This window comes from Micromonospora parva, from assembly GCF_000718515.1.
In the GTDB taxonomy this organism is placed as follows: Bacteria; Actinomycetota; Actinomycetes; order Mycobacteriales; family Micromonosporaceae; genus Micromonospora; species Micromonospora parva.
Genome location: NZ_JNZS01000034.1, coordinates 1 through 56,795, shown reverse-complemented (window position 1 = coordinate 56,795; position 56,795 = coordinate 1). Strand labels below are relative to the sequence as shown.

Genomic DNA, 56,795 nt, shown 5'->3' with positions numbered 1-56,795 from the left:
GCAGGCGCTTGCGCGGCCCGACCGGCAGGGTCCGCAGGGCCAGGGTCATCGGCGCGCCCAGCGCCAGGAAGATCGGCGCCACCATGGACAGCACCATGTGCTGGATCATGTGCACGGACAGCAGCGCGGTGTCGTACGCGTGCAGCCCGCTGACCGTGACGAGCGCGATGCCGCCCAGCCCGGGGCCGAGGAAGAACACGGTTCGGATGACGGGCCAGCGGTCGCCGCGCAGGCGCAGCCGGTACACCCCGTAGAGGTACAGGCCGGCGGCGAGCACCAGGCCGAGGGCCAGCCAGCTGTCCAGGCGGGTCTCGCTCAGCACCGCGCCGACGGTGAACGGCGGCGGGGCCGAGGTGGCGGCGAAGATCGGATCGACGTGCAGCACGCTTTTCAGGCTAGGCCAGGCGAACCGGACCCCGACGCTGGGGCCACGGAAGGCGCAGGTTTGCCACCCCGCTGATCGCCGGCCCCGGTCAGGGGCAATAATGACGGCGTGACTGCGGCCCCAGCCATTGACAAGAGCCGGATCCACTCTCTGACCCGACCGAACATGGTCAGCGTCGGGACGATCGTGTGGCTCTCCAGTGAACTCATGTTCTTCGCGGCGCTGTTCGCGATGTACTTCTCGATCCGCGCGGCTGCGCCGGAGCAGTGGGAGAAGCACACCGAGGCGCTGAACATCCCGTACGCGACCACCTTCACGGTGATCCTGGTGCTGTCCTCGGTGACGTGCCAGCTCGGCGTCTTCGCGGCGGAGAAGGGTGACGTGCACGCGCTGCGGCGCTGGTTCACCGTCACCTTCGTGATGGGCCTGATCTTCGTCCTCGGCCAGCTGAACGAGTACCGGCACCTGGTCGCCGACGGCATCAAGATCAACGAAGACGGGTACGGATCGGTGTTCTACCTGACCACCGGCTTCCACGGCCTGCACGTGACCGGTGGTCTGATCGCCTTCGTCATCTTCATGGTCCGTACGACCATGGGCCGGTTCACCCCGGCGCAGGCGACGTCGGCGATCGTCGTGTCGTACTACTGGCACTTCGTCGACGTCGTGTGGATCGGGCTGTACGCCATGATCTACTGGCTCCAGTGATCTTGCGCGTCACATTCCGCGCTGCTGCTCCGTCCCCTGAGACAGGTCCAACCGGTTAAGGACACCGCTCATGACTTCTGACAACGACCGCCGACGCGGTCTGCTCGCGCGGTTGCGTGAGCGGCCCGCCGCGCGCAGCAGGGGCCGCCGCCGGCTGGGCGCCGCGGTCCGGCTGATCGCCGCGCTGATGCTCGCCGGCGGCGCATACACCGTCTTCGCCCCGGGCGCCCAGGCGCAGGACAACCCGCAGCTGACCGGCGCCGCCGCCGAGGGCAAGGCGTTGTTCGACGTGAGCTGCGTGACCTGCCACGGCCGCAACGCCCAGGGCGTCGAGGGCCGCGGGCCGAGCCTGATCGGCGTCGGCGCGGCATCGGTCGAGTTCCAGGTCAGCTCCGGGCGGATGCCGATGGCCCGCCAGGAGGCCCAGGCGCACCGCAAGCCTCCGGTCTTCACCGACGAGCAGACCCGCCAGCTGGCCCAGTACATCCAGGAGCTGGGTGGCGGCCCGGTCGTTCCCGAGGGCGACGACCTCCGCGAGGACGGCAACATCGCGGCCGGCGGTGAGCTGTTCCGGATCAACTGCTCGCAGTGCCACGCGTTCGGTGGCGGCGGCGGTGCGCTCTCCTCGGGCAAGTTCGCCCCGAGCCTGCACCCCGCGACCGACCGTCAGATCTACGCGGCGATGCTGAGCGGCCCGCAGAACATGCCGGTGTTCGGCGACAACCAGCTCCGGCCGGAGCAGAAGGCCGACATCATCGCCTACATCCAGGAGACGCTGAAGCACGACCAGGACCCGGGTGGGTTCAACCTCGGACGGTACGGCCCGTCCACCGAGGGCCTGGCGATCTTCCTGGTTGGCATCGTGGCGCTCGTCTTCGCTAGCCTGTGGATTGCGGGCAAGTCGTGACCGAGCAGGCCATCCGATTCAGTGCTGTGGTGCCGCTCGGCGCCACCCGTAGCGAGGTGACGGCATGAGCCCCCACACCGAGCACCAGGCCTCGCAGGGCCCGGCGCCGCTCGACGTGAACGACCCCAAGCTGACCCGGTTCGACATCGTTCGTGAGGGTGCGCGCCGGGACGACATCGAGATCGTCCACTACGAGCCGCAGGTGCTGCCGGGCACCAAGGCGGAGCGTCGGCTGACCCGGGTGGTCGCCGGCTTCTTCCTGATCACCGGTCTGGCCGCGACCGCCTTCCTGGCCATCTACATCTGGTGGCCGTGGCAGTACGAGGCCGGCCGGGGCGGCGACAAGTTCTACACCCCGCTGCTCGGCTTCACCCTCGGCGTGGCGCTGCTCGCCGTCGGCTTCGGCATCCTGACCTGGGGCAAGAAGTTGCTGCCCAAGGAGGTCTCGATCCAGGACCGGCACGAGGGTCAGGTGGACTCCGAAGGCCGCACCATCACCGGCCAGACCATGCTCTACATGGCGGACGAGCTGGGCGTGAAGCGTCGCCCGCTGCTCGGCATCTCGCTGCTGGCCGGTCTCGCGCCGGTCGCCGCGGTCGCCGCGGCGCCGCTGGTCGGCGGTCTGATCTCGCAGCCGCACAAGAACAACCAGATGTTCACCACCGGGTTCGCCACGGCCGAGGGCGGCCAGCGGATCCGCCTGGTCCGCGAGGACGGCCGGCCGATCCGCCCGGCGGACATCAGCACCGGTGGTCAGCTGACCGTCTTCCCCGGCATCGACCACGGCGTGAGCAACAAGCACGCCGACTCGCCGACGCTGTTGATCCACCTCCGCGACTCGGACGCGCAGGAGTCGCGCCGGGCCAACGAGCGGATCGGCCACGGTGACTACATGTGGGGCAACTACGCGGCGTTCTCCAAGATCTGCACGCACGCGGGATGCCCGGCCAGCCTGTACGAGCAGCAGACCAACAGGCTGCTCTGCCCGTGCCACCAGTCCCAGTTCCTGATCACCGACAACGCCCGGCCCGTCTTCGGCCCCGCCAGCCGGCGGCTGCCGCAGCTGCCGATCGAGGTGGACTCCGAGGGCTTCTTCGTGGCGAAGTCCGACTACACCGAGACCGTCGGGCCTGATTTCTGGGAGCGGCCATGAAGCGTCGAAAGTTTGACCTTGCGGCGACGCCGGGCAAGGCAGCGGTGGGAGTGGACGACCGCTTCGCGGTGGCCACCCCGCTGCGCAAGCTGCTGAACAAGGTCTTCCCGGACCACTGGTCCTTCCTGCTCGGCGAGATCGCGCTGTTCTCGTTCGTCGTGCTGCTGCTGACCGGTGTGTTCCTCACCTTCTTCTTCGAGCCGGCGATGACCGAGGTGGTCTACGACGGCAGCTACGCGCCGTTGCAGGGCACCCCGATGTCCGCCGCGTACGCCTCCAGCCTGGACATCTCGTTCGATGTCCGGGGCGGTCTGGTGATGCGGCAGATGCACCACTGGGCGGCGCTGCTGTTCATGGCCGCGATCGTCGTGCACATGCTGCGGGTCTTCTTCACCGGTGCGTTCCGCAAGCCGCGTGAGACCAACTGGATCATCGGTTCGCTGCTGTTCTGGGTCGGCTTCCTCGCCGGCTTCACCGGCTACTCGCTGCCGGACGACGGCCTGTCCGGCACCGGCCTGCGGATCGCCTCGGCGATCATGCTGTCCATCCCGGTGATCGGTTCCTGGGTCACCTCGTCGATCTTCGGTGGCGAGTTCCCGGGCACGATCATCATCAGCCGGTTCTTCATCGCCCACGTGCTGCTCATCCCGGGTCTGCTGGTCGCGCTGATCAGCGTCCACCTGGGCCTGGTCTTCAAGCAGAAGCACACCCAGTGGCCCGGCCCCGGCCGGACCAACAACAACGTGGTCGGCGAGCGGATGTTCCCGCGGTACGCGTTGAAGCAGGGCGGCTTCTTCATGGTCGTCTTCGGCGTCATCGCGCTGATGGGCGGTCTGTTCCAGATCAACCCGATCTGGCTGTTCGGCCCGTACGAGGCGTGGGTGGTCTCGGCCGCCAGCCAGCCCGACTGGTACGTCATGTTCCTCGACGGCTCGACCCGACTCATGCCGGCCTGGGAGATCAACATCCCGATCGGCGACGGGTACGTCATCCCGCCGCTGTTCTGGCCGACGGTGGTGCTACCCGGCATCCTGGTGGGCCTGTCGACGATGTACCCGTTCCTGGAAGCCCGGCAACTCAAGGACCGCAAGAGCCACAACCTGCTCGAGCGTCCCCGGGACGCCCCGGCCCGGACCGCCGTCGGCGCCATGGCCGTCGCGTTCTACGTCGTGCTGACGCTCTCCGGCGCCAACGACGTGATCGCGGACAAGTTCCAGATCAGTTTGAACGCGATGACCTGGGCCGGCCGGATCGGCCTGCTGGTGGCCCCGCCGTTGGCGTACTACGTCACCTACCGGCTCTGCCTGGGTCTGCAGCAGCACGACCGGGAGGTGCTCGCGCACGGCGTGGAGACCGGCATCATCCGGCGCCTGCCGGACGGCCGGTTCGTCGAGGTGCACCAGCCGCTCAGCGCGGCCAACGGGCACGCGGACGGCCACGGCCAGCTCGACTACGTCGGCTGGGTCGTACCGAAGAAGATGAACCGGCTGGGGGCCCTCGGCCCGGCCATCCGGGGCTTCTTCTACCCGATCGAGAAGCCGGTCGAGGCGCCGGTCTCACCGGGGCACCCGCCGGTCGAGCCCCGGCCCGAGCGCGAGGAGGTCGGCAGCGGCGAGAGCCGCCACTGACCGCCCAGTCGCACCGTTACGTGGCGCCCGTCGGATTCTGGCGGGCGCCACGTCGTATCCGCACCCTCCCCGCCCATCCGACCAGGAGTCGGACGGGCACGGCAGGACCGGTCGACCCCGCGCGCCCGGGGGATCGCAGGAATAACCCCGGTGAGCCGGGTATCCGTGCGGTCCAACGTCTCAAGGGGGGGAAGCATGTTGGGTATCAAACGCCTCGGCCTGTTGGCCGCGCTGGTACTGGTCGGTGTCGCGCCGGCCGCGGCCGCGCAGGCCGCGGCACAGCCGTCGACGCAGGACACCCAGTACCTGCAGGCGGTACACCAGGTCAACCTGTTCGAGATCACCGCTGGTGACCTCGCCCAGCAGAAGGGCAAGGACCAGGGGGTCAAGGACCTGGGCGCGATGCTGAAGACCGACCACACCCAGCTGGACCAGACGGTGCAGCAGACCGCGTCGCAGCTCGGCGTGGAACTGCCGAACGAGCCCAGCGCCGACCAGCAGGCGGTCATCGACAAGCTGAACAACGCCAGCGGCGCGGAGTTCGACCGGCTCTGGGTGACGAGTGAGCTGGCCGGCCACGTCCAGGCCATCCAGGCCACCCAGACGGAGATCTCGCAGGGCTCCGAGCCGTCGGTGGTCCAGCTGGCGCAGACGGCGCTTCCGACGCTGCAGACGCACTACGACGAGTTGGTGGCGCTCGCCAACAAGTTGGGCATCCCGGTTCCGCAGACCAGCGCCAGCGGTACGCCCAGCCCGGGCGGCACCGGCACTGAGTCGCCGGCTCCGGGCGGCACCGTCACCGAGTCGCCGGCTCCGGGTGGCACCGTCACCGAGTCGCCGGCTCCGGGCGGTGGCTCCACCGAGGTACCGGCTCCCAGCGAGAGCTGACGTAGCCACAGCAGACGGCCGGTCCACCCAGCGGGGTGGGCCGGCCGCCCTGTGCGCTTGACGCGCCGCCGTGCGGCCGGCGTGGGCCCGGCAGCGGTGAGCGGGTCAGTCGGCGCCGGCCAGGCCGATCGCGAACGCCTCCTCCAGGTCGTGCTGGGAGTACGCCCGGAAGGCGATGTGCGACTCGGTGTTGAGCACACCCTCGACCTTGGAGATGCTGCCCGCGATGACCTGGGCGATCTGGTCGAACTCGCGGACTCGGACGATGGCGATGAGGTCGACGTGCCCGGCCACCGAGTAGACCTCGCTGACACCGGGAAGGTTGGCCAGGTTCTCCGCCACCTCGGGGATCGCGTCGGTGGCGCAGTCGATCAGCACGATCGCGGTGATCACGGGGCATTTCTCCGTTCGTCGGCGTCGTCGCCCATGCTAGATGTTCCGGCCCGGGACCGGAGGCGGGAGCCGGCGCGCTCAGCCCTGGGCGGCGCAGGGCACCGTCAGGTCGCTCCCGGCCCGGATCACGTTCTCCAGCCGCTCACCGGCGCGTACTGTCGTGCCCGGCCACACCACAGTGCGAAACACGTCGCCGTCCACCCGCGCGCCAGCGCCGACCACGGACTCCACGCAGCGGCCGGTCACCGTCGCGGACTCCGCGACGAGAGCGCCGCCGGCGGCGGCGTGCAGGTTGGCCGCCAGGTAGTCGGCCGGGGTGCCGGTGTCGAAGAAGGTGCCCGGATAGGGCACCACCGCCAGGGCGCCCGCCGCCTCGGCCGGCCGCCACACGGCCCGGACCAGGTCCGAGAAGACGACCGGCAGGTCCCGGACCAGACGCCAGGGCAGCAGCGAGAAGCCGGTGAAGCAGTGCCCGGCGAAGGTGCCCGGCGCCGCCGGGTCCGCGGCGGGCTGGCCGAGCAGGCGTACGGTGTGCCCGTCCCAGCCGTCGAGCAGTGCGGCCACGTCCGGGCCCGGGGGAGCGGCCGGGTCGGCGAGGTACGCGTCGGCGTTGCCGACCAGCACCGGCCGCCCGTCGATCCAGTCCCGCAGCCTGGCCACCCCGCCCGCGGTGCCCAGCGGGTCGCCCGGCTCCACCGACAGGTGGGCCCGGTCGCCGACGTGCTCCACGATCTGCTCGCCGAGGTAGCAGGCGTTCACAGCGACCCGGTCGGGACCGGTCAGGCCGAGGCCGGCCAACCGCTCCAACGCCCGATCCAGCAGGGGCACGTTGCCCACCGGGCAGAGCGCCTTGGGCACCCGTTCGGTGAGGGGGCGCAGCCGGGTGCCCTCGCCGGCGGCGAGCACCACCGCGCACAGCTGCGCCGGCACACCGGCCGCGCCGGTCACGGGGTGTCGTCGGGCACCGGTGGCGGGAACTTCCCGGCCAGCGGCCCGATGTCGTAGTAGGCGAGCAGCCGGGCCGTCGGCCAGGTCAGCTTGGGCAGGTCGTCCAGGGGGTGCCAGGCGGCCTCGAAGACCTCCGCCCCGTCGACGGTCAGGTCGGTGCTGGACGCCGGCACGTCGGCCTCGAAGACCATGTCCACCCAGCCCTTGGCGTGCACGATCGCGTTCGGCACCGCCGGGCGCAGCCGGGACGGCGGAAGCCGGATGCCGGACTCCTCGAACAGCTCACGGGCGGCGCCGACCACCGGGGCCTCGCCCCGGTCGAGCAGGCCGGCGGGGAGGGACCACGCCTTGCCGGGCGGCTGGCGCAGCATGAGCAGCCGACCCGCGCCCGTCGCTTCGGAGTCACGGACCAGGGTCACCGCGCCGACGACGTACTTGGGCACCGCCAGCCGGACCAGACGCCGGCGCACCGGCAGCGGCAGCCGGTAGAAGGCCTGGTAGAAGAGGGCCCGACCGGTGGCGCGGGAGCGGGGGATCATGACTCCAGGCTAGTGGTCGCGAATGTCCTTCGGACGCGCTGGGGCTCGTCGGGTCACTGCCGATGGTCGACCAGGTCGATGAGCTGGCGGACCACGGTGTCCGGTTCGATCACCCGGTCGAAGACCGCGACCAGCAGGGTCTCCAGGTCGGGGTAGCCCAACTCCTCGGAGAGGCGCAGCAGCGGCAGGTCACTGGCGAGGCCCCGGTTGTGCTGACGCAGGGCGAGCCCGATGGTGGCCCGGCCGAGGCGCACCTTGTCGCTGATCGTGATGCCCGGCTCGGTGTGCTCGGCGAACCACCTGTTGATCTGCATCTGCGCGTTCGGCGACTTGACGAAGCTCAGCCACTCCCGGCGGGGGCCCCGCGGCGCCACCCCGGCCTCGAAGCCGTTGTCGCCGTCGTTCTCGGTGAAGATCTCCACCACGTCGCCCTCGTCCAGCTCGGAGCTCAGGGGGGCGAGTCGACCGTTGATGCGGGCGGCGAGGCAGTGGTCGCCCCGCTCGCTGCCCAGCTCGTAGGCGAGGTCGACGGGCGTGGCGCCGGCCGGCAGCACGATCTGCCGCCCGTCGGCGAAAACCTGGATCTGCCCCTCGGCGAGGTCGCAGCGCAGCGACTCGTAGAACTGTGCCGGGTCGGCGGCGTCCGGTTCCCAGTCGAGCACCCGGCGCAGCCAGTCCAACTGCTCGGCGCGGGCCGCGGCGCCGCCGTTGCCCGAGCGCGGGAAACGGAAGTCGGCGGCGATGCCGTACTCGGCGGAGCGGTGCATCTCCTCGGTGCGGATCAGCACCTCCACCGTGCGGTCCTGCGGGCCGCAGACGCTCGTGTGCAGCGACCGGTAGAGGTTGTTCTTCGGTGACGCGATGAAGTCCTTGAAACGGCCGGGCACCGGTCGCCAGGTGCCGTGGATCGCGCCGAGCGCGGCGTAGCAGTCGGTGGCCGGGCCGTCGACCACCACCACGATGCGGGGCAGATCGTACGGGGCGGTGTGGCCGCCGGCGATGGTGTCCTTCCAGATCGAGTAGAGGTGCCGGGGGCGGGGGCTGACCTCGGCGTCGACCCGGCTGCGCCGCAACGCCACCCGGGCCCGGGCGACCACCGAGTCGAGGTACGAGTCCCAGCCTGGCCGGTCGTGCACGTGCCGGGCCAGCCGGGCGTGCTCCTCGGGCTCCAGGTGCAGCAGCACCACGTCGTCCAGCTCGCGCTTGAGGGTCTGGATGCCCAGCCGGTCACAGAGCGGGACCAGCACCTCCTGGGTCTTGCGGGCGATCCGTTCCCGCGACGACGCGGAGCGCACCCCGAGGGTGCGCATGTTGTGCAGCCGGTCGGCCAGCTTGATGATCAACACCCGGACGTCCTTGGCGGCCGCGACGATCATCTTGCGGATCGTCTCCGCCTCGGCGGCCTTGCCGTAGAACGCCTTGTCGAACTTGGTCACCCCGTCGACCAGGTGGGCCACCTCGCCGCCGAAATCCTCGGAGAGTGCCTGGAGGGTGTAGCGGGTGTCCTCCACGGTGTCGTGCAGCAGCGCGGCGACCAGGGTGGTGGTGTCCATTCCCAGCTCGGCGCAGATCTGCGCCACCGCGAGGGGGTGGGTGATGTAGGGCTCACCGCTCTTGCGGAACTGCCCGCGGTGCATGTTCTCCGCGATCGTGTAGGCGCGGCGCAGCACCGCGGGATCGGTGCCGGCGTGGATGCCCCGGTGGGTGCGGACCAGTTGGGTGACCGGGTCGGAATCGGTGGTGGGCCAGCTGAGCAGCGACCGCAGCCGGCGGGCGAGCGGCAGCTCACCCGGCTGTGTCGGCAGGGCGCCCCCCAGGGCGGCGCCGTGTCCGGCGTCGACGTCCACGAGGGACACCTCCTCACCCCGGCTCCGCGTCACCGGAAGCCGGCGGCGGGAGCAGGCCCACGAATCGGGCAGGACTGCACTTCTCTAACAGCCTAAGCGAGTCGACGTAGTCCGATCGGTCAGTTGGTCATGAGCGTTCGGTCGAGAGTTGGTGGGACGCGCCGCTCTCGGCCTTCGCCAGCAGGTCACGGAACCGGCCCGCACCACTGGCCGGAGAGGACCAACCGGAGGACATCTCGACGAGTCGGGTCTCCGGCCGCTCCAACCAGGACAGGATCCGCTCGGACTCCTCGGCGGTGGCGGCCGGCACCGGACCGTGCCCGCCCGACACCGTCTCGGCGGTGGCCCGGATCGTGGTCAGGGTGGGCCGTGGGTGCACGCCCGGCGGGGAGACCCCCGCGCCGGCCAGCCGGCCGTGGCGGACCAGCGCCAACTCCCAGCCGCCCCGGGCGGCCGGCCGGGCCGCGGCCAGCTCCACGATGCCGGTCAGCGCGGCCAGCCGCTGCATCCGCACGGTGGCCCTCAGCACGGCGGCCAGCCGGGAGCGCACCACGGCGGCCTCCTCGTAGCGCTGGTCACGGGAGAGCACGTCGATCCGGGCGAGCAGCGCGTCCACCACCGGCTGGGGGTCGCTGGCCGTCGCCGCGCGGAAGGGCGCGACGGCGCTGTCGTCGTACTCCTCGGGGGTTATCTTGTGCTCGCAGGGTGCCGGGCAGCGACCCAGCTCGGCCAGCGCGCAGGCCGGCGTGACGGTGCGCAGCGAGAGCCGGTGGGTGCACTGGCGTAGCGGCACCGCGTCGTGGAAACCGGCGGCGGCCAGCTCGGCGGCGCGCCGGGAGGTGAACGGCCCGAGGTACGCGGTGTCGGTGGGGGAGAGGTCACGCACGATCGACAGCCGAGGGTACGGACCGTCGGTCAGCTTGAGCCAGACCATCCGCTCCGGGTATTTGGACCGGCGGTTGTACGGCGGGGCGTGGGCGGCGATCAACCGCAGCTCACGGACCTCCGCCTCCAACGAGTGGGCGCACTCCACCGCCTCGACCCGCTCGGCCGCGCCCAGCATCTCGGAGATCCGGGCGCGCTTCTCGCCGGCGGTGAAGTAGCTGCGCACCCGGGTGGCGATGTCGACGGAGGTGCCCACGTAGAGCGGTCGGTCGTCGGCGGCCCGGAAGATGTAGACCCCGGGGACCTTGGGCAGCCCCTCGGCCAGGTGCCGTTTGCGGCGCTGGGTCGGGGTGACCGCGCGGGCGAACTCGATGGCGTCGCCGACCGTGTCCACCCGGTGCCCGCCGAGCCGGCCGATCAGTCCGTGCAGCACGTCGACGGTGGCCTTCGCGTCGTCCAGGGCCCGGTGTGTCGGTTGGGTGCTGGTGCGGAAGTAGGCGGCCAGGGTGCCGAGCTTGCGGTTGGGCACCTCGTCGCGGGTCAGCACCCGGCGGGCCAGCGCCGCCGTGTCCAGCACCCGGGGGTTGGGCCAGCGGTAGCCGTGCTTCGCGCAGGCGGCCTTGAGGAAGCCCACGTCGTACGGGGCGTTGTGGGCCACCAGCACCGCGTCGTCGATGAACTCCAGGAAGCTCGGCAGCACCTGCTCGATCGGGGGCGCCGGCACCAGCATGGCCTGGGTGATCCCGGTCAGCACCGTGATGAAGGGCGGAATCGGCTGCCCCGGGTTGACCAGTGTCGCCAACACCCCCAACTGCTCACCACCGCGCACCTTCACCGCGCCGATCTCGGTGATGCCGCCGCCGTCCGGCGCGCCGCCGGTGGTCTCCAGGTCGACCACCACGAAGGTCGTCGCGTAGAGCGGCAGGGCCGGGTCCACCCCGCCCACCGCCGGGTCGAGACCGGCAAGTGACTCCTGGACGTACTCCGCCTGTGCCATCGGCGGCACGCTAGCGCCCCGGTGCGACACTCCCGTCGCAGCCGTCCCATCCGTCACCATGGGGCTAGGATGAGAGATCGGCTCACTCACCGGGCGGTGGGCCCGGTCGCGGTGGGAGACTTGCCACATGCCCCTCACCGAGCCGTTCGACGACCACCTCCCGCAGGAGGATCCGGTCGCGCTCGACGGTGTGGGCAACCCGGACGACAACGTAGTCAACGGCCCATCTGGCGCACCGGAGTCGACGACGGACGACGGTCCCGCCGCCGAGCCCGAGCCCGAGCCGACCCTGCCCGAGCCGGTCCGGCAACGGATCGTGACGCTGACCGCGGCGGTGCTGCCCACCCTCCCCACCGACGAGGTGCCGGTGCCGTTGCGCCGGGTGGCCAAGTTCGCCCCCAACCGGCGCGCCCGGCTCGGCGCGCCGGTCATCGCCGCCCAGCTCACCGCCGACCCGCTGTTCCGGCAGCGGGTCACCGCGCGGGTCCTGGCCGACGCCGGTGACCTCGGCGCGGCAGTGGTCGAGGGCACCGCGCCGGCCGCCGCCGACCCGGTCGAGGTGGCCGCGTTGGCCTACCTGGCCCGGCCGCGGGGCTGGCGGGAACTGATCGACGCCAGCGGGGCGGCCGTGCGCGCCGAGGCGGACAGCGCCGTCGTCGCCGAGCTGGTCCGCGAGGCCGAGCAGCGGGCCACCCGAGCCGAGCACGATCGCGCCGTGGCCCGGGTCGAGGCCGACAAGCTCCGCGACGAACTGGCCCGGGTCCGCGAGGAGCTGGGCCAGCTCCGCGAGGAGTCCCGGCAACTGGCCCGCACCCTGCGGGAGACCCAGGCCCGCGAACGGAAGGCCACCGAGCTGCTGGCCACCGAACGCGGCCGGGCCGCCCGCGCCAGCGCCGACGTGGACGCCGAACTCCGCCGCGCCCGGGCCCGGCTGGCCGAGGCCGAGGCCGCCGCCGGGGTGGCGCGGGCCAGTGCCAAGGAGGCACGCTCGGTCGACGACGCCCGGCTCTGGCTGCTCCTGGAGACCATCGGCCAGGCCGCCGTCGGGTTGCGCCGGGAGCTGGCGCTCGACCCGGTCGACAAACTCCCCGCCGACTTCGTCGCCGACGCGTTCGCCGAGCAGCCGGGCAGCGCCCCGGCCGGCCCGGCCACCCGCGCCCGCGACACCGACGACCCGGCCCGGCTCGACCAACTGCTCGCCCTGCCCCGGGCGCACCTCGTGGTGGACGGTTACAACGTCACCAAGCGCGGCTTCGGTGAGATGTCCCTGGAGCAGCAGCGCAAACGCCTCATCACCGGGCTGGGCGGGATCGCCGCGCAGACCGGTGACGAGGTCACAGTGGTCTTCGACGGCGCCGAGCGGATGCACGGGCTGCCGCCCGCGCCGCGCGGCGTGCGGGTGCTCTTCTCCCGCAAGGGCGAGACCGCCGACGAGCTGATCCGGCGGCTGGTCCGCGCCGAGCCGGCGGGCCGGCCGGTGGTCGTGGTCTCGTCGGACCGCGAGGTCGCCGACGGGGTACGCCGGCACGGGGCGTACCCGTTGGGCGCGGACTCCCTGCTGCGGCGGCTCGCCCGGTCCTGACGTCCCCGCCACACGCTGGTTTCCATCCGTACATCCGGACTCCGGCGTCGTGATCGACACGAGTTCCATGATGTCGGGCTGTCCGACCGGTTGGGATGGCCCATGGTCCTTGAACCCGGTCGATCCTGCTCAATCGATTGTCGGGTGGTCCGCTGTCGTACCCGAGGGCTAACGTCGCCGCTGTCGTCGGCGGAGGGAGTCACCATGGCACGGGACGACGTCACGGTCTTCGTCGACCAGGATCTGCGCGGTGCCCGGTTCAACAGGTCGACGCTGGCCGGTGCGGTGATGCGCGGCGTCGACGTCGATGGTCTGGACATCGACGCGCCGTGGCTGGCCGAGGGCACATTGCTGATCAACGGCGTCGATGTCGTGCCGTTGGTCGAGGCCGAGCTGAACCGGCGCTTTCCCGGGCGCGACCTCCGGCGGGCCGAGAACCCGGACGACCTTCGGGCGGGGTGGGCCGCGCTCGAACGGGCCTGGGCGGCGGCTGTCGACCGGGCCGTGTCCATGCCCGAGGGTGCTGTCGACGTCTCGATCGACGGGGAGTGGTCGTTCGCGCAGACGCTGCGCCATCTCGCGTTCGCCGCCGACGCCTGGTTGGGAAAGGCAGTCCTGCGCCTGCCGCAGCCGTTCCACCCGCTGGGTCAGTGGCACGCCGAGTATGAGACCGACGGCTTCGACATGTCGGTCTTCGCTACCGAGCAGCCGACATTCGACGCGGTCCTCCAGGTGCGGGCCGAGCGGCAGGCCATGGTGCGCGAGTTTCTGGCGACCGTCACGCCGGAGGTGCTCGCCGAGTCTCGGCCGAGCGCCTGGTGGCCCGAGCACGTCGTGTCCGTCCGGCACTGCCTGCACGTGATCTTTCAAGAGGAGTGGCAGCACCTCCGCTACGCACTGCGTGACCTCGACGCGCAGGGCTGAAACCCAACCCCGACGACCGGGCGGAGGCTCGGGGTCAGCTGGTCGGTAGTCGTCGGGCCAGCTCACGACGCAGTGCGTCGGTGCCCGGCGTCATCCAGGCGAGCCGGACGACCAACTCATAGGGGCCGCGCCCGGGGGTCGACCACTGCCCGGCCCGCATGGGGGGCCGTGTCTGCTCCGGGTCGAGTGGCGTGACCACCAGCCGGGGGTCCATGCGGCCTCGGACCTGGGCGCTGGCCATGTTGACCCAGTCGATGCTGAGACTGGTTCCGTTCGGCCCGGTCAGGTGCAGCGTCTCCTCGGTCAGCCGCAGCGGCAGCCGAGGCTGACGGCGCAGCTGCCAGTTGGTGGTCAGCGCGACGATGGCGCCGATCATCCCGAACCGCAGCAGCACCTTCCACCACACCTCGTCGAACACCACTGTGTAGAAGGCGAGGAGGGCCGCGGCACCCAGCAGAACGAGGACCTTGGCGAGGCGATGTCGACGGGGGGAGTACCGGAAGCCCACGACGGACGAAGCATCGAGGTCGGCCACCGTCGCTCAGTGCCCGACTGACCGAGCGACCAAACGATGCCGCTCGCTCGACCGGCAGAGCTCCGTGATGTCGGGCGTTCCGAAAGGGTGGGATACCCCGATATCGCTGATGTGGAGTGGATCTAGCCCTGAAACGGGCGGTCGGACGGGGTTCCTGTCGTACCCGGTGTTTAGTGTCGATGTCACCGACGGTGCTCGGCCGGCGACGACGAGAGTCGCCCGGGTGCCGCGAGCCGATCAGGAGGCGTGATGCTCATCGACTGCGACGGGTGCGCGAAGCGGGCCGACGGCTGTTCCGGCTGCCCGCTGACCGCCCTGTTCGACGAGACGTCCCCGGCGGCCGGGTTGGTCGCCGCCGAGGTCGAGGCCATCGAGGTGCTCGCCCGGGCCGGCTTCGAGATGGAAGTGCTGGCCGCGCCCGTGCGCCCGCCGGCGGCTCGCCGCCGGGCCACCCGCCGGGTCGCCTGAGCGCCACACCGCGCCCGGAAGCGGGCTTTTCGCGGGCCATAGGATGAGCGGTCACGGCGGGAGGAGCGGCGCGATGAGCGGGGTACAACGGGCGGTGACGCGGTGACCCCGCGCGGGTGGGCGCTGCTGGCCCTGGCCGGGCTGACCGTCGCGCTGGTCGTGCTGGCCGCGCTGCTCATCCCGTGGCACCGTCCACCGGCGCCGCGCGCCGACCAGCTCGCCGCGTTGGGTGACCTGCCGGCCGAGCAGGTGGCCAAGGGGCGGGAGTTCCGGGCCGCGCTGCGCCCCGGCGGCTACGCCGCGCTCGCCGTCGGGCTGCTGATCGCCCTCGCGCTCGGGTTGACCCCGCTGGGCAGTCGCCTGGTCGAGCTGGTGGGGCGGCCGTTCGGCGGGCACTGGGTCGCGCAGGCCGTGCTCGGCGGGCTGGCGGTGATGCTCGTCGCCGACCTCGTGACACTTCCGTTCGCCGCCTGGCGGCAGAGCGTTCTCACCCGCTACGGGTTGAGCACCAACGGCTGGAGCGGCTGGGCTGTCGACCTGCTCAAGTCGTACGCGGTCAGCGCGGTGATCGGCGCGGTGGCGTTGTTCGGCTTCTACGCTGTCATCCGGCTCGCGCCGCGCTGGTGGTGGGCGTTCGGCGCGGCCGGCGCCGCCGTGCTGGTGGTGCTGCTGTCGTTCGTGCTGCCGGTGCTGGTGGAGCCGGTGTTCAACCGGTTCACCCCGATGGAGCAGGGCCCGTTGCGCACCGAGCTGATGAGCATGGCCGCCCGCGACGGGGTGCCAGTGCGAGACGTGCTGGTCGCCGACGCCTCCCGCCGCACCCGGGCGGTCAACGCGTACGTCTCGGGTCTCGGGCCGACCCGCCGGGTGGTCGTGTACGACACGCTGCTGCGTGAGGCGACCCCGGCCGAGGTGACCGCCGTCGTGGCGCACGAGTTGGGGCACGCGAAGGATTCCGACGTGGCGGTCGGCACGCTGACCGGGGCGTTGGGTGCGGCGGCGGCGGTGGTGGCGCTCTACCTGCTCGGCTCGTGGGGTCCACTGCTGCGGCTGGCCGGCGTCGACTCGGTGGCCCAACCTGCCGCGTTTCCGCTGCTGGTCGCCCTGGTCACAGTGGCCGGGCTGGTCGCCGCCCCGGTGCAGGCGCTGATGTCCCGTCGGGTGGAGGCGCGGGCCGACGCACACGCGCTCGCGCTCACCAACGACCCGGAGTCCTTCGAGTCGATGCAGCGCCGGCTCGGCTCGGTCAACCTCGGCGATCCCGACCCGCCCCGCTGGGAATACCTCTACTCGGCCTCGCATCCGTCCACCGTGGAGCGGATGGCCGCCGCCCGCGCGTACGCCCGGGAGGCTGGCCGATGAGTCGCACCCTGCTGATCACCAACGACTTCCCGCCCCGCCCGGGTGGGATCCAGTCCTTTGTGCACAACCTCGCGGTCCGGCAACCGGCCGGCTCGGTGGTCGTCTACGCGTCGAGCTGGCGCGGAGCCGCGAAGTTCGACGCCGACCAGCCGTTCGAGGTGATCCGGGAACGCACCCGGGTCCTGCTGCCCACCCCGTTGGTCGCCCGCCGGGCGGCCCGGTTGGCGCGCGCGTACGACTGCGACACGGTGTGGTTCGGCGCGGCGGCCCCGCTGGGGCTGCTCGCGGCCGGCCTGCGGCGACGGGCCGGCATCCAGCGGGTGGTGGCGCAGACCCACGGCCACGAGGTCGGTTGGGCGGCGGTGCCGGCCGCCCGGCCGGCGCTGCGGCGTATCGGCCGGGGTGTGGACGTGACCACCTATCTCGGCGAGTACACCCGTAGCCGGTTGGCCCGGGTGCTGGACGGGGTGACCGACCTGCGTCGCCTCGCGCCCGGGGTCGACGTGGACATGTACCACCCGACCGTGGACGGTGAACAGGTTCGGGCGCGGCTCGGGTTGACCGACCGTCCGGTGGTCGTCTGCGTGTCCCGGCTGGTGCCGCGCAAGGGTCAGGACACGCTGATCCGGGCCCTACCGGAAATCCGCCGCCGGGTGCCCGACGCGGCGCTGCTGATCGTCGGTGGCGGGCCGTACCGGGCGACCCTGGAGAAGCTGGCCCGCCAGACCGGTGTGGAACGGGATGTGGTGTTCACCGGCACGGTGCCGTCGGTCGAGCTGCCGGCGCACTACGCGGCCGGTGACGTCTACGCGATGCCGTGCCGCACCCGCAACCGTGGCCTCGACGTCGAAGGGCTGGGCATCGTCTACCTGGAGGCGTCCGCCACCGGCCTGCCGGTGGTCGCCGGTGACTCCGGAGGCGCACCGGACGCGGTCCGTGAGGGGGAGACCGGCTACGTCGTACGCGGCCGGGACGTCGGCCAGCTCGCCGACCGGGTCGCCGCGTTGCTCGCCGACCGGGACCTGGCTCGCCAACTGGGCGCGGCGGGCCGGGCCTGGGTGGAACGGGAGTGGCGCTGGGAGGCGCAGGCGGACCGCATGGCGGCGTTGCTCGCCGGCTGACCGCTGCCCGCGTTCAGCGCTCCCGGGCGGGCGCGTAGCGCGGCACGTACTCCTGGCCGGTGAGTTGCTGGATCGCCGCCATCACCTCGTCGGTGACCGTCCGGATGTCGCGTGGGCTGTTGATCCGTCCGGCGACCGGGATCGGTGGGCCGAACCGCAGGGTGACCGGGTGTCGGCGGGGCAGCCGGGCGTCGACGGGCAGCACCTCGGCGGTGCCGGTCACGCCGACCGGGATGATCGGCACCTCGGCGTCACGGGCCAGTCGGGTCATTCCGACGCGGCCCCGGTAGAGCCGCCCGTCCGGTGAGCGGGTGCCCTCCGGGTAGACGGCTACCAGGCCGCCGGCGCGCAGCACCGGGACGGCGGCGTCCAGGGCGCGCAGGGCGGCTCGGCCGTCGGTGCGGTCGACCGGGATGGCGCCCATGCCGGCGACGATCCGCCGGTTGAGCCAGCCGCCCGGCCCCCGGCCGTTGAAGTACTCGACCTTCGCCCAGAAGGTGACGTGGCGGGGTGTCGAGGTGACGAGGAACAACTCGTCGGCGACGGACAGGTGGTTGCCGGCGAGGATCGCGCCGCCGTGCCGGGGCAGATGCTCCAGCCCTTCCACCCGGGGCCGCCAGCCCAGCCGCAGCGTGGTGCCGACGGTCAGCTTGGTGAGGTCGTACAGCAGGGGCACGAGTTCTCCGGGTTCGGCTAGGTGGGGGGCGGGCCGAGATGGGCGTCGAGCGCGGCGCGCAGCAGGGCGTCGTCGTCGGTGGCGCCGGTGGCCAGCGGCAGGCTGCCCCAGGCCCAGAGCTGGGCGATGCCGTGCAGGTTGGCCCAGAGTGCGCCGGCGAGCACCGCCGCAGGGGCGTCGGTGGGCCGGCGCACCTGCGCCACCAGGTCGGCCAGCACGGCGAACAGCGGCAGGCTCGTCTCACGCAGCCGCAGCCGGCCGCTGTCCAGCAGGTCGTGCCGGAACATCAGCTCGAACATGCCGCGGTGGGCCGCCGCGAAGTCCAGGTACGTCCGGGCCAGGGCGGTCAATCGGGTACGCGGATCCGGCCCGACGTCGCGCATCGTCTGCTCGACCCGGGCGGTGAGGTCGGCGAAGCCCTCCCGGGCGATGGCGGAGAGCAGGTCGACGTGGGTGGGGAAATAGCGGCGCGGTGCGCCGTGCGAGACCCCGGCACGGCGGGCGATCTCCCGCAGCGACACCGCCGACTGGCCCTCGCTGAGCACCAGGTCCACCCCGACGGCTACCAGCCGCGCGCGCAGCCCGGTCTCGTCGGCGTCCATAGACACTGTCTACCATGCCGCGTAGACAGTGTCTACCTCGCCGGTGGGTCGGCTCAAGCAGGCGTGTCTCGGTGACCTGCCGATGCCTTTCCGGGATCAGCGTGATGTCGGTGAGTCATCGAGATGACTCACCGACATCAGCCTCAACGGAGTCCGGCCCCGCGCTGTCCGCTCGACCCCACGGCCGCTCCACTGCGGGTGTCGTGACGTCGGGGTGAGCCGCGGTTGGGGGAGTGGGCGGGAACGGTTGGGGCGTGGGCGGGCCCGAAGGTCAGCGGATGCGGGCCAGGATGCGATCGGCGGGGGCCGGGCGGCCGAAGTGCCAGCCCTGGGCGGCGTCGCAGCCGATCGCGCGCAACCGCTCGGCCTGCCCGGCGGTCTCCACCCCTTCGGCGGTGACGGTCAGGTCCAGCGCGTGCGCCAGCGAGACCAGCGAGGCGAGGATCCGCTCGTCGGTGCGGCCGACGGAGGACGACCGTAGGCCGGCCACGAACTCGCCGGCCACTTTCAGTTCGGTGACCGGCAGGTCCCGCAGGTACGCCAGGTTGCTGTAGCCGGTGCCGAAGTCGTCGATGGCGATGCGTACCCCGAGGTCGGCAAGGACCCGCAGGGCGCGTACCGGCTCCTTGGCGGTGCTCATCATGGTGCTTTCGGTGATTTCCAGCTGGAGCCGTTCCGGGGGCAGGCCGGTCTGCCGCAGGAGGGTGCGGACCTCCTGCACCAACCCCGGCCGGTGCACCTGCCGTACTGCCAGGTTGACGCTGACGAACGGCGCGGCGGCACCCCCGGCCGACCACGCCTCGGCCTCGCGGCACGCCTCGGCCAGCACCCACCCGCCCAACTGGACGATCAGGCCGGTCTCCTCGGCCAACCCGATGAAGCTGTCCGGGCGCAGCACCCCCAGCTCGGGGTGTCGCCAGCGGACCAGCGCCTCCACGCCGACGAGGCTGCCATCGCGCAGTGAGGTCAACGGTTGGTAGTCGAGGTAGAACTCGCCCCGCTCCAGGGCCGCCGGGATGGCCGCGGAGAGCGCGTACCGGGCCAGTTCCCGTTGGTTGCGCTCGGCGTCGTAGAGGGCCCAGCGCGCCCCACCGGCGGACTTCGCCCAGTGCAGGGTGCTGTCGGCGGCGCGCATGAGGTCCGTGGGGTTGGCTCCGGCAACCTGGCGCTCGACGATGCCGATGCTCGCCGAGATCTGCAGCTCGTGCCCGTCTACCAGCGCCGGTGTGCGCACCGCGGCGAGCGCGGCCTCGGCCACCGCGACCATGTCGTCGGTGCCGGCGGTGCGCTCCACCAGGATCACGAACTCGTCGCCGCCGAGCCGGGCCACCAGGTGCTCACCGATGGCCTTGCTCAGCCGCTCCGCCACCGTGGCCAGCAGCAGGTCACCGATCTGGTGCCCCAGGGTGTCGTTGACGACCTTGAAACGGTCCAGGTCCAGGAAGCACACCCCGACCCGCTGCGCGCCCCGGCCCGGCTCGTTGATCGCGGCGGCGAGCCGTTCGGTGAACAGCGTCCGGTTGGGCAGGCCGGTGAGCGGGTCGTGGGTGGCCTGATGGCGGAAACGGGCCTCGCTGGCCCGCAGCGCACGCTCGGCCTGGGTGCGGGCCCGCATCGCGGCGCGGCGGATCGACTCCTGCTCGTCGAGCGTCCGGTCGCGCAGCGCGCGGGCGTAGCCGGTCGCCACGGCCGCCAGCAGCCGGGCCATCCGGTCCTCGACGTCCTCGGCCACCAACCCCAGGTCGCGCACCAGGCGGAGCTGGATGACCTCGACGGTACGGCCCAGCCCTTCGGCGGACGCGATGTGCGCGGCCACCAACTCGGCACCGACCCGGTGCCCGGCCCGCAGGTCGAACGGCTCGGTCAGCAACGCGCCGGCCAGTTCCCCGGTGAGCCGGTCCAGCAGGGACTCCAACTGGGCCTGGGTCATCGGGAGGTAGCTGGTGCCGGAGACCGCCTTCGCCCAGGCCCGGGCGAACGTGCCCGGACCGGGCGTCGTCCCCGGCGACTCAGCCACCGAGGCGCCCGACGCCGCCCATGAAGACCGCGCGCTCGGCGTCCTCCGCGCTCTCCGGGGTGTCCGGTCGCCACTGGGGCACCCAGACCACGCCGGGGTCGAGCAGCTCGAAACCGTCGAAGAGCGCGGTCAGCTCGGCGCGGCTGCGCACCCACAGCGGGCTGTCGGTGCGCCGGTAGACCCGTTCCGCCTCGGCGCGTTCGTCCTCGCTGCGCCCGTCGTCGCTGGCCTGCGACAACACCAGGTAGCTGCCGGGCGCCAACGCGTCGCGCAGCGTCCGCAGCAGGTCGGCCGGTCGGTCGTCGTCGGAGACGAAGTGCAGGACGGCCACGACCATCACGGCCACCGGTTGGCTCAGGTCGAGCAGCTTGCGGACGTCCGGGTGGGCCAGGATCGCCTCCGGGTGGCGCAGGTCCTCCTGCACCACGGTGGCCCGCTCGTTGCCGGCGAGGATCTCACGGCTGTGCGCCACCGCCACCGGGTCGACGTCCACATAGACCACTCGCGACCGCGGGTCGAGTTGCTGGGCGATCTCGTGCACGTTGCCGACGGTCGGGATGCCCGAGCCGATGTCCAGGAACTGCCGGATCCCGGCCTCGGCGAGATGGTGCACGGCCCGGCGCAGGAACGCCCGGTTGGCCTGGGCCATGAGCGGCGCCTCCGGCACCGCGGCGACCATCGCCTGCGCTGCGGCCCGGTCAGCGGCGAAGTTGTGCGAGCCACCGAGGTAGTAGTCGTACATCCGCGCGACGCTCGGGCGCTCGATGTCGATGGTGTCGGGTGCCCAGTCCGGCCGCTGCATGCGTTTCACCCCTCGAATCCGCGACGCGGGCGTCGTCGCCCGCGCGGGTATTGTGCACCCGCCACGCACGCCAGACCATAGCGCGCCGGAGGTTGCCCGCCGACGTCGGTCGATGCGCGACGGCCCGCGCCGGCTGAGAAGCTGGCGCGGACCGTCGGTCGCGACGTCCCGCTCGACGAGCGGGCGGCAGGTCAGAACTTGGGCGCGTCCGGTGCCTCGAGCAGGCCGAGCCGGAGTGCGGTCATGAGGGCCTGCGCGCGGTTGGCCGCGCCGAGCTTCTCGTAGAGCTTCGAGATGTGCGTCTTCGCCGTGGACTCGCTGACGAACAGCTGCTTGGCGATGCCCGCCACGCTCATCCCGTCGGCGAGCAGCCGCAGCACCTGCCCCTCCCGGGGAGACAACTGCGGGCCGGACGGTGCGAGCCGCCGCTTCATCGCCTCGGCCAGGTCGGCCGCGGTGAACGCGCTGGGGGAGGAGGCGGCGTGCCGGGCGGCGGCCACCACCTCGTCGGCCGGGGCGGTCTTCGGCACGAAGGCGCTCGCGCCGGCCTCCAGGGCGCCGAAGAGCTGATCGTCGCCGGCGTACATGGTCAGCACCACGATGCCCATCGACGCGCTGGACTTGCGCAGCGCGCGGGTGGCCTCCAGGCCACTGCCGTCGGGCAGCCGCAGATCCATGATCACCACGTCCGGCTGCAACGCGCCGGCCTGACGTACTCCTTCTGCCGCCGTGGCCGCCTCACCGACGACCTCGAACTGGCGGTCGCGCTCGAAGGCGTGCCGCAAACCCTTGCGAATCAGGTCATGATCGTCGACAAGGAGGACCTTGGTACGGGTGGCCGGTATCGGACTTGTGGTCATCCTCGGGTTACTCCCCTTCTGGTGCTGCGCTGCCGCGCACGTTATCGCGCCGGGCCGAGGTGCCGAGAACCACCGCCACGGTCGTGCCGCTGGGTTGCCGCGGCCTGATCTCCAACCGGCCCCGGATACGTTCCGCCCTCTCGGCCATGATCGCAAGACCGTACCGCCCGTCCGGGCGCTGGTCAGCCATCCCCTGACCGTCATCCGACACTTCTATTTGCGCGTACGGGGGGTCGACCTCACAGGTGACCCACAAATTCGACGCCCCGGCATGCTTGCGCGCGTTGGTCACCGCCTCCTGCGCGATGCGCAGCAACTCGGCCTCCGTGGCGGCCGGGAGCCGGGCGGTGGACTCGTCCAGCGAGAGGTGCACCCGCAGCCCGCCGGACGCGCCGACGGTGCGCGCGTACTCCGCGATCGCCGCGGCCAACCCGCCCTGCCGGTCCACCTCGCTGCGCAGCTCGAAGAGGCTCAACCGCAGTTCCTGGATCACCCGGGTCACCTCGCCGCGCAGCGTCCGCAGGGCCTCGGCGGTCTCGTCGGCGTCGTCGAAGACGGTGGCCAGGGCGTTGTCGATGCCGTAGCCGACCATCACCAGCTCCTGCGCCACCCCGTCGTGGATCTCCCGGGCCAGCCGCTGCCGCTCCTCGTTGGTGGCCAGCGAGCGCACCTCGTCGAAGAGCAGCGCCGCCTCCAGCCGCAGCGCGGCCGGGCGGGTCAGCGCGGTCACCCGGGACACCACCGGCGGCGGGTACGCCTGCGCGGCGTCGGCCTCCAGCACCACCAGCCCCACCGTGCGCACCCCGGCGACCAGCGGAATGATCAGCGCGGACACGTCGCCGCCACGGTGCGAGCGGGACTGGGACCGGGCGGCGGTGGTGGCCTGCTGGGTGGCCCAGGCGTCGGCGATCGCCGAGTCGGCGTCCAGCGTCGTCTCCCAGTCCACCCGGTCGACGCCGGCCTGGGCGAGGACCACGAGCCGACCGCCGCCGCTGGCCGAGAGCACCGCGCCCCGGTCCGCGCGGGCCACCGTCCGCAGCTCCTCCAGCAGGTGCTCCGAGATGCCGCCCGGGTCCAGGGTCGCCCCGGGCAGTTGCCGGGCCACCGTCCGCAGCTGGGTCAGCAGCCGGGTCGCCTCGGCGTACGGCTGGGGTTTGCCCTCGCCGCGGACCGCCATCACCCGGTGCAGCGTGCCGGCGGCGTAGAGCCCCAGCACCGCCAGGATCAGCCACTGCGCGCAGACCGCGAGGTAACCCGGCTGGCCGAGCTGGGACCCGCCGTCGACCCGGGTCAGCGCGCCGCTGACCAGCAGGGTGACGGCGGTGACCACGAGCAGGGCGGCGCCCTCGGGGAAGCGGCGGCGCAGCGCGGTGACGGTCACCGGGACGGCCAGGTAGGGCAGCACCGCCGACGCGCCCAGACCGTCGACAGTGCCGCCGATGGACGCCACCGCGGCGACATGGCTCGCGGCCAGCCCCAGCACCACCACCTCGGCCACCCGGCTCACCGGGCCGACCAGCCGGTGCTGCGGTGCCAGCAGCGACGGCAGCCCGGCCACCGCCAGCAACACGATCCACCACAGCTGGGCGACGTCGCGGGTGGCGAACAGGGTCAGGACGGCGATCAGCGCCAGCATCACCAGGCGGGCGGCCGCGGCGAGGGGATGCGGGTGCGGTGCGGTGACTGTGGATGCGGGCACGTGACGGATGGTAGTCAGCCTCGGTAGATATCGGCGATCTCCGCCGCGTACGTCTTGTGGACAACCTGGCGCTTGACCTTGAGCGACGGGGTCAGCTCGCCGGTCGTCTCGGTGAAGTCCTGGGGCAGGACCCGGAACACCTTGATCGCTTCGGCCTTCGACACGGCCTGGTTGGCGACGTCGATCGCGGTCTGGATCTCCTTGCGGAGCCCCTCGTGCTCGCGCAGCTGCTCGACGGGGGTTTCGCGGGGCAGGCCGGTGCTCTCCAGCCAGGCCGGCAGCGCCTCCTCGTCGATGGTGACGAGCGCCGCGATGAACGGCTTCCCGTCGCCGACCACGACACACTGGCTGATCAACGGGTGTGCCCGGACCAGGTCCTCCAGCACCGCCGGGGCGACGTTCTTGCCGCCGGCGGTGACGATCAGCTCCTTCTTGCGGCCGGTGATGCTCAGGTAGCCGTCGGAGTCGAGCTGGCCGAGGTCGCCGGTGCGGAACCAGCCGTCGGCACCGATCGTCTCGGCGGTCGCCGTCTCGTTGCGCCAGTAGCCCTGGAAGATCAACTCGCCGGAGATCAGGATCTCGCCGTCGTCCTCGATCCGCACTGTCACGCCGGGCAGGGGGCGGCCGACGGTGCCGATCCGGGTGCCGGTGGGCAGGTTCGCGGCGGCGGCGGGCGAGGTCTCGGTGAGGCCGTAGCCCTCCAGGACCGTCACGCCGATGCCGCGGAAGAAGTGACCGAGCCGGGCGCCGAGTGGCGCGCCGCCGGAGATCGCGTCCCGGCACCGTCCGCCGAGCGCGGCGCGCAGCTTGCGGTAGACCAGCCGGTCGAAGACCACGTGCTGGGCGCGCAGCGCCAGGCCCGGTCCGCCCGGGGTCTCCAGCGCCTCGCTGTACGCGATGGCGACCTGCTCGGCGCGGGCGAAGATGCCGCCCTTGCCGTCCGCCTCGGCCTTCTGCTTGGCGGCGTTGTAGACCTTCTCGAACACCCGGGGTACGGAGAGCACGAAGGTCGGCCGGAACGCCTGCAGCTCGGCGACCAGGTTCTTGGTGTCGGCGCAGTGCGCCATGGTGGCCCGCGCCTGCACGACGCCGATCTGGATGAGGCGGGCGAACGCGTGCGCCAGCGGAAGGAAGAGCAGGGTGCTCGCGCCGGTGTTGAACAGGTTCGGCAGCACCGGCACCGCGTTGGCGATGTCGGCGTACATGTTGCGGTGGCTGAGCACGCAGCCCTTGGGGCGGCCGGTGGTGCCGCTGGTGTAGATGATCGTCGCCAGGTCGTCGGCGCGCACGGCCTTGCGCCGCCGCTCCACCTCGGCCAGCTCGACGGCGGCACCGGTGGTGACCAGCTCGTCGACCCCGCCGGTATCGATCTGCCAGACCTGGCCCAGCTCGGGCAGCCGGTGCCGGACCCCGGCGACCAGGGCGGCGTGCGCCTCGGTCTCGACCACGACGGCGACCGCGTTGGAGTCCTCGAGGATCCACGCGGCCTGCTCGGCGCTGGACGTCTCGTAGATCGGCACGGTCACCGCGCCGACGGCCCAGATGGCGTAGTCCAGCAGGGTCCACTCGTAGCGGGTGCGGCTCATCAGCCCGACCCGGACACCTGGCTCGATGCCGGCGGCGATCAGCCCGCGGGCCACGGCGGCGACCTCGTCACGGAACTGGAGGCAGGTCACCTCGGTCCAGGCGGTGACCGTGCCTTCGGCGCTCGGGACCGGGCGGGCGAACTGGACGGTGTCGGGCGCGACTTCGGCGTTGTCCCAGACCGGATCGGTGAGGTTGGCCGCGTCGCCAACGGTGACGATCGGCGGGACGGAAAACTCGCGCACCTGCACTCCTTCGTGCTCGCACTGGTCGGGCTGGTCGTCGCCCGGGGCGTCGGTTGTGTCGAAACCTACCCGGCGGGCGGTCGGGGTGGCACAGGCAGGAGGCGGGTAGCCTCCCCACATGGCGGACTCCTCCACCCAGTCGATCATCATCGGCGCCGCACCGGATCGGGTGACGGCGGTCATTTGCGACTTCGCGCGCTACCCGGAGTGGACCGACGCGGTGCGTCGCGCCGAGGTCGTCGAGGAGTACGAGGACGGGTACGCCAGTCAGGTGCATTTCACCATCGACGCCGGGGTGATGGCCGACGAATACGTGCTCGCCTACGAGTACGCCGAGGATCTGTCCCGGATCGAGTGGCACCTGGTCGCCCCCTCGAAGATGCAGAAGGCCCAGCACGGTTCGTACGACCTGGTGGGTAACCCGGACGGCAGCACCACTGTGACCTACACGCTGGAGGTCGAGCTGTCGGTCGGAATGCTCGGGATGTTTCGGCGCAAAGCCGAAAAGATGATCATGGACACCGCGTTGAAGCAGCTCAAGCGCCGGGTAGAAGCAACCGGCGCGGCGCAGTGACGTGTCCGGTGGCACGGTAGAGGAGCCGACGGTGGGCGGAACGGATCCGGGTTCGGCCCGGGAAGAGGCGGAGCGGCTGGTCGCCACCCTGCTGGCGGGGGCGCGGCTGGCCTCCGCCAGCTCGGCGGGCGGCGCGTTCGGCTCGCTGGGTGCGATGGTGTCCGGTGTCCTCGGTCACAGTGCGGGGCCCGACGGGCGCTCCGGCACCGGTGGTGCTTTCGCCACCGGTTCGGCCGAATGCTGCGTCTGCCCGGTCTGTCGGGGCATCGCCGCGTTGCGGGACCCGAGTCCGGAATTCGCCGAACGCCTCGCCACCGGCGCCGGTGACCTCGCCGCGGGCGTGGCCAGCCTGCTCCGCGCGTTCTCCCCGGCGGAACCGTCCGAACCGAGCTCCGCCGAACCGACGGCCGCGCCGTCGCCGGCACCTGCCGCGACCACCGACGACGTGCCCGCCGAGCCAGCCCCGAGCACCCCGTCCCCGGCGACCGGCGACGACCACGTGTGGCGCGATGCCACCCGTACCGGGCATGATTCTCAGCCGGCGCCGGAGCGGGATGTCTGGTCGGTCGCCACCCGGACGGCGGACCCACTCGCCCCGGCCGCCGTACCACCCGTCGACGAGGCCGGGTCGGCGACCGTACCGGCACCGACCACCCGTCCCGTGGTGCCCGCCTCGCGGGTGCCCGATGACGCCGACGCGGAAGCATCGGGCGACGGCGCCTGAGCGCGGGACATTTCCGACCCGGACCGGCACTGGGCCGGAACCTGGGCCGGACAGCACAGCAGAGGGGGGCGGCAGCGGTGACGCTGACCATCGGAGTCGACGTCGGTGGCACGAAGGTGGCCGGCGGTGTCGTGGACGACACCGGCCAGGTGCTCGTGCAGACCCGACGGGACACTCCCGCCGATGACGTCGCCAAGACCCGCGACGTCATCATCGAGCTGGTCGCCGAGCTGGCCACCGGGCGGAGCATCGAGGCCGTCGGCATCGGCGCGGCCGGTTGGATCGACGCCGGCCGTTCGACGGTGCTCTTCGCCCCCAACCTGGCCTGGCGTGACGAACCGCTGCGCGAGTACGTCAGCGAGGCCGTCGGTCTGCCCGTGATCGTGGAAAACGACGGGAACGTCGCCGCGTGGGCCGAGTTCCGCTACGGCGCGGCCCGCGACGCCGACGACTCGATGATCATGTTCACCATCGGCACCGGTGTGGGCGGCGGCATCGTCCTCGGCGGCGATCTGATGCGCGGCGCGCACGGCATCGCCGCGGAGCTGGGCCACATGCTGGCCGTACCGGACGGGCACCAGTGTGGTTGCGGCCGGCTGGGCTGCATCGAGCAGTACGCCAGCGGCAGCGCCCTGGTCCGGTTCGCCCGGGCCGGCGCCCGGCAGGAGCCCAACCGGGCCACCGCCCTGCTGGAGCTGGCCGGCGGCGAGGCCGAGGCGATCACCGGCCCGATGGTGACCACCGCCGCCCAGGGCGGCGACCCGGTCTCCGCCGAGGCGTTCGCCCAGATCGGCCGGTGGCTGGGCACCAGCCTCGCCGACATGGCGCAGATCCTCGACCCGCAGACCCTTGTCGTCGGCGGCGGCGTGATCGACGCCGGCGACCTGCTGCTCGGGCCCACCCGCCGCTCGTACCTCGACGCGCTCGCCCAGCGCGGTCGGCTGCCGGTGGCCGAGGTGCTCCCGGCGGAGCTGGGCAACAGCGCCGGGGTGATCGGCGCGGCTGACCTGGCCCGCCGGATCTGAGGCGGGTCGGGATGGGTGTGCCGCTGCGCGTGGTGTCGTACAACATCCACAGCCAGCGCGACGACACCGCCGCGCTGGCGGCGGTGGTCCGGGCCGCGAAGCCGGACGTGGTGATCGTGCAGGAGGGGCCGCGCCGGTTCCGGTGGCGGCAGAAGTCCGCCACGTTGGCCGAGTCGTTCGGTCTGGTGGTGGCCGCCGGTGGGCTGCCCGCCCTGGGCAACCTGCTGCTGACCAGCCTGCGGGTGCAGGTGCGCGGCACCCGCTGCCAGCGCTTCCCGCTGACCCCCGGCCGGCACCTGCGCGGCGCCGCGTACGCCGACTGCAGGGTCGGCGACGCTGAGTTCACCGTCGCCGGCTCGCATCTGTCCACCGACCCGGCCGAGCGGCCCTCCCAGGCCGCCGAGTTCAAGCGTGGCCTGGACGCGGCGACCAGCCCGGTGCTGGCCGGCGCGGACCTCAACGAGGGTCCAGACGGGCCCGCTTGGGCCACCGTGTCGCGCGGGTTGACCGACGCCGCGGTGGCGGCCGACCGGGCCGAACGGCTCACCTACTCGTGCGCCGACCCGCGCCGGCGCATCGACGCGCTCTTCGTCGACCCACGGATCACCGTTGTCGACTACGACGTGGTGGACACCCCGCAGACCCGGCGGGCCAGCGACCACTTCCCGGTCCTGGTCGACCTGCTCCTGCCCACCACCGGCTGACCTCCGACCCCGGCCCGCGCGTCGACGCGTCCGCTCCAGGACTGGACATCCGGCCCCGTTGTGGAGAGGATTTCGCGGCGACCGGCACGCCTGCCGTACCAAAAGGAGATGTCCCCGGTGTCCACCTCCACCGACCACGGCCGGCCCGACCCGGAGGCGACCTCGCCCGCGGCGAACAGCGACGGCCGCCCGGTCTCCGACCGGGGCGACACGGTCTGCGTCATCGGGGCCGGGGCCAGCGGGCTGACCGCCATCAAGAACCTGCGCGAGCACGGGTTCGGTGTGGACTGCTACGAACGGGAGACGGGCGTCGGCGGCGCCTGGAACTGGCGGCACGACCGCAGCCCGGTGTACGCCAGCACCCACCTGATCTCGTCGAAGCCGTTCACCCAGTTCCCCGACTTCCCGATGCCGGACTCCTGGCCGGACTATCCGCACCACGGTCAGGTGCTGTCGTACTTCGAGCGGTACGCCGACCACTTCGACCTGCGCTCGCACATCTGGTTCGGCACCGAGGTGATCCGGGTCCAGCCCGTCGAGGGGGATCGGTGGGACGTGACCACCCGCTCCACCGGCGGGTACGGCCCGGAGCGCACCGCGCGGTACGCCGCCGTGGTGATCGCCAACGGCCACAACTGGTCGCCGAAGCTGCCCCGCTACGAGGGCCTGGAACAGTTCCGTGGCGAGGTCATGCACGCCTCGTCCTACAAGGACCCGGCGCAGCTGCGCGGCAAACGGGTGCTGGTGGTCGGCGCCGGCAACACCGGCTGCGACATCGCCGTCGAGGCCGCCCAGCAGGCGTCGCGCTGCTGGCACTCCACCCGGCGCGGCTACTGGTACGCGCCGAAGTACGTCCTCGGTCGCCCCGCCGACCAGGTCAACGACACCCTGTTGGCGCTGCGGGTGCCGCTGCGGGTACGGCAGTGGCTCTACCACTGGACGCTGCGGCTGACCGTCGGTGACCTGACCCGCTTCGGGCTGCCCAAGCCCGACCACCGGGTGTACGAGACGCACCCGATCGCGAACAGCCAGCTCGTCTACTACGTGGGCCACGGCGGGATCGGTCCGGTGCCGGACGTCGCCCGGTTCCACCCGTACGCGGTGGAGCTGGCCGACGGCCGCGAGATCGACCCCGAGGTGGTCGTCTTCGCCACCGGTTACCTCCCGCGCTTCGAGTTCCTCGACGCGTCGGTGTTCGGTGACAGCGCGGGCGCGGGTCGGCCCACGTTGTGGCTCAACGCGTTCACCCCGGGGCATCCCACCCTGGCGGTCGCCGGGCTGCTGCAACCGGACTCCGGGCTGTTCACCCTGTCGCACTGGCAGACGGTGCTCTTCGCCCGGCTGCTGCGGGCCCGTCGGGACCGGCCGGAACGCGCCGCGGCGTTCGCGTCCCGGGTGCGGGAGCGGGCCGGGGAGCGGTACTCCGGGCCGGTCAAGGAGAGCAGCCGGCACTGGTTCGAGGTCGGGCACGCCGACTACCTGCGCGCCGTCCAACGCGCCCTGACCGAGCTGGAGGGCAAGTGAGCGCCCAGCCGCATCGTCGCGAACGAAAGGCAGACCAGTGAGCGAGCTGCGGATCATGCGCGGCCGGGAGTGGTCGCGCCCGGTCCGGCCGGCCCGGCGGGAGGTGCTCAGCGCGATCCCCGAGCTGGAGGAGGGGCGTCCGCCGCTGCTCTTCGTGCCCGGGTTCGGGCACGGCGCGTGGGCGTTCGCCGAGCACTGGTTGGGTCACGCCGCGTCGCGGGGGTTCCCGGCGTACGCGGTGAGCCTGCGGGGGCACGGTGGCAGCGAGCCGGCGCCGGAGGCGACGCTGCGGGCGTACGCCCACGATGTGGTCCAGGTGGCGGCGAGCCTGCCGCGGCAGGCGGTGCTGGTGGGGCACGGCGCCGGGGCCCTGGTGGTGGCGCACGCGTTGGCCCGCTACCCGGCGCGGGGCGCGGTGCTGGTGGCGCCGGTCTTCGGCGGCTGGGGTCTGCTGGGCGCGGCGTTGCGCCGCAACCCCGCGGGGACGCTGCCGGCGGTGTTCGGCGGGCCGTTGCGGCTCAACCGGCGGCAGTTGTTCAGTAGTGAGTTGCCCGACGAGGAGGCCCGGCGCTACGTCGGACGCCTCGGTCGGGCGGGTCGGCGGGCGCAGTGGGCGCTGCTGGGCGCGCCGGAGGCGGAGCCGGCCGTGGGCGCGCCCCCGGTGCTGGTGCTGGGCAGCCCGGACGACCGGGTGGTGCCGGCGTCGACGTTGACCCGGGTGGCCCGGCGGTACGGGTCGGCCCCGTTGCTCTTTCCCGGGATGGGCCACGACCTGATGGTGGACGTGCGGTGGGCGGAGCCGATCGACGCGATCCTGGACTGGTTGGAGAAGGAGCCCGCGGCGCATTGAGCAGCCGGGCCGACAGTGCTCAGGTGCCGCCCTGGTGGACGGCCGGGCTGCCGGTCGGGGCGACCGGCCGGGGCACCCGCGCGGTGCCCTCGGAGCCGGTTTCGGTGCTGGTCAGGCGGCTGATCAGGGCGCCGCCCTCGTCGAGGGCGCGCAGGTAGGAGCGGGCCCAGGCCCGGATGTCGTGCTGGTGCAGGTGGGCGCGCATGGCGCGCATCCGCTGAGTGGTGTCGGCCGGGCTGGCCCGCAGTGCCGCCCGCAGGCCCTGCTTGAGCCCTTCCAGGTCGTGCGGGTTGACGAGGTACGCCTGGGACAGCTCGGCGGCGGTGCCGGCGAACTCGCTGAGCAGCAGGGCGCCGGTGTCGTCGACCCGTGCGGCCACGTACTCCTTGGCGACCAGGTTCATTCCGTCGCGCAGCGGGGTCACCGCCATCACGTCGGCGACCCGGTAGAGCGCGGCGAGCTCGGCGCGGTCGAAGGGCTGGGTGAGGTAGTGGATCGCCGGCTCGCCGACCCGGCCGAACTCGCCGTTGATCCGGCCGACCTCGCGCTCGATGCGTTCGCGCAGGATCTGGTACTGGCCGACGCGTTCCCGGCTCGGCATGGCGACCTGCACGAGCACCGTGTCGCGGACCTTGACGTCGCCGCTGGCGAGCAACTCGCTGTACGCCTTGAGACGCTGCTCGATGCCCTTGGTGTAGTCCATCCGGTCGACGCTGAGGATGACCTGCCGGGGATCGCCGAGGTCCTGTCGGAGCCGGTGGGCCCGCGCGGCCACGTCCGGCCGGTCGGCCAGCGCGGCCATCTCGGCGGTGTCGATGGAGACCGGGAACGCGCCGATGCGGACGACCCGGTCGTCGATGCCGATCCGCCGGTCGGTGGCGGGCAGTTCCAGCACCCGGGTCACCAGTTGGGCGAAGTTGTGCGCCGCCTGCACGCGCTGGAAGCCGACCAGGTCGGCGCCGAGCATGCCGCGCAGCAGTTCGGCCCGACGGGGCAGTTGCATGAAAAGCTCCGGCGGCGGGAACGGCACGTGCAGGAAGAACCCGATGCGCAGGTCGGGGCGGAGCGCGCGCAACTGACCGGGGACCAGTTGCAGGTGGTAATCCTGCACCCAGATCACCGCGCCCGGCTCGGCCACCTCCGCTGTCGCCTCGGCGAAGCGCTGGTTGACCCGCTGGTACGCCTCCCACCACCGACGGTGGTGCTGCGGCTGCTCGACCGAGTCGTGGTAGAGCGGCCAGAGGGTGGCGTTGGCGAACCCCTCGTAGTGGTCGCGCAGGTCTTCCGGGCTGAGCGCGACGGTGTGCATCCGCACGCCGTCGACGTCGGGCAGTGCGGGGGCAGGCCCGGTGCCACCGGCCCAGCCGACCCAGGTCGCCGGGGTGTGCCGCAGGAGCGGGTGCAGTGCGCTGACCAGCCCGCCGGGGCTGCGCCGCCACTCGCAGGCGCCGTCGGGCGCCTGATTGTCATCGATGGGGAGGCGGTTGGCGACCACCACGAGAGAACTCTGTCGCATCTCGGGCATTCCGATCAGCAGAGGACTGACCGCCGCGAGCAAGGGAAAACCGGTCAGTCAGCGGGGGAAGTGACGTACAGCGGTATTCCTACTGACAGTAAGTTACACCACTGTTACGCCACCGGCGGGGCGCTGCTGTCCCGGGATGCGGGCCGACGTCAGACGACGGCGCCGTTGTCCGGGTCGTCGTCGTCCTCGTCGCCGGGGCGCAGCCGCCAGACCAACGTGACGAAACCGGCCAGGATGCCGGTGAACCCGAACAGCGTGACCGCCGAGCGGTCGATCGGGAGCAGCCACGGGAAGAGGAACAGCACGAAACCGACGACCACCCCGAGCACGCCGATCACCGCGTACTTGCTGACCCGTGGCAGTGGGGGCGGTGGCGGCGGGTGGTAGCCCTCGTCGTCATCGTCGTCGGGCAGGTCGGCACCGAAGGTGTCCAGCCCGTCCAGCAGCGAGGGTTCGTCCGGTCGGGTGCCGCGCCCCACGGAGATCCCGGAGATGTCGGTGGCGGACGGGAGCCGGCGAACGTCGGTGGCGGTCGGACCGGGCTCGTCGGTGCTGGAGCGGGTCAACGACCCGGGGGTCGACTCGTCCCGGGTATCCCGTTCGTCCACGTCCTCGGAGGCGGGCCACGGGTGGTCACCGGGTGCGGAGGTGGTGTGGAAGCCCTCCACGATCCGCGCCCACTCGGCGTCGATGTCCGGTTCGTCGCGGGCCGGCGGCTGCTCCACGGCGGTCTCGTCGGCGAGTTGGGTCAGGTAGTCCCGTGCGGTGGTCAGGTGCGACCGGTCGACGTAGAGCCGGTCGACCGGTCGGGCCGGCACGGTGGTGGTGCGGGTGACCGGGTTGAGGTCGGCGGAGGGCTGGAGGTAGGCGGCGATCCCACCGGCGGCCAGCACGTCGAGCAGGTGCTCGCCGACGCGCGGATCGACGTCGCCGACGACGGCGTACTCGTTCGCGTCGAGCCCGTTGTCCCGCCGTCCCCGGCGGGCCCCACCCGCTGACACCCGGACATCCCCCTTAACGCGCCTTCCGGCGCGGCCACCGCTGCCCTTCGACGCCCGTCCGTACGCCGTGCTCTGAATCGTGACACGTCAGGGCATGGTTCCGGGAGTGCGTTGTGTCGCGTCTTCCAAAGTCACGGCTCCTCCCGCAGGTCGCGGCAGGGCTCCTTTGTCCGTTCTTGCGCGACAAGTGCGATCTCGGTGATCGTGGCATAGCTCGATGCCGCAGCCCCGCAGCGCCGTCCGTTGTGGTGGGAGCGCTCGCTTCGTAGGCTCGGCGGCGACGACGGCTGGCGCTGTCGCGGGCACACCACGGGAAAGGACGCCGGTGCTCTACTGGCTGCTGAAGTACGTCATCCTCGGTCCGCTGCTCAAGCTGATCTTCCGCCCGCAGGTGGAGGGCCTGCACAACGTGCCGGCGACCGGCCCGGTGATCCTGGCGAGCAACCACCTCTCCTTCTCCGACTCGATCTTCACACCGCTGATCACCGCCCGGAAGGTCACCTTCGTCGCCAAGGCCGAATACTTCACCGGCAAGGGCATCAAGGGCTGGCTGACCAAGATGTTCTTCGTCGGCACCGGCACGATCCCGGTGGACCGCTCCGGCGGCCGGGCCGCCCGCGCCGCCCTGGACACCCAGTTGCAGGTGCTGCGGGCCGGGGGAGTGGCCGGCATCTACCCGGAGGGCACCCGCTCCCCGGACGGGCGGCTCTACCGGGGCAAGACCGGGGTGGCCCGGCTCGCCCTGGAGAGCGGCGCGGTGGTGGTGCCGGTGGCGATGCTCAACGCCGACGAGATCCAACCGCCGGGCAAGCTCATCCCCAAGATCGACCGGGTGCGGATCCGGTTCGGGGCGCCGCTGGACTTCTCCCGCTACGCCGGGCTGGCCGGCGACCGGTTCGTCGAGCGCGCGGTCACCGACGAGATCATGTACGAGTTGATGGAGCTCTCCGGCCGGGAGTACGTCGACATCTACGCCCAGAAGCTCAAGGAACCCATCCCGGCGCCGCTGGCCGCCTAGCCACCGCCCGTCGACGGTCAGGGCAGCTGGAGCAGGTGGGGGGCGCGGTGGCGGGTGGCGAAGTCGTGCAGACGGGCCCGGGTCGCCGCGGCGGCGGGCGGGTCGGTCTCGGCCAGCGGGCCGATCGCCAGCGCCAGTGTGATGACCTCGTCGGTCACGTCGGTCATCCGGGCGTAGCTCCCTGCCGCCGACCGCAGCAGGCTCGCCGCGGTCGGGGCGTCCCCGACGTGCCGGGCCAGCGTGGCGTCGGCGACCTGACCGGCGGCGTGCGCCCACGGGGTCATCCGGGGCGCCCGGTCGAGCAGCTGCCGGACCAGCCGGGCCGCGTCCGCGCCGAGCACTCCGGCGACGTGACCGACCGTCGGCACCCACTCCGCGAACGGAATCATCCGAGTCCGCCGCCAGTCCTCGTCCAGTTCGGTGAGCAGCGCCATCGCCTCGTCGCGGCGGCCCTGCACCGCCCGGCACAACGCGGCGTGCGCCAGGGTGGAGCGCAGCACCCGGTGGAATCCGCTGCGCCGCGCCGCCACCAGCGCCTGCTCGACCAGGTCCCCACCCGGTCCGTCCGGTCCCGCGGTCTCGTCCAGCTCGGCTCCGGCCAGCCCGCGCATCCAACCCGAGACCGCCACGATGTGCAGATCCCACTCCGCGGTCGGTCGTCGGGTCGACTCCGCGGCCATCGCCAGCGCCGCCGTCCAGTCACCCGCGTAGTACGACCGCGCCCACTGGTCGGCGAAGCTGGTGGCCAGGCTGTGCTCGCCGCCCAGGTCGAGGGTGAGCTGCTCGTCGACCAACCGGGCCGAGCCGGCCAGGTCGCCCTCCTCCTGCAACGCCCAGGCCAGGTTCTGCACCGCCCGCCGTCGACTGGTCAGCCGCTCCACCCGGCAGTGCTCGGTCACCTCCGCCAGCTCCGGGAACGCCGAGGCGGAGCCGGCCAGGTAGCGCGCCACGGCCAGGGTGATCCGGGCGTTGGCCTGGACCTCGCGCAGCTCAAGCCGCTCGGCGAGGGCTGCTGCCGCCCGCGCCGCCGCGCACGCCGGCTCGGTCTCCGCGTTCAGCATGTGCACCCGGGCCAGCTCCAGCAGGGCGCCCGCCTTCTCCTGACTGTCCGGCAGGTCGCTGTAGATGCCGATCGCCTGGTCCAGGCAGTGCAACGTCGCCGAACGGTCGGCCCGGCTCCACGCGGCGGTGGCCAGCAGCGTCCAGGCGCGCGCCGCCCCCGTCCGGTCGCCGCCGGCGGTGAGCCGCTCGGCCAGCCGGCTGAGGGTGTCCGTGCCCCCCGCCACCAGGAAGGCGTCCCCGTCCCGATAGAACGCCAGCTCCGCGTCGAACAGCTCCAACGCCGGGTCCGGCCCGACGTCGAGGGCCAGCGCGCGGCTGACCAGCGCGGCGGCGGTGTCCAGCGCGTGCAGCTCGTACGCCCGGCGGGCCGCCCGGTGCAGCGCGGCCCGAGCCGGCGGGGCGTAGGGGGCGGTGTCCAGCCCGACGGTGCGGGCGATCTCGTGTGCCGCCCAGCGATGGTGGGCCAGCACCTCGGCCAGGTCGTACTGGCGGCCGTCGGTGAGCTGCGCCATCCAGTCGGCGGTGCGTTGGTGACGCAGCACCCGTTCGGCCCGGGGTAGCCGCTGGTAGCAGACGTCGCGCACCAGGATGTGCCGGAACCGGTACTCGGGCTGACCGGGCATCGTCGACGTGCTCTGCTCGTACACCAGGTCGCGACGTTGCAGGCGGTCCAGCGCGCGCTCGACCCACTCCACCGGCCGCCCCAGCGCCATCGCCACCGGCGCGGCCCAGAACACCACGCCGACCACGGCGGCGGCCTGGAGCACCGCCCGGTCGGCCGGGTCCAGCAGGTCCAGCCGGTTCGCGATGACCGCCTGCACGGTGCGGGGCATCTCCGGGCCGCCGTCGAGGTCGGGGCGGGCGACCGAGTCGACGCCGTCGAGCAGGCCACCGTCCAGCAGCATCCGGGCGTACTCCTGGGCGTAGAGCGGGTTGCCGTCGGCGAACTCGATCAGCGGGGTACGCGAGGCGGAGGGCAGCGTCGACTGCCCGAGAAGCAGCGAGTAGAGCGTGTCGATGTCGGTGTCGTGCATCGGCGGCACCGAGATGGACATCGCGCCACTGATCGTGCCGGTCCAGGCCGGGTGCCGTTCCCGCAGTTCCGGGCGGGCGGTCGCGACGACCAGCAGCGGTATGCCGCGCGCCGTCGCGCCGAGTTGCTCGACGAAGGCGAGCATCGCCTGGTCCGCCCAGTGCATGTCCTCGAAGGCGAGCACGGTCGGACCGGTGGCGGCCAGGGCGAGCAGGAAGCGCCGCCAGGCCGCCTCGGTCTCGCCGGGGGTGAGCCGCTCGCCGGGTACGCCGATCAGCGGCCCGAGCGCCTCGGCCAGCCGGGTCGCGTGCGGGTCGGCGAGCTGCGCCAGCCGGGCCCGCAGCCGCTCGCGCAGCGCGGCCGGGTCGTCGACCTCCGGCACGCCCACCCAGGTCTTCACGATGTCCGACAGTGCGGCCCAGGTGACGTTCTCGCCGAACGGCGGGCACTGCCCGACGAGCCAGGTGACCGGTGGGCCGGGCATGCTGCCGGCGTTGCGGGCCAGCTCGCGCAGCAGCCGGCTCTTGCCCACACCGGCCGGGCCGAACACCGTCACCAACTGGGAGGTCCGCTCGGTCACCATCCGGTGCAGCGCGTTGACCAGCAGGCCGCGCTCGTGCTCCCGGTCCACCATCGGGGTCAGCTCGGCGCCGCGCGGGTCCCGGTGCGGTCGGACCTGGACGGCCAGCCAGATCCGGCTCACCGCGGACCGGCCGCGCAGGGTGACCGGTGGCTGGTCGGCGTACTCCATCTCGTGCCGGGTGGCCGACCAGGTGCTCTCGTCGACGACGACACCGCCCGGTGGGGCGAACCCCTGCAGGCGGGAGGCCGTGTTGACCACGTCTCCGGTGACGAACGCCTGCCCACCGTCGCGGGTGGCGGAGAGGTCGACCAGGGCCTCGCCTGTCGCGATGCCGACCCGGAAGCCCAGCGGCGGCTGCGGACCGGCGGGCTGACGGGCCAGGCTCCGCTGCAGCTCCAGGCCGGCGCGCACACACCGCAACGCGTCGTTGTCGGTGGCCACCGGCGCGCCGAACAGCGCCATCGCCGCGTCACCGATGTACTTCTCGACCACCCCGCCGTACTGGTGCACGATCCGGCGCACCTTGGCGAAGTAGGTCTGCTGCAGACTGCGGGCCTGCTCCGGGTCGGCCTGCTCCGCGTACCTGGTGAAGTCCACTATGTCGACGAAGAGGACGCTGACCTGACGCCGGTCCTCCTGCACCACGACGACGTGGTCGCGCAGCGGCTGACCGCAGCTGGTGCAGAAGTTGACCTCGGTGCTGTTGGCGTGCCCGCAGTGCGCACAGTTGACGCCGAGCGGCTGGCCACAGCCGCCGCAGAAGCGGTCGTCCGGCCCGGCCGCGCGGGCGCAGTGTCCACACTTGAGGTCGATGTTCAGCTCCGTGGGCGAGAGGGGCCAGTATCGCGGCTGACCCGCCAGTCGGGTAACCGACGGGTGGACGGGCAACGTCGTCGATCGGCCGGGGTTAGTGTTCCGTACCAGGAAGTTTCATGTCAGGGAGAGTGCCGTGCAAGTACGATTGTCCGCCTCGTGGACCGATCCGGGTGGCACACAGTGGGCTCCGGGCGACACGATCGACGTCGATGCTGTCACTCTCGCCGAACTGGAGGAGCAGGGCATGGTGGAAGAGCCTGAGGGTCAGTCGGGCGGGTCGGGGGAGACCACGACCACCTCGTCGAGCACGTCCACGGCTGGTAAGCCGACCGATCCGAAGAAGATCGGTCCGGGGCCGGGCGCGCCGCCGGCCGACAGCACGGAGAACTGATCGCCCGGGTGCGGTCGGTGGGCCCTCGGTCCGCCGGCCGCACCCGTCGTGCAGCCGCCCGGTGCCGGCCGACCGATTAGCGGTCGTTCATGCCAGCGCGCCGACGCAGCGCGGCCACGTCGGTCACCACGATCCGACGACCCTCGGTACGCAGCCAGCCGCGACTCGCGAACGAGCCGATCGCCTGGTTGACGCTCTGCCGGGAACCCCCGGCCATCTCGGCCAGCTGGCTCTGATTGAGCTCGATCGTGATCATCGGTGCCTGGCTCTCGCCGGCCAGCCGGACCAGCGTCTTCGCCACCCGACCGGGCAGGTCGAGGAAGACGTGGTCGGCGTTCTGCTCGGTGAGCCGGCGGATCAACCCGCCCAGTGAGCGCATCACCGCGTCCAGGATGCGGGGGTTGGAGTGCACCAATTCCATGAACGCGCCCCGCGACAGCGCGAGCGCCGCGCAGTCCTCGATGGCCTCCGCCGAGGCGGACCGGGTGGACGCGTCGAGCAGGGAGACTTCGCCGAGCACGTCCGGCGGACGGATAACCGACAGCACGGCCCGCTCGCCGGTGGGCGCGGTCCGAAACACGGCCACCGCGCCACGGCGCAGCACTATCAGTGACTCGCCGGGGTCGTTCTCCACGAAGAGCAGCTGGCCCTTGCGATAGGTACGTGGAACAGCGGCGGCGATGACGCGCTGCCGCACCTCGGGCTCCAGCCCAGCGAACATCTCCACACCCGTGAGCGCGTCACCCGGCTCTGGCAGGCGAACCTCCACGGCCCAACCCCTCCCCCGGTCATGGACCACAACTCGCTCACCGGGCGAACCTGATGGGCCCCGACAAGGTGAACTGACACCGATTCGGCGTCCGGTAGCGGTACACATCAGATCATGACGGTCCGGTCGCTTGCTGTACACCCCTCGAAGCACTTCCGTGACCGTCACGAGCTGCGACGCGCCACTCACAAGGTGTCGCCGGGGCGCGGGGTGGGCCCCGGCGGGGACGATGAAGCGGCGGTGGGCGAAGATGCCCGGAATGGTCTACCGCTACTTCTACGACTGCGAGTTCATCGAGGACGGCACGACGGTCGACCTCGTCTCGATCGGTGTCGTCGACGAGTACGGCCGCGAGTTCTACGCGGTCTCCACCGAGTTCGACGACTCCCGCGCCGTGCCCTGGGTCCGCCGCAACGTGCTGGACAAGCTGCCATCCCCGGCGGACCGGGCCTGGCGCTCGCGCGAGCGCATCCGCGACGACCTGTACGACTTCCTCATCGAGCCGATCCGAGACCGGCCGGGGGAGCAGCTGGAGTTGTGGGCCTGGTTCGCCGCGTACGACCACGTGGTGCTCGCCCAGCTCTGGGGTGCGATGCCGGCCCTGCCCCGGGAGATTCCCCGCTACACCAAGGAGCTGCGGCAGCTCTGGGACGACCGGGGTAGGCCGCCCCTGCCGGACGCGGACGCGGCCCGGCACGATGCTCTGGTCGATGCCCGGCACAATCTGGCCCGCTGGCGGGCGATGACCGCCCGCTAGTGGTGGCCACGCCGCCGTTAGGTTTGACCGGTTCTGTCCCGGGCAACGGTTCGACCAGCCGAGCCGAGGGAGATTGCCATGAGCGACCAGCCGACCAGCGCCGCGGAGGCGCGCGCCCGGGTCACCGGCCTGGCCCGTGCCGCGCGGATCTGCATGTTGACCACCACCGCTCTGGACGGGCGGCAGGTGAGCCGGCCGATGGGGCTCCAGGAGGCCGAGTTCGACGGTGAGTTGTGGTTCTTCGCCTCTGCCGACTCGGCCAAGGTCCGCCAGATCCGGGTGAACCCGGAGGTCAACATCGCCTTCTCTGACCAGAAGCACAACGCCTGGGTGTCGATCTCCGGCACCGCCACCGAGGGGTTCGACCGGGCCCGCGCCGAGCAGCTGTGGAACCCGCTGCTCAAGGTGTGGTTCCCGGATGGGCTGGACACCCCAGGGCTGACGTTGATCAAGGTGCACGCCAGCTCCGCCGAGTACTGGGACTCGCCGAGCAGCACCGTGGTGAACCTGCTCGGCTACGCGAAGTCCGCCGTCACCGGCCGGCCACCGGAGCTCGGCGAGAACCACGAGGTGACCTACTGACCGGGGGTGGGTGGCCGGGGCGCGCTGTCGTCGTACCGGCGGGCCGACTACAGTGCGCAGTGACGGCCCGCCCCGGGCCGGCAACGGCGCCGATGGTCTGACCTGACACATATCCTGGGGCAAATCGGGCTTTACCTGATGCTCCAGGAGGATGAGCGGATCATGCGTATCGGCGTGCTCACCGGCGGCGGCGACTGCCCCGGTCTCAACGCGGTCATCCGGGCGGTGGTCCGCAAGGGCGTCGCCACTTACGGTCACGAGTTCGTGGGCTTCCGGGACGGCTGGAAGGGCCCGCTGGAGGGTCTGTCCCGGCCGCTGGACATCGCCGACGTCCGCGGCATCCTGCCGCGCGGCGGCACCATCCTCGGCTCGTCCCGTACCAACCCGTTCAAGATCGAGAACGGCGTCGAGCGGATCAAGGACAACCTCGCCGCCCAGGGCGTGGACGCGCTGATCGCGATCGGCGGCGAGGACACCCTCGGCGTGGCCACCAAGCTCTACGAGCTGGGCGTGCACGTCGTCGGCGTGCCGAAGACGATCGACAACGACCTCGGCGCCACCGACTACACCTTCGGCTTCGACACCGCTGTCAACATCGCGATGGAGGCCATCGACCGGCTGCACACCACCGCGGAGAGCCACCACCGCACCCTGGTCGTCGAGGTGATGGGCCGCCACGCCGGCTGGATCGCCCTGCACGCCGGCCTGGCCGGCGGCGCCAACGTGATCCTGCTGCCCGAGCGCCAGTTCGACGTCGACCAGGTGGCCGGCTACGTCGAGAAGCGCTTCCAGCACCAGTACGCCCCGATCGTCGTGGTCGCCGAGGGCGCCCAGCCGCTGGACGGCCAGATGGTGCTCGCCAACCAGGAGCTCGACTCCTTCGGCCACGTCCGCCTCGGCGGCATCGGCCAGTGGCTCGCCGAGCAGCTGGAGGCCAAGACCGGCAAGGAGGCCCGCACCGTGGTGCTGGGTCACATCCAGCGCGGTGGCACCCCGACCGCCTTCGACCGGGTGCTCGCCACCCGCCTGGGCCTGCAGGCCATCGACGCCGTCAACGACGGCGACTGGGGCAAGATGGCGGGCGGGGCGGCCCCGGGGGCCCGCCACGCCGTCGACCCGACGCGAGGGGGTACGGCCGACATGTCCGCCGGAGTGCACACGGTCGCGGTGATCGGCGCGGGCAAGATCGGTGAGCTGATGCTCTCCGGGCTGCTGCGCTCGGGATGGCCGGTGGACCGGCTGCTGGCCACCGCCCGCCGGCCCGCTCGGGCCGAGGAGTTGACAGCCCGTTACGGCGTACGGGTGGTCGACAACCTGACCGCCGTGGACGAGGCGGCGGTGCTCGCGATCTCGGTGAAGCCCCAGGACGCCGCCGCGCTGCTCGACGAGATCGGCCCCAAGGTGCCGGCCGACAAGCTCGTCATCTCGCTCTGCGCCGGCCTTCCCACCAGCTTCTTCAGCCGCCGGCTGCCCGACGGCACCCCGGTGGTGCGGGTGATGACCAACACCCCGGCGCTTGTCGACGAGGCGATGACCGCGATCTCCGCCGGTGCGTACGCCACCGGGGCGCACCTGACGTTGGCCGAGGAGATGTTCAAGCCGCTCGGCCAGACGATCCGGGTGCCCGAGTCGCAGCAGGACGCGGTCACCGCGCTCTCCGGCTCCGGCCCGGCCTACTTCTACCTGCTGGTCGAAGCCATGATCGACGCGGGAATCCTGCTCGGGCTGCCCCGCCAGGTGGCACACGAGTTGATCGTGCAGACCGCGATCGGGTCGGCGGTGATGCTGCGTGACTCCGGTGAGCACCCGGTCAAGCTGCGCGAGGCGGTCACCTCGCCGGCCGGCACCACCATCTCCGCCATCCGCGAGCTGGAGAAGCACGGCGTACGCGCGGCGCTGCTCGCCGCGCTGGAGGCCGCCCGGGATCGGGCGCGCGAACTGGCGGCACAGGCCGACTGACCGTCCGGACGCGTCACGCCCAGCGGTTGCGGGCACGTCGCGGGGCCGTGCGTGCCGCATACTGGCCGGGTGTTCACACTTGCCCAGGCCCGGCACCTGGTGGCCACTCTGCAACCCCGCGTCGACGAGTTGATCCGGGTGCGGGCTGACCTGGCCGAGCTGCGCGCCGACCTGGCCGACCACGGCGTGAGCGCGCTCGGCGGGCTGGCCGAGGTGAAGGCGCTGGAGGCCCGGCTGCACGCCGTCGTCGACGAGCTGCACCAGCACGACATCCAGGTCAAGGGCATCGCCCCGGTGCTGCTCGACTTCCCCGGCGAGCGGGCCGGCCGGGCCGTGCTCTGGTGCTGGTTGGAGGGCGACTCCGACGTGCGCTGGTATCACCGGGCCGAGTGCGGCTTCGCCGGCCGCCGCCCCCTCTGACACCCCCGGCCCTGGCGCCGGGGCCCGCGCGGCCTGCCGTGCTGATCCGCGCCGAGGCGGAGCGAGGCCGCCGGGTTGAAGGCTTGATCCACTCGGGCTCCTGAAAGTCGCGGCATCCGGGCACGCCGGACACCGCGACTTCCTTGAACCCGAGTTGATCACGCGGCGGGCCGGGACCTCGCGGCGCGGGCCCATGCCGGCCGGGTGCGCGGCTCAACCCGCCGCCGACGTCGGCAGGACCGGGCCTGCGGCCTCGGTCACCGCGAACACCAGCACGTTGTCGACGTAGTGCCCGCGCCGCTGGTCGAAGTCGCCCCCGCAGGTGACCAGGCGCAGCTCCGCCCCGGGCGTCGGCCCGTAGACCACTGCCGTCGGAAACTGGTCCTTACGGGTACGCAACGACCCGGTCACCCGGAACGGCAACCGCTGCCCGCCGCGCCACACCTCCACCAGGTCGCCGGGCCGCAGCTCACCGAGCCGGGCGAAGACCGCCGGCCCGCGTCGGGAGTCCAGATGCCCGGCGAGTACGGCCGGGCCGGTGTCGCCGGGAGCCGGGCCGCCGCCGTACCAGCCGGCGGTGTCGAAGTCGGTCGGCGGGATCAGCGCGCCCGCGCCGTCCAGGCCCAGCACCGTGAGCGGTGAGTCGACACCGATGTGCGGTACGCGTACCCGCGTGGGTGGACCGTGTGGCGTGGGCGCGGCGGCCACCGACGGACAGCCGTCGCCGCAGCCGGGGTGCCAGGTCGCGACCGGCGGCGGGTCGGTGGTGGCCAGCCCGACCCCGGTGCTCGCGGCGAGGCAGACCGCCGCGCCGGCCGCGACCAGCGCGGCCAGCGGCACCCGACGGTCACGGTGCCGCCGGATCGACGGGCCCGGCCCGGCGCTCACCAGGTGCTGCGCCGCCGACGCCAGAGCAGCAACGCGACCACCCCGGCCACCGCGGCCAGGCCGCCGGCCACCAGGGGGTACGCGTCGAGCCCGGTGCGGGCGGTGCCCCCGGCGCCGGTGTCCACCCCACCGGCCGGGACGACGGTGCCGCCCTCGGCGTCGCGGCGCAGCTCGGCGGTCAGCCCGCCCTGCTTCGCGTCGAGCACCAGCAGCGAGTAGACAGCGCCGCCGGTGAGCCGCACCTCGGCGTCGGTGCTCGGACCACCGGCACCGGTCAGCTTCAGCCGCCATCTGCCCGGCTCGACCTGCTGGTAGTCGGTGGTGGTGGCGAACTGCACCCCGTCGGCGATCTTCGGGCCGTCGGAGGCGGCCACGTCGAGGATCGGGGTCCGCACCGACGCCTGCACGACCCGCACCTTGGCACGCCCGTCGCTGGGGGCGCTGAGGTCGTCGGTGAGCACCCGCAGGCCGAGGTCGGCGTGCCGCCCGACACCGGCCACCGTGAACGCGTCGCCACTGGTCACCGCGACCTCGGTGGTGAGCACCGGGGGATCGCTGGCGGGAGCGCCGGCCTCGCGCATCGCCACCGCGTACCGGCCGGGCGCGAGTTCGAGGTAGTCGGAGACCACGCCGTAGCCGACCCCCGGGAAGACCCGCGGCTTCGCGGTGCCCGGTGCGGCCAGGTAGACGTCGACGGCCGGGGTGTCGGGGGAGAGGTGGGCGAGCCGGACGTATCCGACGGTGTCCGCGCCCGTCGCGGCGACGGCCGGAACACCGACGCCGGCGGCAGCGAGGGCGGTGCCGAGCAGGAGCACGCCGGTGCCGGCCAGCAGTCGGCGGGGGAGGGTACGGGGCATGTGCATGTCGCCTCCGGGGGCACGTTCGGTGAGCGGTTGGCAACCCAGAGAACAGGGTCCCGTGAACGGGACTACGGCGCAAGTTGCCCCAGCGGGTGTTTCTTGGTGCCGTCCCGTTTATTCTCGGTCGATGCGGGATCGCCGGGTGGCGCTGGCGTGGGTGGCCTTCGTCGTCGTCGCGCTGGTGTCCTGTGTGCTCGTTCTGCGCCGTCCGGATCGCCTCTCCGACCTGCACATCTACTACGGCGCGCTGGCCGACCTGCACGCCGGTCGGCCGCTGTACGGCTTCGTGGCGGCCAACGGCGGTCCGTTCACCTATCCGCCGTTCGCCGCCCTCGTGCTGGGGCCGATCACCGCCGTGCCGGAGGGCGTCCTGCGGGGAATCTGGTTGGTGGCGACGTGCGCGGCGGTCGTCGCCATCGCCGGGACGGTCGGTGTCGCGCTGACCACCCGGCAGTCCCGGCGACCGCTCGTGGTGGCGGTGGCGGCCACGGTGCTGATGCTCTCCGCACCGGTGCAGAGCAATCTGCGCTTCGGTCAGGTCAGCATCTTCATCGTGCTGATGGCCCTGCTCGACGGGGTGGGCCTGGTCCCGCCCCGGCTGCGCGGGGTGCTGGTCGGGGTCGCCTCGGCGATCAAGCTGACCCCGTTGCTGTTCGTCGTCTACTTCCTCGCCACCGGCCGCTACCGCGACGCGGGCCGCGCCGTGGCGACATTCCTGGCCTGCGCGGGGCTCGCCGGGATCGTGCTGCCCGGCGAGAGTTGGACGTACTGGACCGAGGCCGTCCGGCAGACCTCACGGATCGGCAACCTGGCGTCACTGGGTAACCAGTCCCTGCATGGCATGCTGCTGCGCGTCGGCGTGGACGAGGCGGCGTTGCCAGTGCTCTGGGCCACCCTGGTGGCGTTCGTCTGCGTGGCGGCCCTGCTGCGGGCGCGACAGTTGACGCGACAGGGCCGCAGCGGGCACGCGGCGGTGCTGGTCGGCTGCGCCACCGTCGCCGCGTCCCCGGTGTCCTGGACCCACCACCAGGTGTGGCCGGTGCTCGCGGCGATGCTGCTGATCGGTGCGTCCGGCGTCACCCAGCGGGCGGCCGGGGGAGCGCTGCTGGCCGCCATGGTCGTCTCGTTGGGCGCGGTGCTCAGTCCGGTGTCGACGCGGCCGGGGGTGCAGTTCCTTTTCGAGAACGCCCGCGCGATCGGGGTGCTCCTGCTGTGCCTGGTCGGCTTCGGTGGCGTCGCGGTCGCCGCCGCCCGCCCGCACCGGCGACCGGCGGGCCGACGGGGCTGGTTGCGGGTGGGCGTGACGGCCACCGTGGCTGTCGCGTTCTTCGCGGTACAACCATTGCCCGCCGGTGCCGACCCGACCTTCAAGGCGTACGCCCTCGACGACGTGGTCAACCCGCGGTACTTCTTCGTCTGCCGGGGCCCGGTCGAGTGCGCCGCCTACGGCACGGACGCGCCGGTCACCTTCGGCACCCGGGCCGAGAGGACCAAGGTGCGGGTCAACGGGGTGGTCTCCCCGCAGGTGACCAGGCTGGAATACTTCTCCGCCCCGGGTGGGCCACCTCGGGTCATTCCGCTGCTCGACGCGTACCCGGGGAGCCGGACGTTCTCGTTCCGCTCGGCCAGCATGGCGCAGGGCCGGCTCGTCGCGTACGACGCGGACGGGCGGCCGATCGCCAGCTACGACGACGAACTCGCCGCCGCCCTCCGCGCGAGGAGCCGGTAGGCGGTCGCGGGAGGGCGGCGGCGGTTGGTCAGCGGGTGGCGGCGGCCAGGGCGGCGCGCAGCTTCGCGGCGTCGCCGGTGGCCGGGTGCTCCCAGTCGGTAGGGCTGGCGGAGTAGAGCGTGCCGTACGCCGGAGTGTCCGGCTGGTAGCGCCACCCCTCGGCCAGCGGGCCGACGTCGACCGCGTCGTACCCGATCCGGTCCAGGAAGGCGGTCACCTCGGCCTTCGCGTCGGCGTCGTCACCGGCGATCGCGAGGGCGCTGCGGTCGGCCGCACCGGACGGCCGGGAGAGCGCGGCCAGGCCCTTGAAGTAGATGTTGTTGAAGACCTTGACCACCCGCGACTGCGGCAGGTGCCGCTGCAGCAGCTCACTGCTGGTGATCTCGCCGGAGTCCAGCTCCGGGAAGGCCCCGTCGCGCTGCGGGTAGTAGTTGTTGGTGTCGATGACGACCTTGCCGGCCAGTGGCTCCACGGGCACCGCGCGGTACGCCTTCAGCGGCACGCTGACCACCACCAGGTCACCCACCTGTGCTGCGTCCTGCGCGGTGCCGGCGCTGGCGTGCCCGCCCAGGGCCTCGACCAGGTCGGTGAGGGTCTCCGGGCCGCGCGAGTTGCTCAGCACCACGTCGTAGCCGGCGTCGACGGCAAGCCGGGCCACGGTGCCGCCGATGTTGCCACTGCCGATCAGTCCCACAGTTGTCATGCTCGTTCCCAACTCCGTCCACCCGCGACGCATTCCCGACCAGCCTGGTGGGTTATTCCGGTCACCCCGGCGGGCGGCTGCCCACGGACTCGCTCACCCGGCGGGGGCTGCTCGCGACCTCGCCTTCCCGGCGGGTGCCTGGTGGCGCCGCACCCGTCCTGGACAACGTACTGCTCACGCTGGTCGCCGACCGGCTCTCCGGTGACGTGCCCCTCTCCGGTGGCCAGCGGTTCGTGCCGGCCGCCGTGCGGTGTCGGCCCGGCCGCCCTCGGGCGCAAGATCGTGCTCGATCCGGGATGTAGTGGCGTCCGGAAGCCGGGAGACCACTACATCCATGTTCGAGCGTGATCAGGGCGGCACGCGCGGCGCCCTGGGGTGTCAGGAGGTAGGGAGGGTCTTCTCGATGGCGGTGCGTAGCTCGTCCGAGCCGGGCTCGACGGTGGGGGCGAAGCGGGCGGCGACCGAGCCGTCCGGGGCCACCAGGAACTTCTCGAAGTTCCACCGCACGTCACCGGTGTGCCCGTCGGCGTCCGGAGTCTGCACCAACGCGGCGTAGAGCGGGTGCCGGTCGGGGCCGTTGACGTCGACCTTCTCGGTCAACGGGAAGGTGACCCCGTAGTTGACCTGGCAGAAGTCGCTGATCTCGGCGGCGCTGCCCGGCTCCTGCCCGGCGAACTGGTTGCACGGCACGCCGAGCACCACCAGGCCCCGGTCGGCGTAGGAGTCGGCGAGCTTCTGGAGGCCGGCGTACTGCGGGGTGAGGCCGCAGCGGGAGGCCACGTTGACGACCAGCAACGTCTTGCCGCGGTAGCGGGCCAGGTCGGCGGGGCCGCCGTTGAGGGCGTCGATCGGGATGTCGAAGACGGTCATGGACCGAGGCTACTCGCGGGCCGGGCGTCGGCCGGGTATGGGCGCAGCGTGTGCACTCCGTGCACCAGGAGAAATCGAAACATGCACATCTTGACGAACTGATGACGGCGTGAGTACCGTCTCACCATCTCTTTTGGAAAGTTTCCTAACAGTTCGGGAGACGCCGCATGAAAAGATCGCTCCGCCGAGCCCTCTGGGCCGGTGCCGTGGTCGCCGTGACCGTCGCAGCGGTGCCGGTGACCACCGCGTTCGGCGCCGGCACGGTCACCACCACCTTCACCAAGGCGCAGGACTGGGGGACCGGTCACGAGACGAGGGTGACCGTCACCAACGGGTCCAGTGCCACCGTCACCACCTGGCGCATTGAGTTCGACCTGCCGTCGGGCACCACCATCAGCAGCGCGTGGGACGCCGACGTCACCAGCAGCGGCAACCACTACGTCGCGGTCAAGAAGAGCTGGGCCGGCGGCCTCGCCCCCGGCGCCTCGTTCAGTTGGGGCTACAACGGCAGCGGCGCCTACAAGGCACCGCTGAACTGCACCATCAACGGTGCCGCGTGCGGCGGCGGAACGACCCCGCCCACCACGACCCCGCCGACCACCACCCCACCGACCACGACGCCACCGACCACCCCGCCACCCACCACGCCACCGCCGACCACGCCGCCGCCGAACACCGGTGGCAAGAAGGTCGTCGGCTACTTCGCCGAGTGGGGCGTGTACGCCCGCAACTACCACGTCAAGAACATCCAGACCAGCGGCTCGGCCGCCAAGCTGACCCACATCCTGTACGCCTTCGGCAACACCACCGGCGGTCGCTGCTCGATCGGTGACAGCTACGCCGACTACGAGAAGGCGTACACGGCGGCGGACAGCGTCGACGGCGTCGCCGACACCTGGGACCAGCCGCTGCGGGGCAGCTTCAACCAGCTGCGCAAGCTCAAGCAGCTGAACCCGCACCTGAAGGTGATCTGGTCGTTCGGTGGCTGGACCTGGTCCGGCGGCTTCACGCAGGCCGCGCAGAACCCGGCCGCCTTCGCCGAGAGCTGCTACAACCTGGTCGAGGACCCGCGCTGGGCGGACGTCTTCGACGGCATCGACGTCGACTGGGAGTACCCCAACGCCTGCGGTCTGAGCTGTGACACCAGCGGCCCGAACGCCTTCAAGAACGTGATCAGCGCGCTGCGGTCGAAGTTCGGCTCCAACGCCCTGGTCACCGCCGCCATCACCGCGGACGGCAGCAACGGCGGCAAGATCGACGCCACCGACTACGCCGGCGCCATCGGCAACCTCAACTGGCTGATGCCGATGACGTACGACTACTTCGGGGCGTTCAACGCCCAGGGGCCGACGGCGCCGCATTCGCCGCTGACCTCGTACACCGGCATCCCGCAGCAGGGCTTCAACTCCGACGCGGCGATCCAGAAGCTCAAGAGCAAGGGCGTCCCGGCCAGCAAGCTGCTGCTCGGCATCGGCTTCTACGGGCGGGGCTGGACCGGTGTCACCCAGGCGGCGCCGGGCGGCAGCGCCACCGGCGCGGCACCGGGCACCTACGAGGCGGGCATCGAGGACTACAAGGTCCTCAAGAACACCTGCCCGGCCACCGGCACGATCGCCGGCACCGCGTACGCCAAGTGCGGCAGCAACTGGTGGAGCTACGACACCCCGTCGACCATCAACGGCAAGATGACGTACGCGAACAACCAGGGCCTCGGTGGCGCGTTCTTCTGGGAACTCTCCGGTGACACGAGCAACGGCGAGCTCATCGGCGCCATCAAGGGCGGCCTCGGCTGAGCCGAAGGCCGGCGCACCACCCACACGGCGGGAAGGGACCCGCACCGTCCCTTCCCGCCCGTGACACAGCGGCCCGGTCGACGCCCAGCGTCGACCGGGCCGCCACCGTTGGGTTCGATCAGCTGGATGTGGCAGACTCGCGGCTCGGCACGTCTCGATCTCAGCGTCGACGGAGGTGATCATGCGCTCGACCCACCGCGGGCTGGCGGCGACCGCCGCCGGGCTGATGCTGCTGCCGGTCGCCCTGGTCGGCTGCGGGATCGGCGGCGGGGACGAGGACGAGTCCGCCGCCAAGCCGGCCCGAGCGCCCGCCGAGGAGGCCACCACCCGCTCCCGCGAGCGCGTGCAGGCGTACCTCGACGCGATGGCGGCCAAGGACGTCGCCGCCGGCCGCAGCCAGCTCTGCGCGCTGCTGCACGACGGCTTCGACCTGGGCGCTACCGGCCCCAACGGTGACTTCGCCGACCACTTCCAGGTGCCCGAGGCGGCCATCACCGACATCCGGTCCGGCCCGCTCGGGCAGGAGGTCAGCGTCTCGGTCTCGGTCACCGCCGGTAAGCGCACCGTTGTCCGGCCGTTGGTGTTCACCGTCACCCGCGACGGCAGCGACTGGTGCATCGCCGGTGAGGCACCGGGTGCCCCGGCCGACAGCGCGCCGCCGGCGAAGGCTCCCCTTACCCCCGCGTCCTGACCAGCGCCCGGCGAATTGATCTCCCATCTGCCGGAACCGTCCCCCTCGCCGCCCGGGCACCGCGACGGTCGCCGTACGCTTTCTGTCATGCGCCATGAGTGGCATCAGCTGAGCCATCCCGCGGTGGGCAGCCCGGGCCTGCAGACCAGCCGTCCGACAGTCGACTCCGCCGAGGACGCCGCGCTCGGCCTGGACCGATGGCGGGAGCTGCCCCGCGAGCAGGTTCCGCCGTGGTCCGACCCGACCGCCGTCGCCGCCGTCTGCAAGGTCCTCGACACCGTGCCGTCGGTCGTCGCGCCCTACGAGGTGGACCAGCTCCGGCAGAAGCTGGCCCTGGTCTGCGAGGGCAAGGCGTTCCTGTTGCAGGGCGGTGACTGCGCCGAGACGTTCGTCGACAACACCGAGAGCCACCTGCTGGCCAACGCCCGCACCCTGCTCCAGATGGCGATCGTGCTCACCTACGGCGCGTCACTGCCGGTGGTCAAGGTCGCCCGGGTCGCCGGGCAGTACACGAAGCCCCGCTCACTGCCGACCGACGCCCGTGGGTTGCCCGCGTACCGCGGCGACATGATCAACTCGCTGGAGGCCGATCCGGCCGCCCGGGTCGCCGACCCGCAGCGCATGATCCGGGCGTACGCCAACTCGGCCGCGGCGATGAACATGCTCCGGGCGTACCTCGCCGGCGGGCTCGCCGACCTGCACGCCGTGCACGACTGGAACAAGGGCTTCGTGAAGAACTCCCCGGCGGGGGAGCGTTACGAGGCGATCGCCCGGGAGATCGACCGGGCGCTGGCCTTCATCCGGGCCTGCGGCATGACCGACGACGAGGCGCTGCGTACCGTCACGCTGTACTGCTCCCACGAGGCCCTCGCCCTGGAGTACGACCGCGCGCTCACCCGGGTCTCCGACCGGCGCGCCTACGGGCTCTCCGGGCACTTCCTCTGGATCGGCGAGCGCACCCGGCAGATCAACGGGGCGCACATCGACTTCATCTCCCGGATCGCCAACCCGATCGGGGTCAAGCTCGGCCCGACCACGTCCCCGGATGAGGCGATCGAGCTGTGCGAGAAGCTCAACCCGGACAACATCCCGGGCCGGCTCACCCTGATCAGCCGGATGGGCAACCACCGGGTACGCGACGCGCTGCCGCCGATCGTCGCCAAGGTCACCGCTGCCGGGGCCAAGGTGGTCTGGCAGTGCGACCCGATGCACGGCAACACGCACGAGTCGTCCAACGGCTACAAGACCCGGCACTTCGACCGCATCGTCGACGAGGTGCTCGGCTACTTCGAGGTGCACCGAGGGCTGGAGACCCACCCCGGTGGCCTGCACGTCGAGTTGACCGGCGAGGACGTCACCGAGTGCCTCGGTGGCGCCCAGGGCATCGAGGACCTCGACCTGCCCGACCGGTACGAAACCGCCTGCGACCCGCGACTGAACACCCAGCAGTCGTTGGAGTTGGCGTTCCTCGTGGCGGAGATGCTGCGTGGCTGATCTCGCGAGCCCCCGCATGGCTGAGCCTGCGAGCCCCGCAGTCGGCGAACCGAAGGGATGACAGTGGCTGATCTGTTCGTGGACCTGCGGTCCGACACGGTGACCCGACCCACCGCCGGGATGCGGGAGGCGATGGCCGCCGCCGAGGTCGGTGACGACGTGTACGGCGAGGACCCGAGCGTCAACGCGCTGGAGGCCGAGGTCGCCGCGTTGTTCGGGCACGAGGCGGCGCTGTTCGCCCCGAGCGGGTCGATGGCGAACCAGATCGCCCTGCAACTGTTGGTGTCGCCCGGCGACGAGTTGCTCTGCGACGCCGACGCGCACGTGGTCACGTACGAGATTGGTGCCGCGGCCGCGTACGGCGGAATCTCCTCGCGGACCTGGCCCGCGGTGGGCGCGGACATCGACCCGGAGGTGGTGGCCGGGATGATCCGGCCGGACGGCTACTTCGCCGTTCCCACCCGGGCGATCGCCGTCGAGCAGACCCACAACCGGGGCGGCGGTGGGGTGATTCCGCTGGCGACTCTGCGGGATCTGCGCGGGGTCGCCGACGAGGCGGGGGTCGCGCTGCACTGCGACGGCGCCCGGATCTGGCACGCGCACGTCGCCGACGGGGTGCCGCTGATCGAGTACGGCCGGCTCTTCGACACGTTGTCGGTGTGCCTCTCCAAGGGCCTCGGCGCGCCGGTCGGCTCGCTGGTGGTGGGCAGCGCCGAGAAGATCGAGCGTGCTCGGACGATCCGTAAGCGGATGGGCGGTGGCATGCGCCAGGCCGGCGTCCTCGCCGCCGCCGGTCGGTACGCGCTCGCGCAGCACATCGACCGGCTGGCCGACGACCACGCGAAGGCGGCCCGGCTCGCCGAGGCGGTCGCGCCGTTCGGTGTGCTGGCCACGACGGTCCGTACCAACCTGGTCGCGCTGGACCTCACCAAGCACACTCTGGACGCGCGGGCCCTGGCAGCCGCGGCACGGGCCGAGGGTGTCCTCATCTCGGTGCTCGGCCCCCGTACCGCCCGCCTGGTCACCCACCTGGGCGTCAGCGACGCGGACATCGACCGCGCCCTCGCGGCCCTACCCCGCATCCTGGCCAACGCCTAACCCCACCCAACCAACCCCCACCCCACCGCTCACCTCGGTGATCAAGAGGTTTGCGTCAGATTCCGGCCCCCGGATGACGCAAACCTCTTGATCAACCAGGTGCGGTTCCCGGTGGGGTCAGGTGGGGTTACTGGGGGGTCAGGCGGGTGAGGGTGGTGATGTCGGCGGCGTGGCCCACGTGCTTCTCGCTGGGGGTTTCCACGACGGTCGGGACGCCGGCGGTGGCCGGGTGGGCCATCAGCTCGGCGAAGGCCGGCTCACCGATGGTGCCCTTGCCGATGTTCTCGTGCCGATCCCGGGTGGAACCGCACAGATCCTTCGAGTCGTTGGCGTGGACCAGCCGCAGCCGGTCCGCACCGACAGTGGCCACCAGGGTGTCCAGGGTCGCCGTCATGCCGCCCTCGGCCGCCAGGTCGTGACCGGCCGCCCAGGCGTGGCAGGTGTCGAAGCAGACCCCGAGCATGGGGTGCCGGTCCACCGCGTCCAGGTAGGGCCCGAGCTGCTCCACCCGGGAGGCGAGTGACCGGCCTCCACCCGCGCTCGGCTCGACCAGCAACATCGGCCCGCCAGCGTCGGCGGTCCAGTCGAGCAACGGCAGCAACACCTCGCGAACCTGTCGCATCGCCGCCTCGGCGTGCCCCTCGTCCACCGAACTGCCCGCGTGGAACACCACCCCGCGCGCGCCGATCGCCACCCCCCGACGCAGCGCGTGCGCCAGCGTCTGGGCCGACTTCTCCACGGTGGCCGGGGTGGGCGAGCCGAGATTGACCAGCAGCGCGGCGTGGATGAACGCGGGAATGCCCCGCTCGGCGCAACCGTCGCGGAACAGGGCGTCCTGCCCGGGGTCGCCGTTGGGCAGTGCCCAGCCTCGCGAATTGGAGACGTAGACCTGCACCACCTGCGCACCCGTCACGTCGGCGTACGGCAGGGCGGCCTTCGCCAGCCCACCCGAGGTCGGAGTGTGCGTGCCCACCGGCCGCGAGATCGTCGGCATCAGAAGCACGTCAGGGTGACCGGGGTGCCCGGAGCCACCTGCTGGTTCTCGCCCGGGATCTGGATCCGGACCACGGCGTTCGGGTTGATCGCCACCGTCACCGGGAACCCCTGGCCCTCCAGCGCCTGCTTGGCCTGCTGGCAGGGCAGGTCCACCACCCGCGGCATGGCGATCAGCGGCGGCCCCTTGCTGACGTCCAACTTGACCTGGGTGCCCTTCTCCACGCCGGCGCCATCGGCCGGGCTCTGCCCGAGGATCTCGTCCCTCGGCTTGTCGGAGTCCTTGTAGTTCTCCACCAGCACCAGGTTGAGCTGGGCCAGGGTCGTCCGGGCCTCGGTCAGGCTCTTGCCGACCAGGTTCGGCACCGTCACCGGCGCCCTGCCCCGGCTCAAAATGAGGGTGACCTTCGTCCCTGGCTTGACCTCGGCGCCCACCTTGGGGGAACTCTCCACCACGACGCCGGCCGGCAGGCTGTCGTCGTAGCGGGGGGTGCCCTTGGCCACCACCAGCTTCGCGTTGAGCAGGTCCGCCTCGGCGAGCTCGAACTCCTTGCCGATCACGTCCGGTACGGGGAAACGCTCCGGGCCCAGCGAGAGGGTCAGGGTGATCGTGCCACCCTTGACGATCTTGGTTGCGGACGCCGGATCCTGCCCCAGCACGCTGTCCTTCGGGGCCTTCTCGTCGAAGCGCGGCTCGGCGTACTCGAGGACGAGCCCGGCGCGGTCGGCCTGTGCCTGCGCCTCGGCCTTGCTCAGGCTCACCAGCTGCGGAGCGTCCGTGTAGCGACCGACGCCGAACCACCAACCACCGATCGCGGCCACCAGCCCCAGCGTCACCACCACGGCCGCGACGGCCAGTCGGCCACGCGGGTGGTTCAGCACCGTGGTGCGCAGCGCGGCGAGCCGGGCGCCCAGGCCCTCGGCGGGCTCCGGGGCGGCCCGACGCCGACCCGGCCCCTGGCTGCTGGCCCCCTCGGGCAGCCGTGCCCAGGACGGGCGGTTGGGCGGCTGGACCGTCGCGACCATCATGGTCGGCTGGGAGAGCAACGGTTCGTCGCTGACCGGGCGGAGCACGGCGGTGTGGCTGTTGGCGTCGCCCAGCCGATCCCGGGCAACCTGCACCTCGGCCAGCAGAGCGCCGGCGTCCGCGGGCCGGGCGCCGGGGTCACGCCGGGTGGCCCGCTGCACCAGGTCGTCGAGGACCGACGGCAGGCCCGGCACCAGCGTCGAGGGCGCCGGCACGTCCCGGTCGACGTGCTGCCAGGCGACGTCCACCGGGCGGTCCCCGTCGTACGGCACCCGGCCGGTGAGCATCTCGAACAGCACGATGCCGGCCGAGTAGACGTCGGTGCGCGGATCGGCGCGGCCCTCGGTGACCAGTTCCGGGGCGACGTACGCCACGGTGGCCATCAGTTGGTTGCCCTGCTCCTCGTCGGCGCTCGCCTCGACCGCCCGGGCCAACCCGAAGTCGGCCACCTTCACGACGCTGTCGACCAGGTTGGCGACGCCACCGGTGGGCGCCTCGGCGACCAGCACGTTCTCCGGTTTGACGTCGCGGTGTACGAGACCCGCCCGGTGCGCGGCGGCGATCGCGGCGAGCATCTGCTCGGTGATGGCCAGCGCCTCGTCCGGGTTGAGTCGGCGGCGCTCGGCCAGCACGTCGCGCAGCGTGCGGCCACGGACGTACTCCATCACCAGGTACGGCAGACCGGCGTGGGTGCCCTGGTCGTAGACCGCCACCACGTTCGGGTGGGTCAGCCGGGCGATCGTCTTCGCCTCGTCGGTGAACCGGGCCACGAAGTTGGCGATCCTGGCGCGCGCCTCGCTCGCCTGGGTCGGGTGAATGATCTTGACAGCGACGGTGCGCTCAAGGCGCTCGTCCGTGGCGGTGTACACGGTCGCCATGCCACCACGGGCCACGCGACCGCGAATGCGGTAGCGCCCGTCGATCAGCGAGCCCAGCAACGTGTCGGCGACCTGAGTGTCCATCGGCAGGGAGTCTATGTGTCCAGGGGGCTAAGGATGAACAGGATGCTACAGCCGTACGCCGGCCCGGGCCGTCCGGCCGCGCGGTGTGCCCCTTGTTCGCTGGTCAGGGGCGCTCACGAGAGCGGGTGCCGACGGGTCGCCGGGGTGCCGGTGGCTCGCCGCGGCGGCGGCGTGGCAGGGTGGTCGGGTGACCGAACCCGTACCCGATCAGGCCGCGCCCGGCCTGGAGCTCGCCGGACCCACCGACCCGGCCGGCTGGTTGACCCTGCCCGACGTCGCGGAACGCCTCGACGTGTCGATCAGCAAGGTGCACCAGATGATCCGTGACCGGGAGCTGTTGGCGGTCCGCCGCGACGGCGTCCGCCGCATCCCGGCGGACCTGGTTGCCAACCAGACCGTGCTCAAGCACCTGCCCGGTGTGCTCAACCTGCTCGCCGACAACGGCTACGACGACGAGGCCGCCCTGCGCTGGCTCTACGAGCCGGACGACACCCTGCCCGGCTCCACCCCGGCCGCCGCCCTCTCCGGCGATCAGGCCCGCGAGGTAAAACGCCGAGCCCAAGCCCAAGGCTTCTAACCCCACCCTGCCCCTGCCCCACCCTGCCCCCACCCCGC

The 56,795-nt window shown here is 72.2% G+C and carries 52 protein-coding genes and 1 pseudogene (1 of these 53 running past the window's edge); 29 read left to right on the top strand and 24 right to left on the bottom strand.

Features of this window, described 5'->3' with window-relative positions:
* Positions 1–385: the beginning of a cytochrome c oxidase assembly protein gene (locus IF22_RS0130230; protein WP_374224340.1), read on the bottom strand. Its footprint begins 548 nt before the window's first position; the window shows 385 of its 933 coding nt (coding positions 1–385); the start codon lies at positions 383–385; its stop codon lies beyond the left edge, outside the window.
* Positions 386–493: 108 nt separating this feature from the next.
* Here IF22_RS0130230 and ctaE point away from each other — a divergent pair, with 108 nt between their 5' ends.
* From ctaE to IF22_RS0130205, 5 genes are all read left to right on the top strand, one after another.
* Entirely contained in the window at positions 494–1,093 is a 600-nt protein-coding gene (ctaE, locus tag IF22_RS0130225) for an aa3-type cytochrome oxidase subunit III (protein WP_030337743.1), read from the top strand.
* Between the two features lie 70 nt (positions 1,094–1,163).
* A complete protein-coding gene (qcrC, locus tag IF22_RS0130220) occupies positions 1,164–2,000 on the top strand; it encodes a cytochrome bc1 complex diheme cytochrome c subunit (protein WP_030337742.1) in 837 nt (278 codons plus the stop codon).
* A gap of 64 nt (positions 2,001–2,064) precedes the next feature.
* Positions 2,065–3,153 carry a cytochrome bc1 complex Rieske iron-sulfur subunit gene (gene qcrA / locus IF22_RS0130215; RefSeq protein WP_030337741.1) on the top strand — a complete coding sequence of 363 codons (1,089 nt, stop codon included), beginning with the start codon at positions 2,065–2,067 and terminating at the stop codon, positions 3,151–3,153.
* Complete coding sequence (qcrB, locus tag IF22_RS0130210; protein ID WP_030337740.1) at positions 3,150–4,781, top strand: cytochrome bc1 complex cytochrome b subunit; 1,632 nt, start codon at positions 3,150–3,152, stop codon at positions 4,779–4,781. Before qcrA ends, qcrB begins: the two co-directional genes overlap by 4 nt.
* Before the next feature lie 195 nt (positions 4,782–4,976).
* On the top strand, positions 4,977–5,669 hold the full coding sequence (locus IF22_RS0130205; protein ID WP_030337739.1) for a DUF4142 domain-containing protein: 693 nt from the start codon (positions 4,977–4,979) through the stop codon (positions 5,667–5,669).
* Positions 5,670–5,774: 105 nt separating this feature from the next.
* Here IF22_RS0130205 and IF22_RS0130200 read toward each other — a convergent pair whose 3' ends face one another.
* From IF22_RS0130200 to IF22_RS0130180, 5 genes are all read right to left on the bottom strand, one after another.
* Entirely contained in the window at positions 5,775–6,062 is a 288-nt protein-coding gene (locus tag IF22_RS0130200; RefSeq protein WP_030337738.1) for an Lrp/AsnC family transcriptional regulator, read from the bottom strand.
* Between the two features lie 78 nt (positions 6,063–6,140).
* Entirely contained in the window at positions 6,141–7,010 is an 870-nt protein-coding gene (locus IF22_RS0130195; protein WP_030337737.1) for a nucleotidyltransferase family protein, read from the bottom strand.
* Positions 7,007–7,549 (bottom strand): NUDIX hydrolase, encoded by a 543-nt coding sequence (locus IF22_RS0130190; protein ID WP_030337736.1) that lies wholly within the window; start codon positions 7,547–7,549, stop codon positions 7,007–7,009. Before IF22_RS0130190 ends, IF22_RS0130195 begins: the two co-directional genes overlap by 4 nt.
* Positions 7,550–7,602: 53 nt before the next feature.
* Positions 7,603–9,396, bottom strand: a complete 1,794-nt coding sequence (locus tag IF22_RS0130185) for a RelA/SpoT family protein (protein ID WP_030337735.1) — start codon at positions 9,394–9,396, stop codon at positions 7,603–7,605.
* A gap of 127 nt (positions 9,397–9,523) precedes the next feature.
* Positions 9,524–11,278, bottom strand: coding sequence for a DEDD exonuclease domain-containing protein (locus IF22_RS0130180; protein WP_030337734.1), 1,755 nt, complete (start codon positions 11,276–11,278; stop codon positions 9,524–9,526).
* 127 nt (positions 11,279–11,405) lie between these two features.
* On the opposite strand from IF22_RS0130180, the gene IF22_RS0130175 reads away from it, so the two are divergent.
* Together IF22_RS0130175 and IF22_RS0130170 are read left to right on the top strand one after the other, a co-directional pair.
* The gene (locus IF22_RS0130175; protein ID WP_030337733.1) at positions 11,406–12,860 is read left to right on the top strand and encodes an NYN domain-containing protein; all 1,455 of its coding nucleotides are present in this window, start codon (positions 11,406–11,408) and stop codon (positions 12,858–12,860) included.
* A gap of 204 nt (positions 12,861–13,064) precedes the next feature.
* Positions 13,065–13,784, top strand: coding sequence for a DinB family protein (locus IF22_RS0130170; RefSeq protein ID WP_030337732.1), 720 nt, complete (start codon positions 13,065–13,067; stop codon positions 13,782–13,784).
* 34 nt (positions 13,785–13,818) lie between these two features.
* On the opposite strand, the gene IF22_RS0130165 is transcribed toward IF22_RS0130170, so the two are convergent.
* Positions 13,819–14,319: a hypothetical protein gene (locus tag IF22_RS0130165; RefSeq protein ID WP_156057999.1), complete on the bottom strand. Its 501-nt coding sequence runs from the start codon at positions 14,317–14,319 to the stop codon at positions 13,819–13,821.
* Positions 14,320–14,568: 249 nt separating this feature from the next.
* Between IF22_RS0130165 and IF22_RS0130160 the strand changes: the two genes are divergently transcribed.
* From IF22_RS0130160 to IF22_RS0130150, 3 genes are all read left to right on the top strand, one after another.
* Positions 14,569–14,787, top strand: coding sequence for a hypothetical protein (locus tag IF22_RS0130160; protein WP_030337730.1), 219 nt, complete (start codon positions 14,569–14,571; stop codon positions 14,785–14,787).
* Positions 14,788–14,889: 102 nt separating this feature from the next.
* The gene (locus tag IF22_RS0130155) at positions 14,890–16,149 is read left to right on the top strand and encodes a M48 family metallopeptidase (RefSeq protein WP_030337729.1); all 1,260 of its coding nucleotides are present in this window, start codon (positions 14,890–14,892) and stop codon (positions 16,147–16,149) included.
* Positions 16,146–17,270: a glycosyltransferase family 4 protein gene (locus IF22_RS0130150; protein WP_030337728.1), complete on the top strand. Its 1,125-nt coding sequence runs from the start codon at positions 16,146–16,148 to the stop codon at positions 17,268–17,270. Before IF22_RS0130155 ends, IF22_RS0130150 begins: the two co-directional genes overlap by 4 nt.
* Before the next feature lie 13 nt (positions 17,271–17,283).
* Here IF22_RS0130150 and IF22_RS0130145 read toward each other — a convergent pair whose 3' ends face one another.
* From IF22_RS0130145 to IF22_RS0130115, 7 genes are all read right to left on the bottom strand, one after another.
* The gene (locus tag IF22_RS0130145; RefSeq protein WP_030337727.1) at positions 17,284–17,946 is read right to left on the bottom strand and encodes a lysophospholipid acyltransferase family protein; all 663 of its coding nucleotides are present in this window, start codon (positions 17,944–17,946) and stop codon (positions 17,284–17,286) included.
* Positions 17,947–17,963: 17 nt separating this feature from the next.
* Complete coding sequence (locus IF22_RS0130140; protein ID WP_030337726.1) at positions 17,964–18,548, bottom strand: TetR/AcrR family transcriptional regulator; 585 nt, start codon at positions 18,546–18,548, stop codon at positions 17,964–17,966.
* Between the two features lie 271 nt (positions 18,549–18,819).
* Complete coding sequence (locus tag IF22_RS0130135) at positions 18,820–20,478, bottom strand: putative bifunctional diguanylate cyclase/phosphodiesterase (RefSeq protein WP_245233773.1); 1,659 nt, start codon at positions 20,476–20,478, stop codon at positions 18,820–18,822.
* Between the two features lie 79 nt (positions 20,479–20,557).
* Entirely contained in the window at positions 20,558–21,367 is an 810-nt protein-coding gene (locus tag IF22_RS0130130) for an SAM-dependent methyltransferase (protein WP_030337724.1), read from the bottom strand.
* Between the two features lie 191 nt (positions 21,368–21,558).
* Positions 21,559–22,227, bottom strand: a complete 669-nt coding sequence (locus IF22_RS0130125; protein ID WP_030337723.1) for a response regulator transcription factor — start codon at positions 22,225–22,227, stop codon at positions 21,559–21,561.
* 7 nt (positions 22,228–22,234) lie between these two features.
* Positions 22,235–23,926: a sensor histidine kinase gene (locus IF22_RS0130120; RefSeq protein ID WP_030337722.1), complete on the bottom strand. Its 1,692-nt coding sequence runs from the start codon at positions 23,924–23,926 to the stop codon at positions 22,235–22,237.
* Positions 23,927–23,940: 14 nt separating this feature from the next.
* A complete protein-coding gene (locus tag IF22_RS0130115) occupies positions 23,941–25,755 on the bottom strand; it encodes an AMP-dependent synthetase/ligase (RefSeq protein WP_030337721.1) in 1,815 nt (604 codons plus the stop codon).
* Between the two features lie 118 nt (positions 25,756–25,873).
* Here IF22_RS0130115 and IF22_RS0130110 point away from each other — a divergent pair, with 118 nt between their 5' ends.
* The 6 genes from IF22_RS0130110 (at position 25,874) to IF22_RS0130085 (ending at position 31,156) form a co-directional block, all read left to right on the top strand.
* A complete protein-coding gene (locus IF22_RS0130110) occupies positions 25,874–26,329 on the top strand; it encodes an SRPBCC family protein (RefSeq protein WP_030337720.1) in 456 nt (151 codons plus the stop codon).
* Positions 26,330–26,360: 31 nt separating this feature from the next.
* Positions 26,361–27,053, top strand: a complete 693-nt coding sequence (locus IF22_RS0130105; RefSeq protein WP_030337719.1) for a hypothetical protein — start codon at positions 26,361–26,363, stop codon at positions 27,051–27,053.
* A gap of 77 nt (positions 27,054–27,130) precedes the next feature.
* Entirely contained in the window at positions 27,131–28,078 is a 948-nt protein-coding gene (locus IF22_RS0130100; protein WP_030337718.1) for an ROK family glucokinase, read from the top strand.
* A gap of 11 nt (positions 28,079–28,089) precedes the next feature.
* Entirely contained in the window at positions 28,090–28,782 is a 693-nt protein-coding gene (locus IF22_RS0130095) for an endonuclease/exonuclease/phosphatase family protein (protein ID WP_030337717.1), read from the top strand.
* Between the two features lie 117 nt (positions 28,783–28,899).
* Entirely contained in the window at positions 28,900–30,306 is a 1,407-nt protein-coding gene (locus tag IF22_RS0130090; RefSeq protein WP_030337716.1) for a flavin-containing monooxygenase, read from the top strand.
* Between the two features lie 55 nt (positions 30,307–30,361).
* Positions 30,362–31,156 carry an alpha/beta hydrolase gene (locus IF22_RS0130085; RefSeq protein WP_030337715.1) on the top strand — a complete coding sequence of 265 codons (795 nt, stop codon included), beginning with the start codon at positions 30,362–30,364 and terminating at the stop codon, positions 31,154–31,156.
* Positions 31,157–31,175: 19 nt separating this feature from the next.
* Here the strand turns inward: IF22_RS0130085 and IF22_RS0130080 are convergent, their stop codons facing one another.
* Positions 31,176–32,672: an alpha,alpha-trehalose-phosphate synthase (UDP-forming) gene (locus IF22_RS0130080; RefSeq protein ID WP_245233772.1), complete on the bottom strand. Its 1,497-nt coding sequence runs from the start codon at positions 32,670–32,672 to the stop codon at positions 31,176–31,178.
* A gap of 158 nt (positions 32,673–32,830) precedes the next feature.
* On the bottom strand, positions 32,831–33,682 hold the full coding sequence (locus tag IF22_RS0130075) for a hypothetical protein (RefSeq protein ID WP_030337713.1): 852 nt from the start codon (positions 33,680–33,682) through the stop codon (positions 32,831–32,833).
* A gap of 325 nt (positions 33,683–34,007) precedes the next feature.
* Between IF22_RS0130075 and IF22_RS0130070 the strand changes: the two genes are divergently transcribed.
* The gene (locus IF22_RS0130070) at positions 34,008–34,700 is read left to right on the top strand and encodes a lysophospholipid acyltransferase family protein (protein WP_030337712.1); all 693 of its coding nucleotides are present in this window, start codon (positions 34,008–34,010) and stop codon (positions 34,698–34,700) included.
* 17 nt (positions 34,701–34,717) lie between these two features.
* On the opposite strand, the gene IF22_RS0130065 is transcribed toward IF22_RS0130070, so the two are convergent.
* Positions 34,718–38,266 carry an AAA family ATPase gene (locus tag IF22_RS0130065; protein ID WP_245233771.1) on the bottom strand — a complete coding sequence of 1,183 codons (3,549 nt, stop codon included), beginning with the start codon at positions 38,264–38,266 and terminating at the stop codon, positions 34,718–34,720.
* Between the two features lie 61 nt (positions 38,267–38,327).
* Between IF22_RS0130065 and IF22_RS34760 the strand changes: the two genes are divergently transcribed.
* Entirely contained in the window at positions 38,328–38,585 is a 258-nt protein-coding gene (locus tag IF22_RS34760; protein ID WP_081884176.1) for a hypothetical protein, read from the top strand.
* Positions 38,586–38,661: 76 nt separating this feature from the next.
* Here the strand turns inward: IF22_RS34760 and IF22_RS0130055 are convergent, their stop codons facing one another.
* Positions 38,662–39,354, bottom strand: coding sequence for a Crp/Fnr family transcriptional regulator (locus IF22_RS0130055; RefSeq protein ID WP_030337710.1), 693 nt, complete (start codon positions 39,352–39,354; stop codon positions 38,662–38,664).
* A 259-nt stretch (positions 39,355–39,613) separates the two neighbouring features.
* Between IF22_RS0130055 and IF22_RS0130050 the strand changes: the two genes are divergently transcribed.
* The 5 genes and pseudogenes from IF22_RS0130050 to IF22_RS0130030 all read left to right on the top strand — a co-directional run bounded on the left by IF22_RS0130050 (position 39,614) and on the right by IF22_RS0130030 (position 43,072).
* Positions 39,614–40,111: a polyadenylate-specific 3'-exoribonuclease AS gene (locus IF22_RS0130050; RefSeq protein WP_030337709.1), complete on the top strand. Its 498-nt coding sequence runs from the start codon at positions 39,614–39,616 to the stop codon at positions 40,109–40,111.
* A gap of 78 nt (positions 40,112–40,189) precedes the next feature.
* On the top strand, positions 40,190–40,693 hold the full coding sequence (locus IF22_RS0130045; RefSeq protein ID WP_030337708.1) for a pyridoxamine 5'-phosphate oxidase family protein: 504 nt from the start codon (positions 40,190–40,192) through the stop codon (positions 40,691–40,693).
* Positions 40,694–40,855: 162 nt separating this feature from the next.
* Positions 40,856–41,770 (top strand): annotated as a pseudogene (locus IF22_RS35250) (6-phosphofructokinase); the annotation flags it as partial.
* Positions 41,771–41,833: 63 nt separating this feature from the next.
* The gene (gene proC / locus IF22_RS35245) at positions 41,834–42,652 is read left to right on the top strand and encodes a pyrroline-5-carboxylate reductase (protein WP_030337752.1); all 819 of its coding nucleotides are present in this window, start codon (positions 41,834–41,836) and stop codon (positions 42,650–42,652) included.
* Positions 42,653–42,721: 69 nt separating this feature from the next.
* Entirely contained in the window at positions 42,722–43,072 is a 351-nt protein-coding gene (locus tag IF22_RS0130030; RefSeq protein WP_036412622.1) for a DUF2203 domain-containing protein, read from the top strand.
* Between the two features lie 213 nt (positions 43,073–43,285).
* Here the strand turns inward: IF22_RS0130030 and IF22_RS0130025 are convergent, their stop codons facing one another.
* A complete protein-coding gene (locus tag IF22_RS0130025) occupies positions 43,286–43,960 on the bottom strand; it encodes a class F sortase (RefSeq protein WP_245233770.1) in 675 nt (224 codons plus the stop codon).
* The gene (locus IF22_RS0130020; RefSeq protein WP_030337705.1) at positions 43,957–44,823 is read right to left on the bottom strand and encodes a DUF4397 domain-containing protein; all 867 of its coding nucleotides are present in this window, start codon (positions 44,821–44,823) and stop codon (positions 43,957–43,959) included. The genes IF22_RS0130025 and IF22_RS0130020 overlap by 4 nt, the downstream gene beginning before the upstream one ends.
* A gap of 124 nt (positions 44,824–44,947) precedes the next feature.
* On the opposite strand from IF22_RS0130020, the gene IF22_RS0130015 reads away from it, so the two are divergent.
* Positions 44,948–46,549, top strand: coding sequence for a glycosyltransferase 87 family protein (locus tag IF22_RS0130015; RefSeq protein ID WP_167337354.1), 1,602 nt, complete (start codon positions 44,948–44,950; stop codon positions 46,547–46,549).
* 28 nt (positions 46,550–46,577) lie between these two features.
* Here the strand turns inward: IF22_RS0130015 and IF22_RS0130010 are convergent, their stop codons facing one another.
* Both IF22_RS0130010 and IF22_RS0130005 read right to left on the bottom strand, forming a co-directional pair.
* Positions 46,578–47,252: an NADPH-dependent F420 reductase gene (locus tag IF22_RS0130010; RefSeq protein ID WP_030337703.1), complete on the bottom strand. Its 675-nt coding sequence runs from the start codon at positions 47,250–47,252 to the stop codon at positions 46,578–46,580.
* 378 nt (positions 47,253–47,630) lie between these two features.
* Entirely contained in the window at positions 47,631–48,122 is a 492-nt protein-coding gene (locus IF22_RS0130005) for a glutathione peroxidase (RefSeq protein ID WP_030337702.1), read from the bottom strand.
* A gap of 167 nt (positions 48,123–48,289) precedes the next feature.
* Between IF22_RS0130005 and IF22_RS0130000 the strand changes: the two genes are divergently transcribed.
* The 4 genes from IF22_RS0130000 to IF22_RS0129985 all read left to right on the top strand — a co-directional run bounded on the left by IF22_RS0130000 (position 48,290) and on the right by IF22_RS0129985 (position 53,198).
* The gene (locus IF22_RS0130000) at positions 48,290–49,915 is read left to right on the top strand and encodes a glycosyl hydrolase family 18 protein (protein WP_030337701.1); all 1,626 of its coding nucleotides are present in this window, start codon (positions 48,290–48,292) and stop codon (positions 49,913–49,915) included.
* Between the two features lie 181 nt (positions 49,916–50,096).
* Positions 50,097–50,606 (top strand): nuclear transport factor 2 family protein, encoded by a 510-nt coding sequence (locus IF22_RS0129995; RefSeq protein ID WP_030337700.1) that lies wholly within the window; start codon positions 50,097–50,099, stop codon positions 50,604–50,606.
* A gap of 87 nt (positions 50,607–50,693) precedes the next feature.
* Complete coding sequence (locus IF22_RS0129990) at positions 50,694–52,100, top strand: class II 3-deoxy-7-phosphoheptulonate synthase (protein WP_030337699.1); 1,407 nt, start codon at positions 50,694–50,696, stop codon at positions 52,098–52,100.
* 57 nt (positions 52,101–52,157) lie between these two features.
* The gene (locus IF22_RS0129985; RefSeq protein WP_051708873.1) at positions 52,158–53,198 is read left to right on the top strand and encodes a threonine aldolase family protein; all 1,041 of its coding nucleotides are present in this window, start codon (positions 52,158–52,160) and stop codon (positions 53,196–53,198) included.
* Positions 53,199–53,325: 127 nt separating this feature from the next.
* Here IF22_RS0129985 and IF22_RS0129980 read toward each other — a convergent pair whose 3' ends face one another.
* Together IF22_RS0129980 and pknB are read right to left on the bottom strand one after the other, a co-directional pair.
* Positions 53,326–54,192 (bottom strand): deoxyribonuclease IV, encoded by an 867-nt coding sequence (locus tag IF22_RS0129980; RefSeq protein WP_030337697.1) that lies wholly within the window; start codon positions 54,190–54,192, stop codon positions 53,326–53,328.
* Positions 54,192–56,180, bottom strand: coding sequence for a Stk1 family PASTA domain-containing Ser/Thr kinase (gene pknB, locus IF22_RS0129975; RefSeq protein WP_030337696.1), 1,989 nt, complete (start codon positions 56,178–56,180; stop codon positions 54,192–54,194). Before pknB ends, IF22_RS0129980 begins: the two co-directional genes overlap by 1 nt.
* Positions 56,181–56,367: 187 nt before the next feature.
* On the opposite strand from pknB, the gene IF22_RS0129970 reads away from it, so the two are divergent.
* On the top strand, positions 56,368–56,757 hold the full coding sequence (locus tag IF22_RS0129970; RefSeq protein ID WP_030337695.1) for an Rv2175c family DNA-binding protein: 390 nt from the start codon (positions 56,368–56,370) through the stop codon (positions 56,755–56,757).
* Positions 56,758–56,795 lie beyond the last annotated feature (38 nt).

Excerpts from the sequence above, each read along its gene's own strand:
- IF22_RS0130010 (WP_030337703.1), bottom strand. The coding sequence starts at position 47,252 with ATGACAACTGTGGGACTGATCGGCAGTGGCAACATCGGCGGCACCGTG.
- IF22_RS0130020 (WP_030337705.1), bottom strand. The coding sequence starts at position 44,823 with ATGCACATGCCCCGTACCCTCCCCCGCCGACTGCTGGCCGGCACCGGC.
- IF22_RS0129995 (WP_030337700.1), top strand. The coding sequence starts at position 50,097 with ATGCGCTCGACCCACCGCGGGCTGGCGGCGACCGCCGCCGGGCTGATG.
- IF22_RS0130095 (WP_030337717.1), top strand. The coding sequence starts at position 28,090 with ATGGGTGTGCCGCTGCGCGTGGTGTCGTACAACATCCACAGCCAGCGC.
- IF22_RS0129990 (WP_030337699.1), top strand. The coding sequence starts at position 50,694 with ATGCGCCATGAGTGGCATCAGCTGAGCCATCCCGCGGTGGGCAGCCCG.
- IF22_RS0130080 (WP_245233772.1), bottom strand. The coding sequence starts at position 32,672 with ATGCGACAGAGTTCTCTCGTGGTGGTCGCCAACCGCCTCCCCATCGAT.
- proC (WP_030337752.1), top strand. The coding sequence starts at position 41,834 with ATGTCCGCCGGAGTGCACACGGTCGCGGTGATCGGCGCGGGCAAGATC.
- IF22_RS0129980 (WP_030337697.1), bottom strand. The coding sequence starts at position 54,192 with ATGCCGACGATCTCGCGGCCGGTGGGCACGCACACTCCGACCTCGGGT.
- IF22_RS0130045 (WP_030337708.1), top strand. The coding sequence starts at position 40,190 with ATGAGCGACCAGCCGACCAGCGCCGCGGAGGCGCGCGCCCGGGTCACC.
- IF22_RS0130135 (WP_245233773.1), bottom strand. The coding sequence starts at position 20,478 with ATGACCCAGGCCCAGTTGGAGTCCCTGCTGGACCGGCTCACCGGGGAA.
- IF22_RS0130170 (WP_030337732.1), top strand. The coding sequence starts at position 13,065 with ATGGCACGGGACGACGTCACGGTCTTCGTCGACCAGGATCTGCGCGGT.
- qcrC (WP_030337742.1), top strand. The coding sequence starts at position 1,164 with ATGACTTCTGACAACGACCGCCGACGCGGTCTGCTCGCGCGGTTGCGT.
- IF22_RS0130050 (WP_030337709.1), top strand. The coding sequence starts at position 39,614 with ATGGTCTACCGCTACTTCTACGACTGCGAGTTCATCGAGGACGGCACG.
- IF22_RS0130175 (WP_030337733.1), top strand. The coding sequence starts at position 11,406 with ATGCCCCTCACCGAGCCGTTCGACGACCACCTCCCGCAGGAGGATCCG.
- IF22_RS0130130 (WP_030337724.1), bottom strand. The coding sequence starts at position 21,367 with ATGCAGCGGCCGGACTGGGCACCCGACACCATCGACATCGAGCGCCCG.
- IF22_RS0130015 (WP_167337354.1), top strand. The coding sequence starts at position 44,948 with ATGCGGGATCGCCGGGTGGCGCTGGCGTGGGTGGCCTTCGTCGTCGTC.
- IF22_RS0130005 (WP_030337702.1), bottom strand. The coding sequence starts at position 48,122 with ATGACCGTCTTCGACATCCCGATCGACGCCCTCAACGGCGGCCCCGCC.
- IF22_RS0129985 (WP_051708873.1), top strand. The coding sequence starts at position 52,158 with ATGACAGTGGCTGATCTGTTCGTGGACCTGCGGTCCGACACGGTGACC.
- pknB (WP_030337696.1), bottom strand. The coding sequence starts at position 56,180 with ATGGACACTCAGGTCGCCGACACGTTGCTGGGCTCGCTGATCGACGGG.
- IF22_RS0130205 (WP_030337739.1), top strand. The coding sequence starts at position 4,977 with ATGTTGGGTATCAAACGCCTCGGCCTGTTGGCCGCGCTGGTACTGGTC.
- IF22_RS0130125 (WP_030337723.1), bottom strand. The coding sequence starts at position 22,227 with ATGACCACAAGTCCGATACCGGCCACCCGTACCAAGGTCCTCCTTGTC.
- qcrB (WP_030337740.1), top strand. The coding sequence starts at position 3,150 with ATGAAGCGTCGAAAGTTTGACCTTGCGGCGACGCCGGGCAAGGCAGCG.
- IF22_RS0130160 (WP_030337730.1), top strand. The coding sequence starts at position 14,569 with ATGCTCATCGACTGCGACGGGTGCGCGAAGCGGGCCGACGGCTGTTCC.
- IF22_RS0130180 (WP_030337734.1), bottom strand. The coding sequence starts at position 11,278 with ATGGCACAGGCGGAGTACGTCCAGGAGTCACTTGCCGGTCTCGACCCG.
- IF22_RS0130140 (WP_030337726.1), bottom strand. The coding sequence starts at position 18,548 with ATGGACGCCGACGAGACCGGGCTGCGCGCGCGGCTGGTAGCCGTCGGG.
- IF22_RS0130085 (WP_030337715.1), top strand. The coding sequence starts at position 30,362 with ATGCGCGGCCGGGAGTGGTCGCGCCCGGTCCGGCCGGCCCGGCGGGAG.
- qcrA (WP_030337741.1), top strand. The coding sequence starts at position 2,065 with ATGAGCCCCCACACCGAGCACCAGGCCTCGCAGGGCCCGGCGCCGCTC.
- IF22_RS0130190 (WP_030337736.1), bottom strand. The coding sequence starts at position 7,549 with ATGATCCCCCGCTCCCGCGCCACCGGTCGGGCCCTCTTCTACCAGGCC.
- IF22_RS0130150 (WP_030337728.1), top strand. The coding sequence starts at position 16,146 with ATGAGTCGCACCCTGCTGATCACCAACGACTTCCCGCCCCGCCCGGGT.
- IF22_RS0130000 (WP_030337701.1), top strand. The coding sequence starts at position 48,290 with ATGAAAAGATCGCTCCGCCGAGCCCTCTGGGCCGGTGCCGTGGTCGCC.
- IF22_RS0130110 (WP_030337720.1), top strand. The coding sequence starts at position 25,874 with ATGGCGGACTCCTCCACCCAGTCGATCATCATCGGCGCCGCACCGGAT.